Origin of the sequence: Streptomyces shinuiensis (assembly GCF_043660855.1) — a bacterium.
Taxonomy (GTDB): Bacteria; Actinomycetota; Actinomycetes; order Streptomycetales; family Streptomycetaceae; genus Streptomyces.
The window spans coordinates 113,657-156,210 of the sequence record NZ_JBIHML010000002.1 but is presented as its reverse complement, the minus strand read 5'-3'; the positions used below and the strand labels follow the sequence as shown (position 1 = coordinate 156,210).

44 protein-coding genes (1 of these 44 cut by a window edge) are annotated in these 42,554 nt (G+C 70.9%); 16 read left to right on the top strand and 28 right to left on the bottom strand.

The window, feature by feature from the left end:
• Positions 1-2,385 precede the first annotated feature (2,385 nt).
• Positions 2,386-2,565, top strand: a complete 180-nt coding sequence (locus ACGRHY_RS27420) for a hypothetical protein (protein WP_394638336.1) — start codon at positions 2,386-2,388, stop codon at positions 2,563-2,565.
• A gap of 1,502 nt (positions 2,566-4,067) precedes the next feature.
• Here the strand turns inward: ACGRHY_RS27420 and ACGRHY_RS27415 are convergent.
• The 17 genes from ACGRHY_RS27415 to ACGRHY_RS27335 all read right to left on the bottom strand — a co-directional run bounded on the left by ACGRHY_RS27415 (position 4,068) and on the right by ACGRHY_RS27335 (position 19,042).
• The gene (locus tag ACGRHY_RS27415; protein ID WP_394638335.1) at positions 4,068-4,664 is read right to left on the bottom strand and encodes an exonuclease domain-containing protein; all 597 of its coding nucleotides are present in this window, start codon (positions 4,662-4,664) and stop codon (positions 4,068-4,070) included.
• Positions 4,627-5,844, bottom strand: coding sequence for a radical SAM protein (locus ACGRHY_RS27410; RefSeq protein ID WP_394638334.1), 1,218 nt, complete (start codon positions 5,842-5,844; stop codon positions 4,627-4,629). The genes ACGRHY_RS27415 and ACGRHY_RS27410 overlap by 38 nt, the downstream gene beginning before the upstream one ends.
• 346 nt (positions 5,845-6,190) lie before the next feature.
• Positions 6,191-7,495, bottom strand: coding sequence for a thymidylate synthase (locus tag ACGRHY_RS27405; RefSeq protein ID WP_394638333.1), 1,305 nt, complete (start codon positions 7,493-7,495; stop codon positions 6,191-6,193).
• Positions 7,496-7,649: 154 nt separating this feature from the next.
• A complete protein-coding gene (locus ACGRHY_RS27400; protein ID WP_394638332.1) occupies positions 7,650-8,561 on the bottom strand; it encodes an endonuclease/exonuclease/phosphatase family protein in 912 nt (303 codons plus the stop codon).
• A gap of 75 nt (positions 8,562-8,636) precedes the next feature.
• On the bottom strand, positions 8,637-9,497 hold the full coding sequence (locus ACGRHY_RS27395; protein WP_394638331.1) for an SAM-dependent methyltransferase: 861 nt from the start codon (positions 9,495-9,497) through the stop codon (positions 8,637-8,639).
• Positions 9,494-10,546 (bottom strand): Scr1 family TA system antitoxin-like transcriptional regulator, encoded by a 1,053-nt coding sequence (locus tag ACGRHY_RS27390; RefSeq protein ID WP_394638330.1) that lies wholly within the window; start codon positions 10,544-10,546, stop codon positions 9,494-9,496. Before ACGRHY_RS27390 ends, ACGRHY_RS27395 begins: the two co-directional genes overlap by 4 nt.
• Positions 10,543-11,334, bottom strand: coding sequence for an STAS domain-containing protein (locus tag ACGRHY_RS27385; RefSeq protein ID WP_394638329.1), 792 nt, complete (start codon positions 11,332-11,334; stop codon positions 10,543-10,545). Before ACGRHY_RS27385 ends, ACGRHY_RS27390 begins: the two co-directional genes overlap by 4 nt.
• A gap of 71 nt (positions 11,335-11,405) precedes the next feature.
• Complete coding sequence (locus ACGRHY_RS27380; RefSeq protein WP_394638328.1) at positions 11,406-11,822, bottom strand: hypothetical protein; 417 nt, start codon at positions 11,820-11,822, stop codon at positions 11,406-11,408.
• On the bottom strand, positions 11,819-13,081 hold the full coding sequence (locus ACGRHY_RS27375) for a cytochrome P450 family protein (protein WP_394638327.1): 1,263 nt from the start codon (positions 13,079-13,081) through the stop codon (positions 11,819-11,821). Before ACGRHY_RS27375 ends, ACGRHY_RS27380 begins: the two co-directional genes overlap by 4 nt.
• A complete protein-coding gene (locus ACGRHY_RS27370) occupies positions 13,078-14,385 on the bottom strand; it encodes a cytochrome P450 family protein (protein ID WP_394638326.1) in 1,308 nt (435 codons plus the stop codon). The genes ACGRHY_RS27375 and ACGRHY_RS27370 overlap by 4 nt, the downstream gene beginning before the upstream one ends.
• A complete protein-coding gene (locus ACGRHY_RS27365; RefSeq protein WP_394638340.1) occupies positions 14,382-14,984 on the bottom strand; it encodes a GTP-binding protein in 603 nt (200 codons plus the stop codon). The genes ACGRHY_RS27370 and ACGRHY_RS27365 overlap by 4 nt, the downstream gene beginning before the upstream one ends.
• Complete coding sequence (locus ACGRHY_RS27360; protein WP_394638325.1) at positions 14,962-15,342, bottom strand: DUF742 domain-containing protein; 381 nt, start codon at positions 15,340-15,342, stop codon at positions 14,962-14,964. The genes ACGRHY_RS27365 and ACGRHY_RS27360 overlap by 23 nt, the downstream gene beginning before the upstream one ends.
• Positions 15,339-15,761, bottom strand: coding sequence for a roadblock/LC7 domain-containing protein (locus ACGRHY_RS27355; protein WP_394638324.1), 423 nt, complete (start codon positions 15,759-15,761; stop codon positions 15,339-15,341). The genes ACGRHY_RS27360 and ACGRHY_RS27355 overlap by 4 nt, the downstream gene beginning before the upstream one ends.
• The gene (locus ACGRHY_RS27350; protein ID WP_394638323.1) at positions 15,758-17,050 is read right to left on the bottom strand and encodes an ATP-binding protein; all 1,293 of its coding nucleotides are present in this window, start codon (positions 17,048-17,050) and stop codon (positions 15,758-15,760) included. The genes ACGRHY_RS27355 and ACGRHY_RS27350 overlap by 4 nt, the downstream gene beginning before the upstream one ends.
• Positions 17,051-17,186: 136 nt before the next feature.
• Positions 17,187-18,014, bottom strand: a complete 828-nt coding sequence (locus ACGRHY_RS27345; protein ID WP_394638322.1) for an SAM-dependent methyltransferase — start codon at positions 18,012-18,014, stop codon at positions 17,187-17,189.
• The gene (locus ACGRHY_RS27340) at positions 18,011-18,364 is read right to left on the bottom strand and encodes a DUF5999 family protein (RefSeq protein ID WP_394638321.1); all 354 of its coding nucleotides are present in this window, start codon (positions 18,362-18,364) and stop codon (positions 18,011-18,013) included. Before ACGRHY_RS27340 ends, ACGRHY_RS27345 begins: the two co-directional genes overlap by 4 nt.
• Before the next feature lie 99 nt (positions 18,365-18,463).
• Positions 18,464-19,042, bottom strand: coding sequence for a hypothetical protein (locus ACGRHY_RS27335; protein ID WP_394638320.1), 579 nt, complete (start codon positions 19,040-19,042; stop codon positions 18,464-18,466).
• 140 nt (positions 19,043-19,182) lie between these two features.
• Here ACGRHY_RS27335 and ACGRHY_RS27330 point away from each other — a divergent pair, with 140 nt between their 5' ends.
• The 4 genes from ACGRHY_RS27330 (at position 19,183) to ACGRHY_RS27315 (ending at position 23,931) form a co-directional block, all read left to right on the top strand.
• Entirely contained in the window at positions 19,183-20,571 is a 1,389-nt protein-coding gene (locus tag ACGRHY_RS27330; protein ID WP_394638319.1) for an NsdA family TPR-like regulatory protein, read from the top strand.
• 69 nt (positions 20,572-20,640) lie between these two features.
• Positions 20,641-21,123: an SAM-dependent methyltransferase gene (locus ACGRHY_RS27325; RefSeq protein ID WP_394638318.1), complete on the top strand. Its 483-nt coding sequence runs from the start codon at positions 20,641-20,643 to the stop codon at positions 21,121-21,123.
• A 913-nt stretch (positions 21,124-22,036) separates the two neighbouring features.
• A complete protein-coding gene (locus ACGRHY_RS27320; protein ID WP_491630978.1) occupies positions 22,037-23,422 on the top strand; it encodes an NsdA family TPR-like regulatory protein in 1,386 nt (461 codons plus the stop codon).
• On the top strand, positions 23,419-23,931 hold the full coding sequence (locus tag ACGRHY_RS27315; protein WP_394638316.1) for a GNAT family N-acetyltransferase: 513 nt from the start codon (positions 23,419-23,421) through the stop codon (positions 23,929-23,931). Before ACGRHY_RS27320 ends, ACGRHY_RS27315 begins: the two co-directional genes overlap by 4 nt.
• Before the next feature lie 316 nt (positions 23,932-24,247).
• Here ACGRHY_RS27315 and ACGRHY_RS27310 read toward each other — a convergent pair whose 3' ends face one another.
• A complete protein-coding gene (locus ACGRHY_RS27310) occupies positions 24,248-24,562 on the bottom strand; it encodes a hypothetical protein (protein ID WP_394638315.1) in 315 nt (104 codons plus the stop codon).
• A gap of 203 nt (positions 24,563-24,765) precedes the next feature.
• Between ACGRHY_RS27310 and ACGRHY_RS27305 the strand changes: the two genes are divergently transcribed.
• A complete protein-coding gene (locus tag ACGRHY_RS27305; RefSeq protein WP_394638314.1) occupies positions 24,766-24,888 on the top strand; it encodes a hypothetical protein in 123 nt (40 codons plus the stop codon).
• A 379-nt stretch (positions 24,889-25,267) separates the two neighbouring features.
• Here the strand turns inward: ACGRHY_RS27305 and ACGRHY_RS27300 are convergent, their stop codons facing one another.
• The 8 genes from ACGRHY_RS27300 to ACGRHY_RS27265 form a co-directional block, all read right to left on the bottom strand.
• Positions 25,268-25,708: a DUF5949 family protein gene (locus ACGRHY_RS27300; protein ID WP_394638313.1), complete on the bottom strand. Its 441-nt coding sequence runs from the start codon at positions 25,706-25,708 to the stop codon at positions 25,268-25,270.
• Entirely contained in the window at positions 25,705-26,241 is a 537-nt protein-coding gene (locus ACGRHY_RS27295; RefSeq protein ID WP_394638312.1) for a hypothetical protein, read from the bottom strand. Before ACGRHY_RS27295 ends, ACGRHY_RS27300 begins: the two co-directional genes overlap by 4 nt.
• 36 nt (positions 26,242-26,277) lie before the next feature.
• On the bottom strand, positions 26,278-26,916 hold the full coding sequence (locus tag ACGRHY_RS27290; protein WP_394638311.1) for a hypothetical protein: 639 nt from the start codon (positions 26,914-26,916) through the stop codon (positions 26,278-26,280).
• 16 nt (positions 26,917-26,932) lie between these two features.
• A complete protein-coding gene (locus ACGRHY_RS27285; protein ID WP_394638310.1) occupies positions 26,933-27,670 on the bottom strand; it encodes a hypothetical protein in 738 nt (245 codons plus the stop codon).
• A 337-nt stretch (positions 27,671-28,007) separates the two neighbouring features.
• Positions 28,008-29,165, bottom strand: coding sequence for a methyltransferase domain-containing protein (locus tag ACGRHY_RS27280; protein WP_394638309.1), 1,158 nt, complete (start codon positions 29,163-29,165; stop codon positions 28,008-28,010).
• Between the two features lie 281 nt (positions 29,166-29,446).
• Positions 29,447-30,244 (bottom strand): inositol monophosphatase family protein, encoded by a 798-nt coding sequence (locus ACGRHY_RS27275; protein ID WP_394638308.1) that lies wholly within the window; start codon positions 30,242-30,244, stop codon positions 29,447-29,449.
• A complete protein-coding gene (locus tag ACGRHY_RS27270) occupies positions 30,241-31,092 on the bottom strand; it encodes a DUF5919 domain-containing protein (protein WP_394638307.1) in 852 nt (283 codons plus the stop codon). Before ACGRHY_RS27270 ends, ACGRHY_RS27275 begins: the two co-directional genes overlap by 4 nt.
• Before the next feature lie 29 nt (positions 31,093-31,121).
• Positions 31,122-31,610, bottom strand: coding sequence for a winged helix-turn-helix domain-containing protein (locus tag ACGRHY_RS27265; protein WP_394638306.1), 489 nt, complete (start codon positions 31,608-31,610; stop codon positions 31,122-31,124).
• A gap of 726 nt (positions 31,611-32,336) precedes the next feature.
• Here ACGRHY_RS27265 and ACGRHY_RS27260 point away from each other — a divergent pair.
• The 10 genes from ACGRHY_RS27260 to ACGRHY_RS27215 all read left to right on the top strand — a co-directional run bounded on the left by ACGRHY_RS27260 (position 32,337) and on the right by ACGRHY_RS27215 (position 41,014).
• Positions 32,337-32,459: a hypothetical protein gene (locus ACGRHY_RS27260; protein ID WP_394638305.1), complete on the top strand. Its 123-nt coding sequence runs from the start codon at positions 32,337-32,339 to the stop codon at positions 32,457-32,459.
• Positions 32,456-32,938 carry an ATP-binding protein gene (locus ACGRHY_RS27255; RefSeq protein WP_394638304.1) on the top strand — a complete coding sequence of 161 codons (483 nt, stop codon included), beginning with the start codon at positions 32,456-32,458 and terminating at the stop codon, positions 32,936-32,938. The genes ACGRHY_RS27260 and ACGRHY_RS27255 overlap by 4 nt, the downstream gene beginning before the upstream one ends.
• A gap of 132 nt (positions 32,939-33,070) precedes the next feature.
• Positions 33,071-33,328: a WhiB family transcriptional regulator gene (locus ACGRHY_RS27250; RefSeq protein ID WP_394638303.1), complete on the top strand. Its 258-nt coding sequence runs from the start codon at positions 33,071-33,073 to the stop codon at positions 33,326-33,328.
• A gap of 391 nt (positions 33,329-33,719) precedes the next feature.
• The gene (locus tag ACGRHY_RS27245) at positions 33,720-34,229 is read left to right on the top strand and encodes a hypothetical protein (RefSeq protein WP_394638302.1); all 510 of its coding nucleotides are present in this window, start codon (positions 33,720-33,722) and stop codon (positions 34,227-34,229) included.
• Between the two features lie 266 nt (positions 34,230-34,495).
• Positions 34,496-34,750, top strand: coding sequence for a hypothetical protein (locus ACGRHY_RS27240; protein ID WP_394638301.1), 255 nt, complete (start codon positions 34,496-34,498; stop codon positions 34,748-34,750).
• 85 nt (positions 34,751-34,835) lie between these two features.
• On the top strand, positions 34,836-37,172 hold the full coding sequence (locus ACGRHY_RS27235; protein WP_394638300.1) for a hypothetical protein: 2,337 nt from the start codon (positions 34,836-34,838) through the stop codon (positions 37,170-37,172).
• 287 nt (positions 37,173-37,459) lie between these two features.
• Positions 37,460-37,795, top strand: a complete 336-nt coding sequence (locus ACGRHY_RS27230) for a hypothetical protein (protein ID WP_394638299.1) — start codon at positions 37,460-37,462, stop codon at positions 37,793-37,795.
• The gene (locus tag ACGRHY_RS27225) at positions 37,792-39,105 is read left to right on the top strand and encodes a hypothetical protein (RefSeq protein WP_394638298.1); all 1,314 of its coding nucleotides are present in this window, start codon (positions 37,792-37,794) and stop codon (positions 39,103-39,105) included. Before ACGRHY_RS27230 ends, ACGRHY_RS27225 begins: the two co-directional genes overlap by 4 nt.
• 142 nt (positions 39,106-39,247) lie before the next feature.
• Complete coding sequence (locus ACGRHY_RS27220) at positions 39,248-40,060, top strand: hypothetical protein (RefSeq protein WP_394638297.1); 813 nt, start codon at positions 39,248-39,250, stop codon at positions 40,058-40,060.
• Between the two features lie 657 nt (positions 40,061-40,717).
• A complete protein-coding gene (locus ACGRHY_RS27215; RefSeq protein ID WP_394638296.1) occupies positions 40,718-41,014 on the top strand; it encodes a hypothetical protein in 297 nt (98 codons plus the stop codon).
• Positions 41,015-41,067: 53 nt separating this feature from the next.
• Here ACGRHY_RS27215 and ACGRHY_RS27210 read toward each other — a convergent pair whose 3' ends face one another.
• A complete protein-coding gene (locus ACGRHY_RS27210) occupies positions 41,068-41,280 on the bottom strand; it encodes a hypothetical protein (RefSeq protein WP_394638295.1) in 213 nt (70 codons plus the stop codon).
• Between the two features lie 36 nt (positions 41,281-41,316).
• Positions 41,317-42,554, bottom strand: partial view of a hypothetical protein gene (locus tag ACGRHY_RS27205; protein WP_394638294.1) — the 3' portion only. Its footprint extends 877 nt past the window's final position; the window shows 1,238 of its 2,115 coding nt (coding positions 878-2,115); its start codon lies beyond the right edge, outside the window — the gene reads right to left on this strand; its stop codon occupies positions 41,317-41,319.

Sequence of the window (42,554 nt, the reverse complement as noted above, 5' to 3'; positions counted from 1 at the left end):
TCCGCCTACTCGGTGGCCGCCGCCGCCCGCCCCGTCTCCGACGTGCGGGAGATGGCCGCCCGCACGCAGGGGCCGCACCGGCCGCACCGTCGCATGGCCGAGGTCACCGGCCGTGCGGGACATGGTCGCGTGCCTGTGGAGATGGCGCGCGCCACGGCGGTCAGTCACGGCCGCAGCGACCTGGTCCGGTACTGTAGCGACGACGTCGCGCCGCTGTGCAGGGGGCCGGTTCCGCACCGAAAAGCCCGCCGCCAAGATCTCTCGGCCGCCTCCGGGGCGTGCACCTCTGCTGGGCCTGGAAGGCCTATGACGCCGGACAAGCAGGGCCTGGCCCAGCGCTAACTACTCCAGTCCTCGGCCCTGGCCTGCCGAGTCTCGGCATCACCGGGCACGGAGGGTTGTGATGCGCACCATGGCCATGCAGGGCCTCAAGCTTCCAGGCCCAGCACTGCCTGTGCCCTGGCCGCGACGGGCTCTGAAACCGCGCCAGTGGGCAAGGTGGGCGGCCAGACCGAAGCGCTCTCCGTGTCGTCTACGCCCATACCGCTGGAAAGCCCGGCAGGCCCGCCCCGCCTCGCCGCAGACACGACCGCGCTTCGCGCCGCTGGGCCGGCCGGCGCGGACGCGGGGAACGAAGTGCCCTTCTGGGCGCTGGCCTGGGGACGCCGCGAGCCTCGGTGCACTCGCGCACCGCGATAAGGTCTTCGAGACTCTCGGCGACACCACGGGCCGCCCTCGGCAGTAGCCCGCAGCCGCGCATCCCGCCGGCCGGCAACGTTACGCCCGCATCGTCGCCCTGGACACTGGTCGCGAACCAGATGCAGCTCAAGCAGGGACGGTTTCGAGCAGGCGTGCAGCCACTCTGGAATCAGGCGATGGAACCACATGGACGGGGCGTGCAGTCCGCCGCACACCGCAGGCGATTTTTTTTCAAAGAAAAAAAAAAAAAAACAAAAAAATAACGGGTTTTTATCGGCAAACAGCCTCAGCCGGTTTCCGTGCCGCGTCGCCTCCGCTGTGCCGCCCGACCATCGACGACCGCGCAGCCGGGTTCCTGGCATCTCCTGACCGCCGGCGCCGGGGCCTATGTGGCCAATGCTGCATGTCCCGTGCTCGGCGCAGAGTCTAACGCGGTACAATCCGAGGTCGTGATGAGGACCTCGGGCCTTTCCAGCTGAGGCGACTGCGTAAGCGGATCAGCCGTCAGGCAGGCCCATCACCGGTCATAGAGGTCTGCGTCCAGCGGAGCGGCCTGTTCGAGGGGTTGGCCGCGATGCCTGCGCAGACTTCTCCCCAGTTGTGAGACTGGGCTTGCGCCGGGAAGCTGGGTGACACGCGGCGGCGGCTGCCTTGCTGAAACCGTTTTAATCGGTGGACTGCCACGCAGAAGTCAGCCTAAGGCCGCGTGAGGACGTCACTGGCGGATACAGTCCGATCTCCTGGCCTTGCGCCCTACTGCTGCCTATCCTGCTGGCCTGGGAGGCGCGGGGGGAAGCGAGAGCCGCAGCGACCGCCCTGTACTCGGCGTCAAGCCCTTCTGCAGGCGTGCGGGTCAGCGTCCCGATGGTCAATCTGCGGCGGCCTCATCGAGCGCGGGCGTTCCACGCGGTCCGGAACTCCTCGCGTATCTACCGCCGGGAGGGCTTCGTGGACCGAGGGCGGCATCGTATGAGTGTGGGTCGTGCTCGAACGCTGGGCACTCATGGCGGACGGCCCCCTTGGGGCTAGAGGGTAGGGCGTGTGCTGGAAGGGCGTCGTGTGGCAGGCGCGCACGCAAGTACAGGTCGCAGCGGAATACGGACACATGCCTACCGTACGTGGTTTTGCCTTTTTCAGCGGAAGCACGCCGTGTAATTGCTGCCTGCTGCGGGGGCGGGATTCGAATCCGACGAGCGCGCGCCAGCATCCATGTCTCCCGTGGATCTTGGGTCGGGATCCATGGCGGAGTGTACGAGCCGCACCCCGGCGGTGCGCGCGCCGTCCTCCGTCTGTCTGGGCGCGCCGTACGATCGCAACCGTGAGCGAAAGCGGGCATCGATTTCCCTACGGATCCTACTCCAGGACCGCCCGCCGGTTCCACCACGGCGAACGCGGAGTGGATGGACGCTGGACCGCCCCCCGTTTGTGGAGGACTACCCGAAGGCCGTCGCCGAGACCGAGGCACGGCTGCGGGCACAGTCGCGACCATCGCCGCGGTGCCACGCCCCGTTGTCTGGGAACTGTCCTTCGCGGCCCGGCCCGGGTCGCGGCCCGCAACGAGCTGAAGCAGCAGGCGAAGTAGGCGCTGGGCGCAGCCACCCGGCTGAGCAGGCAGCCGGAGCCCGGAGCGTTGGCGAACCTTCCGAAGCGTTGCAGTTCGGGCAGGCCGGGCGGCTACGTGGCCCGATGAGCACCACGGACTACGAGACCCTGGCCCGCGATCTGATCAGCCGCACCGAGGCGGCGGTGCACGACATCGCCACCCTGGGCCGTGGACACGGCGTCAACCTTCAGATCGAGGACATCGTGCAGAAAGTCGAGAGACGGCCTCCCGCCAGGCTACTCGCGCCACCACAGGAGGCGTGACCAGGGCGATGTGATCGCCGACATTGGCGGCGACCATCCTGTCGGTGCCATGTACGCGAACTGAACTTTTGCGGCCCGGGCCCCGTGAAGCGGTGGGCCGGGCACAGCCGGACGCGACGCTACACGGCCGCCGCGAGCTCTCGTAGGTGCTGGGGAGAGCTCGTTCCGGGAATCGGCCGCGGTGTGGTGGCCGAGGCCGCAGCCACCCCAGCGCTTGTCGGAGACCGGTTGGTGGCCCAGGGTCCGGCGTCAGCGGCCGGTAGGGCACGTAAGGGATGCCCTGCATCGCGCAGTAGACAGGGCGGGTCGTCCGGCTCGGCAGGTTGACGCGCCACGTTCTGCACGGCCCGCGATGCGCGCCACCGTGGAAGGCGGCATCGGATCTGGGCCACGGGTTGACCTGTGGACAGGCCGGATGTGCCTCGTTTATCTTTCCTCTGCTCTGGAGGGTCCGTGAGTTCGCCCGATTGGTTTTCCAGGGGGATCGGCGGGTCCGCTGAGCGGTGGAGGTAGCACAGCCTCCAGCCGCTCGAACGCCAGGCGCCGAGGCTCATCTCGCGGCCGCCCCGAGGTACTCGGGGCGCCAAGGGCTTCACACGTTCGGGGCGGGGGCGCACCATGCCGATCTTGTGGAGATTCAGCACGTGCTCGGGGTAGGGGCAGGGCGCGGGCGATGATTATTCGAGCGGTGTGAGGCCGTTAAGGCCGTCAGCTTTTGTGTCGAGGTGGCTGCTGCCGGGACTGTGGACGGCTTCGCGCAGGACCGCGAGGCGCTGTCCGCGTCCGCGGGGCGCCCCCAGTGCCGGGACCGGCCAGGCGCATGGTTGCCCAGGCCGAGCCGGAGACGACGCGGGGCCGGCGAGGCGATGGCGCGCCCGGCACAGCGGCGGAACCCCGGTCACGCGGGCGGCCCCGGGCGGTACCACCAAGGTTCGGGGCCGCGCGGACGGCGCGCGGTCGGCGGGCACTCCGTCCGTCGTTGGTGACGGTGGCACGTGCGGCAGGGCGTGAGGCCGCGAGGTAGCGCGTGGATCTCGGTGTCTCCACCAGGGTCCGGTAGGTGGGTTCGTAGCCAGATGGCCGGTCAGCCGGCTCGGCCGGGTCCAGCACGGTGGCCAGCAGGAGGTCCGTACTTCGGGAGCGGGTGGCGGACCAAGGCGCCCAGCCGGTCCAGGGACTTCCGGGCCGGCGGTTCCTCACGGAACGTGAGCGCCGCAGGGTAGTAGGCCAGGCTGCGCCGGGGGCCGCCTGGTCGGCGAGGACCAACCTCGCAGTCGAGGCGCGCGTCAGTTCCGCGCGGCACCGGCTGGTGACGATCCACTCGGTGGACAGCTCGGTGTGGCGCTGCATCTTCGGCAGGCCGAGCGCGGCGGCCTTCTTGCCCAGGCCGCCGACGCGGGCGACCGGGACGCCGTGGGCGCGCAGTTCCATCTCGATGCGGCGCATCAGCAGGGTCTTGCCGGTGGAGTGCGTACCGACGATGCCGATACGCACAGGGCGTTTCACCACAGGGTGGGCTCCTGTTCTCGTTGGGGCTCTCCGGGCAGGCCCGGGGGGACCGCCACGGCGGCCATGGCGTCCCAGGTCGGGTAGTGGCGGGCCAGCGCCAGCAGCAGCAGCGCGGTGGCGTAGGCGTCGAACGTGGCGCGGTGCCGCTGAGCGGGCGCGCCGGCCAGGTCCAGGCGCTCGTGCTCGATCAGGGCGTCGAGCGAGTGGCTGGGCAGGGCCGGGTAGGTGGCGCGGGCCAGGCGGAGGGTGTCCAGCACTCCGGCCGGCGCCCAGCCGGGCAGGTGCCGGGTGAGGACGCCGTGATCGACGTGCGCGTTGTGCGCGCAGATCCACGCACCGCCCAGCAGGTCCGTGCCGGTGGGCGACGGCTGCCAGGGCGGGCATCGGCCGAAGGGATTGGGTCGGTCAGGCCGTGGACGCGAGCGGCGAGGGCTCCCGGGCGGGCGGGCAGACGACCAGTGCCCGGCCGTGCCGGTGTCCAGCCGCCCGTCCACGACGGGCAAGACGGCGGCCTCCACCAGATCGGGCGGGGTGGCGCCGTTGCCCTCCACATCAACGACCAGCAGGCGGGGCCAGGTGCTCGTGTCCATCGGTCCTCTTCTCTGCGTCGGTCCAGCCGATCTCGGCGCGGCCGTGGCGGCGGTAGCGGTGCGGCTTGGCGCGGTCGTGGACCTGGTAGCCGTGCCCGTGCTGCAGGAAGTACCGCGGCGGCTCGTCCAGGCCCTCCACGATGATGGCCCGGTCGGTGACCTCCACGGCGCCGATCGCGCCGAGTTCCCGCGCTTGGGCGGTGACGGCCGCGAGGTCGGGCTTGTGCCACGCGCCGGCGCACAGCGCGATCTGCGCCGGCGGGCAGATGTCGCACAGCTCGCGGATGCCGTAGTGGCCGTTGTAGTCGGCCTCGCCGTGGGCGTAGGCCACCGCGCAGGAGGTCTTGCGGAACAGCGGCCCCCACGGGGCATCGGAGTCGGCCGGGCGGTGGAAGCGGTCCAGGATCCGCTGCTCGGACTCCTGCGGCATGATCTTGCGGCGGGCGGTGTCCTCGTACGGCACCGGCAGGCCGTGCGCCGCGTAGTAGTCGGCGATCTCCTGGCGGAAGAACAGGCCGGTGAACACCGTGGCGTGCGCGTGCTGGGACAGCTCGAACGCCACGTCCAGGTGCGTGGAAGTGTCGTTCAGGCCGGGGACGATCGGCCGCCAGTACAGCACCGTGCGGTACCGCTCGGCGTGCTCGTACAGGGTCCGCAGGCTGGCCGCGGCGATCCGGGAGTCCACCGGCTCGATCCGCTCGTCGGTGATGCCGGAGTGGGTGACCAGCACCGTCAGCCGCAGGTTTTGGAAGGAGTTGAGGACCGCGCAGTCTTCGGGCTCGACGCGCCACCGGGTGATGATCAGGACGTGGTTGGTCAGGCCTTGCGCGTCCAGCAGCCGCAGCACGTTGAAGGTGTGCGGCTTGACCACCGGCAGCAGGGGGTCGGTGGCCCGGTTGAAGACCTGCAACGGGGTGCGGTGCGGCCGGAAGTACCGGTGCCCGACCAGCGCGGCTACCGCGTCCTCGTCGCTCATCAGGGCCCGCGGGGCCTTCATCTCGAAGTTGTCGAACAGGTGCCGCACGCAGTAGCCGCAGTCCAGCGGGCAGCCGACGACGTGATTCAGGGAGAGCCCGGACTTGCGGTACTCGACCGGGTCGGCCAGCCCCGGCTTGAGGCCAGCGACCTGCTCGGAGGTCAGGAGCGGCAGGGGTCGCCGGGCGCGGGTAGGAGTTGCCATCGTGGGAGTCCTCCAGGAGGTGAGGAAGCGGGACGGGGCGGTTCAGGGGCGCGGCTGGGGAGCGCCGACGCGTCGTGGGCCCGGCAGGGCGCCCGGCGGCGGGTCAAGGAGCCGGTACTGGTCGGCGCCGTACCACGTGCCGAAGCCGGCAGGTGGCCGCCGGATCGTCGGAGGAGTGGACCAGGTTCTCCACCAGGCGCCCGGCGGCGCGGGCCGCGGGGAGGCTGTCGGTGCCCAGGGCGCCGCGGATGGAGTCCCGGCGCGGCCGGGAGGGTCGAAGTGGCCGAGCAGGGACCGCTCCAGCGCCGGGGTGTCGGTCCGGCCGGGCCGTGAGCGAGGGCGACGGTCACCGTTCCGGCGTACATGCTCCGCAGGACGGCGGAGTGTCCACGTCGTACCAGTCGGGGTCACCAGCAGTCCCATTAGTGGACGAACACCTGCCAGTCGGCCACGACGACGTCCTGCCGTCCCGAGACCGGCACCACCGCGTCGATCCGCCCAGCACCTCGTCACCAGGCCGCGGCGGACGCAGTCGGGCTTGCACAGGACCACACTCCAACGAGACCAGTCGATCCCGGCGAGCACGCCGCCGCTCGTCCGCGGGCGCCGCTTCACCGGGCCGCTCCCGCCGCGTCCGGCATGCGCGTGGGCCACCGGCGGGCCACCAGCCACCGCAGCCCCGGATCGAGGGTCTGGAGCACGTCGGCGTCCACCGGTCGGCCGTGCAGTACCGGATCGCCGCTGCACCTCGAACACCAGCAAGCACCTGCTGCCAGTACACATCCAGCCCAGGGCGGCCACCTCGGCGGGCCCGTACTGCGCCTGGTTGGTGCGCAGCGCCTCCTCGTGCTCCAGCACGCGAGCCAGGGTGTCGAAGGTGTGTCAGCCGGCATGGCCCGGAACGCGGATGCTGCACGCCGGCCGCCCAGGGCCAGCGGCTTCCGCGAGCAGGTCTGTGGGCGCGGTCGACAGTCGCGGTCGCCGATGTGCGCGGACCCCGAATGTGGTGGGTGTAGGCGCCCATCCGCAGCCCGAGCCGCACCGCCGCGAACTCCTGGATCATCGTGAAGGAGAACACGTCCGACAGCAGCCCGCGGTAGCAGTCGTTCGCCCGCATGTAGCACACCATGTGCAGGCGGCCCTCGCGGGCGAGCAGGTGCAGCGCCACCACACACGACACATCCGGGTTGCCCTTCACCGCCAGCTCCTCGGCGCCGAAGATCGGCAGCACGCCCCGCTTGCTGTCGGTCTCCTTGCCCAGCAGCCTGAGCACCTGGTCGAACGGCGCCATCGCCGCACCGGGCGGAGTGCGGAACATCCGCGTCCCGTACGCGGAGCCGACCAGCGTCCGGCCGTCTGGGGAGTACGCGGCGATCTGCGGCGCGTAGTAGGCCATCATCCCCAGGTCGTCCCGGCCAGCGAGATACCACAGCGCCTCGGCGAAGCAGAACGCCGGATTGGTCCGGCGGGCAGCCAGGTACGGCAGCCGCTCGCGCGGATTGGCGATCTGGAAGCTCAGCCCCAGGCACTCCCGGGCGGCGTTCTTGCGGGGTGCATTGCGGTACTCGTAGGTCCGGCTGATGTGGCCGAGAACGGCCAGGTAGGCCGCTTCCAAATGGGGGAACTGGTGCGGAGCTAACGTGTCCGGCACAGATGTCTCCTTGTCGGTCGGCAGAGCGGGAAGCCCGCGCGGGTGTGGTGCCGCCGCGGCGTCAGGGCCACGACAGGGAAAAGGGTCGGTGCCTGTCCCCGGCCGCAGGGTGTGGGAGAACCTGGAGAACAGGTGTCGCGGCCGGGGACAGGGGTCATGCGGCGGTGCTCGCCTGCCGGTTGCTCATGAGCCGGGACAGCTCCGTACGGTCGAGTTCCAGCATCACCGGCAGGTGGTCGGAGATGTCCTCCAGCTCGGGGTCCTCGATGCGGTCGCCGACCCAGTAGCCGCAGATGGCCGGTGCGAGTGGGCCGGTCACGTAGGCGCGGTCAACCCGGCGCAGGCCGCCCTGGTCGGGCCGGCGGTATCCGGCCGTCGGCGCCAGCGGATCCTTCTCCAGACGGAGGTGCTCGGCGGCCCAGGCAGCGGGGTCGATGTACCCGGCCGCGCGCAGGGTGCGGTCGGCCCGGTCATCGGTTGGGCGCTCTCCGCCTGCGAGCGGGTAGGTGCGGTGGGCGTAGAACGCCCGGTCGGTGACCTCATCCCAGTCCACGACGGTGCCGGCGGGTGCGTCGTTGAAGTCCCCCATGGCCACGGTGAGCCATCCGGGCTGCGCGAATCGGTTCAGGAACTCGGCCTCGATCAGCCGGGTGGTGGGCGAGTTGAAGGAGGCGTGGATGCAGAACAGGCTCAGGGCGCGGTCGCTGAGGGATCCGTCCGGGCCGCGTAGGCGGACCGCGACGTTGGCCGGGGCATGCCCGAGTACTGCCGGGTGATCGAAGGCATCGGTCACCACGAACGCCGCGTCGCCGTCCTCGCGCACGAAGATCGCGTTGGCGTGGGACGAGCCGGGCCGGGGCTCGGCCACGTAGCCCGTGCCCCAGGGTTCCTGCAGGAGTTCTTCGTCGCCGGGGCGGAGTTCCTGCACGCACACCACGTCCGGTTCGGCGGGCAGTCTGCTGATCCAGCGCCTCGCCTCCTTTACGGCGCGGCCGTGCTCGATGTTCCACGACAGGATCCGGACGGGGTCGCTTCCGTGGCTCAGGCCGGTAGCGGGGCGGGACACAGGGGGCCTCCTTGCAGGTCCAAGGGCGGGTGCGGGTCGGGGTTTGGCAGGGTGTCGGCCGTGGCTTCCCTGTGCTCAAGGGGCGGCTGGCTGAGAACGCTCCGTGCTGGCTCCGCGCGGCTCGTCCGGTGCTCTGGTCCTCTCCCGGACCACGGCGGCGTGGGCGTGCGCGTGCCCTGTGGCGGGGAGGTGGCGGAGGTGCTCGGCGGCCCGCCACTGGGGGATCGGGACGATGCCCGGCGGGGTGGGCGCCCAGGGGTCCAGGAGTGCCCGGATGTGGTGGCGGGAGCGGGGCCGGTAGGTGATGCCGGCCTCGGCGTAGCAGCTGGTCAGGTCCCGCATCACCTGGGGAGCCGCGTCGGCGGTGGCGTGGGTGAGGGAGATGGCGCTCCCGGCGGGGAGCCACGCGCGCAACGTCTCCAGGACGGTCAGCGCCTCGTCGTCGGTGACCCAGGGCAGGACGTCGTGCAGCAGCACGCCGATCGGCTCGCTGCGGTTGAGGGCCTGGACGGCCGGGGCGCTCAGGAGCGCGTTCATCTCCCGGATGTCCGCGCGGAGGGCCGCGGTGCCGGGTTCCTCTGCCAGGACCATGTTGGCGTGGCCGTACACCACCGGGTCGCTGTCCACGTAGACCACCCGGGCCGTGCCGTGGACGGCCCGGGCGACCTCGTGCGGGGTCCGGTGGCCGTAGAGGCCGGCCGGCAGTCCGCATCCCAGGTCCAGGTACTGCCGGATGCCCAGGTCGGATGCCAGGGTGGCGACGGCGCGGGGCCCGTGGTCGGCGTTGATCCTGATCATGTCCGGCAGCTCGGGAGCGATCTGGGCCAGGCGCTGAGCCAGGGCCCGGTCCGCCGCGTAGTTGTCGCTGCCGCCCAGCAGGTGGTCGAAGACCCGTGCCACGGAGGGCCGGGCGAAGTCGTTGGGCTGCCTGTTCATGGCCGTCGGCCTCGTTCCTCGTCGGCTGTATCCGCGGCGGAGGCCCGGACACCGGGTGAGGGCCCGCCGGTCGGTCCGGTTCGCGCGTCCTGGGCGGCCATGGCGTCGGCCGCCGCTTTGATCTGGTCGTAGGAGTCGCCTGCGGTGAGGCCCTCGCGCAGCTCCCGCAGCACCTGGCTCATGGTTCGGGCGTGCCGCGAGCGTGTGCTGTACCACGGGGTCAGGGAGTGCGCGGCGATCAGGCGGTGGCCGTGCACGACCAGCTCGGACACGTGGGTGTGGGAGGGCAGCTGCCCGGTGTCGAACGGAACGACCCGGATGGTCGCGGCCCCGGCCTGCATGATCGTCAAGAGGTGCCGGAGCTGATCCGCCATCACCCGCGGTCCGCCGACCGGGATGCGAAGCGCCCGCTCATCGAGGAGAAGTGCCATCTCCTGCCCGCTTCCGGGCCCCAGCGTGCCGGTCTCCACCGGCACCGGGGACGGCTCGATGCCGGTGAAGGACACCATCCACTCCGAGGCTCGGACGGCCGTGTCATAGGCGTCGGTCCGGTAGGGCTCGGGGATCGTCTGGAGGGTGTAGGTCATCACGGCCGTGGCTGCCCGGTGGCAGAGCGCATACCGCTCACTCGCGCCTGGGGCGATGTCCGCGAAGACGTCCCACGATGCGTTGCGGAATTCCTTATCGGCCGCCTTCTCCTCTCTCTCCCGCTCGCGCGGGTTCGCCGGCGGCAGGTGCTGCCGGAAGTACGCGGAGAGTCTCCAGCCCGCCGCCCCGTAGGCGCGCAGCAGGTGCTCGATCGCGTCGCCGCGCAGCGGCGTTCTACCGTTCTCCAGGCGGCTGATGGTGGACCCGGTCGCGCGTAGCGCGTGGGCGGCCTCATACAGCGTCATCCGGGCGCTGCCGCGGAGGGCCTTGAGGTAGAGGCCGACGACGAGTTCCGCGGGCGAGCGATGGCCTGGCCCGGGCGGGGAGCCGCACGACCTGGCAGAGGAAGGGACCGCTGGCGTCCGCGGTGAGGAAGCCGGGGCGGCGGACGGGTAGGTCACGCGGCCCTCCCGGTGGCGGGCGCCGAGGAGGTGAGGGCAGCGCGCAGCGCGTCCGCGTCGGTGCGGTCCGCCGCCCCCTGGCCGTGGCGGGGGACGGCCCAGGTGGGCGGGCGCCGATGGGGACTACCGCAGTCGGTGGTGTTCTCGGTGAGGGCCACGATCGCGGGCAGGCCGCGCAGGGCGTCGGCCGCGCCGGGGGCGAGGAGGACCTGCACGAGGTCGTGGTCGTGGCAGACCAGCACCGGGCCGACGCGGCCGCGGACGGCGTTGACCGCTGCTGCTCCTTCCCGCATCCGCAGGTGGACGGAGGTGTAGGGGCCGGTCGCGGTGAACTCGCTCTCGCTGAGTAGGACGACCTCGGCCGGTGGTGGAGGGGCGTCGGCCGGAGTGGAGGCCGCGGCGGTCAGAGCCTCATCCGGGGTCTCGTGGATGGGGAAGACCTTGGTCAGGCTAGTGAGGCGCAGGACCTTGCGGACGTGGTCGCTGGGGACGATGCGCACGCTCCGGTCCGGCTGCGGCCGCACCTTCTTCACCGTGCCGACAAGCGCTCCCAGACCGGTGGCGTCGATGAAATCGACGCCCCGCATGTCGAGGATCAGGTCACCGGATTCCTGTTCGACCAGTGTCCACAGCCTTTTGCGGAGGGGAGGGCCCTCGTGGACCTCCAGGGAGCCGGTGACGGTGACGAGGGTGTGCGGGCCGTCGGTGCGCCAGGTGATGCTGGCGTAGTGGCTCAGCTCGGCGCGGTTGACGGTGTCCGGGGGCGTGGCGGGCTCGGCGGTCGGCATGGGAGGTCTTTCTGCTGCTGCGGTCGGGGATGGCGTTGGAGGGCGCGGGCTTGGTTGCGAAGAGGCGCTGTTCAGGGCGCTGGGAGTAGGTCCGGCACACGGTCCGTTGTGGCGAGGGCCGCTACGAACGCTCTGTTGCGCCGGCACCAGGTGGTCAGGTTGTCGCCCGGGGGCAGGCCGCCGGTGATGTGGCGGGGGGCGGGAACGAGCACGCCGCGCACCCGGCCGGGAACGATCAGTTCGAGCACTCGGTCCCACGCGTGGCGGCTTGCCATCGGCGTGTGCCAAGGGGCGGGTTCGCGTACCTCGTGGACGACCGTCCAGCCCTGTTGGTGGGCGTGGTCTCGCAGGGGCCACATCCCCGGCCACTCGCCGCCTTTGGTGCAGGCGTAGAGCACTACTCGGACCGGCCCCTTCGCCTGGACCTGGTGGTGGAAACGGTGGCCGTCCAGGATGCCGCTGCCATCACCCGTTGGCGCCGCGCTCATCGTGCCGCCTGGCGGGTGAGGTGGACGGGCAGGGTCTGGTGGCCGTTGGAGATGAACGACGGCAGCGGGCGCAACTCGTCGGGGGGCACGGCCAGGGTGAGGTCGGGGAAGCGGTCGAACAGGGCCGGCAGGGCGATGCGGGCTTCCAGGCGGGCCAGTTCGGCGCCCAGGCAGTAGTGGGGTCCGTGGCCGAAGGACAGGTGGTCGCGGCGGGTGGAGCGGGTGATGTCGAAGGTGTCGGCGCTCTCGCCGTGCAGACTCCGGTCGCGGCCGACGGCGGCGTAGCTGATGGCGAGGGGCTCGCCGGTACGGAAGTGGGTGCCGGTGGTCTCGTCGGTGATGTCCTCGGTGGGGAAGCGCATGATGATGTTGGCGATGGGCGGCTGGTGGCGCAGCATCTCCTCGACCGCGTCCTCCCATCGGGCCGAGCCGGCTCGGAGGGCGGCGAGCTGACCGGGGTGGGTGAGGAGATCGACGGTGCCGTGGGTGAGGAGGTTGACGGTGGTCTCGTGGCCGGCGCCGATGAGCAGCATGAGGCTGTCCAGCAGCTCCTGGTCTGAGAGCCGGGTGCCGGTCTCCTCGTCCCGGGCGCGGATCAGGTCGGTGGTGACGTCGTCGCCGGGCCGGGCCCGCTTGATCTCGACCAGTTCGGCCAGGAGCCGGTAGACCGCGCTGACGTTCTCCACCGCCTGCTGGGGGGTGAGGTTGGTGGCGAACAGGTTCCCGATGGTGTCGCGGAGCCCGTCGTGGAGGTCGGCGGGGACGCCGAGGGCGGTGTTGACCACGGTCAGCGGCAGGATCCACGCGAAGTGGCCGCGCAGGTCCACCGGCCCGCCGGTGTCGAGTACGGCGAGGCCGTCCAGCAGGTCGGCGGTGATCTCCTCGATGACCGGGGCCAGCGCGCGGATGCGGCGGGCGCTGAAGGACGGGGCGATCAGGCGCCGCAGCCGGGTGTGCTCCTCACCGTGGGCGGTCAGGGCGTTGCGGGCATCCACCCAGGTCCGCAGCGGCCAGTCCTCGGGCAGCGTGGGGTAGGCGGGCCAGTGCCGGTGGGCGTCCTTGGAGACCTGGGGGTGGGTGAGCAGCCGTTTGATCAGGCCGGGGTCGGTGACCAGCCGCGCGGTGATGCCTCCCGGCAGCTCTACCAGCGGCGCCGGGCCGGCGGCGCGCAGGGCGGCGGTCTCGGCGTGGATGTCGGCCGCGTCGGGGTCGAGGCGGTAAGGGCAGCCGGGCGTGGGCGTGGTGGGTTGGATGCTCATGAGGTGCCTCCCGGGGCGGGTGCGGTGGAGGGGGCGACGGGCGGGAAGGTCACGGGCAGGGCCGCCCAGCCGGAGTGGAAGGTGCCGGGGCGGCGGGTGAGCTGGTCGGCGGGCACGGCCAGGTCCAGGCCGGGCAGGCGGTCCAGCAGGTGCTCGACGGCGGTTTCGGCGATGACGCGGGCCAGGTTCGGAGCCGGGCAGCCGCGCACCCCGGTGCTGAACGCCAGGTGGGCGCGGTTCCCGGACCACTGGCGGGGGCCGATGCCCAGCGCGGGGTCGGTGTTGGCCGCGGCGAAGGAGACGAGGATGGGGACGCCCGGCTCCAGGCGGACACCGCGGTAGGTCTCCGGCTCCCGCGCGTACAGCGGGCAGTAGGTGGCCACCGGCGAGTCCGTCCACAGCACGTGGTCCATCGCGTCGGGCACCGGCCGTACACCGCTGAAGACGTCTCCGCTGAACTCTTCGTCGCTGATCATCAGCAGTGTGGCGTTGGCGATGAGATTGGTCGTGGGAGTGGTGCCGGCGCCGATGACGAGGATGATCTGCTGGGCCATCTCCGCGTCCGTCAGGGCGGCGGGGTGGGCCAGCAGCCAGGAGGTCACGTCCGCTCCGGGCCGACGGCGCTTGAGGTCGGCCAACTCCAGGCAAGCGGCCCCCAGCTCGGCGTTGATGGCGGCGGCGTCGGCGGCGGTGTCGAACAGCGCGGCGATGGCCCGCACGATCCTCATGCCCAGCTCGGGCGGGCAGCCGAACAGGGAGATGAGGGTCTGCATGGGCAGCGGGTCGGCGTAGTCGGTCATCAGATCGCCATGACCCTGGGCGGCGATGCGGTCGATCAGGGTGTCGGCGATGCGGGCGACGGTGGCGGCCAGGGCGTGGGTGTCCACCCGGGCCAGGCTGCCGGTGATGGCGCCGCGCAGCCGGGCATGCTCCACCCCGTCCTTCCACAACGCGTTGTCGCGGGGCTGCATCATCATCAGCGCCGGGCTGTCGGGAGGGATCTGTCCGTCGCGCAGCGCCCGCCAGTGCTGGGCGGGGTCCTTGGCGAACTTGCCCGGGGTGTTGCGCAGCAGGTGGAGGGCGGCGTCGTAGGTGACGGCCAGGTAGCCGTGGACGCCGGGGGCGATCTCCACCGGGGCGATCGGCCCGGTCTCTCGCAGTCGTGCGTAGGTGGCGCGGGGGTCGGCGCTGAAGGCCGGGCCGTGGATCGGCAGCGGCCACACCGCGGCGGACACGGCCCGGTCACTGCGGTGGGGGCAGCCGGCGGGCGGCCCGGAGACGTCGAAGGTGTGCGGGGTGGTCATCGGGCGGGCTCCGGGGTGGGCTTGAGCAGGTGGGACACCAGGCCGATCAGGGCGGTGAGGGAGCTGGTGCGGTCGCGGGCATCGCACAGCAGCAGCGGGGTGTGCTCCTCCAGGTCCATCGCGCCGCGCAGTTGGTCTTCTCCGTAGTGAGGGGCGTCGGGGAACTGGTTGACGGCCACCACGTACGGCAGACCGAGCTGCTCCAGCCGGTCCATGACGGGGAAGCCATCGGCCAGGCGGCGGGTGTCCACCAGCACCAGCGCGCCCAGCGCGCCGTAGGCCAGGTCGGTCAGCAGGGGCCAGAACCGCTCCTGGCCGGGCGCCCCGAACAGATACAGCACGAGCCTGTCGCTCAGCGCGGTACGGCCGAAGTCCATCGCCACGGTGGTGCGTTCCTTGTCCGGCAGGCCCGCCAGATCGTCGGTGCCGACGGAGGCGGCGGTCATCGTCTCCTCGGTCCGCAGCGGCTCGATGTCCGACACCGCCCCGACCAGGGTGGTCTTGCCGACCCCGAAACCGCCGGCGACCAGGATCTTCACGGTCGTCTCGTCACCGCGCAGATGAGTGGCGGCCGGTTCAGAGCTGTGCGCGGAGTCCAGCAAGGACGGCCTCCAACAGGTCTCGGTCGGGGCCATCGGCGAGGGGCCCCGAGGGGGTGAGGATGGTGGACTGGGTGGTGATGTGGCCGTGCTCCATCAGCTCCGACAGCAGCACCCGCAGAACACTGATCGGCAGGCCCAGGTGGTGGCCGATCTCGGCCACCGACAGCGCCCCGGACCCCAGCAGGTCCAGCACCCGGCACTGTTCGGGGCCCAGCTCGGCGCGCGACAGGCCCCGCGCGCCGCGCACCACCAGCGTGATGTGGTCGAAATGGTTACGGCTAGGAGCGAACCGGCCGCCGGTGACCACATACGGCCGCACCAGCCCCGTATTCCGGTCCCGCCGGGGCGGGGTCATGACCGCGGGTCCGCTGCGCTCCGGGCGCCCACGCCCATCACGCGGCCGATCCGGTCAACCGTCTTCTGCGCGGTGTAGGACAGGGCCCCGACGTCGGCCTCCCGGCTGGCGGCCACCACCAGATAGGTGTCCTCTCCAGCGGCCATGCCCACCAGGTAGCCGTCCCCGTACTGAATCAGGGTCAACTCCAGAGGACTGTCGGAGCAGTCGGCGAACGCCGCCCCCTCCCGGCTCAGGGACAGCAGCCCCGACGCGGCGGCGGCCATCGTGTCGGCCAGGTCCCGCTCCACGCCCTCGGAGGTGGTCACCACCAGGCCATCCCGGGAGAGCAGCACGGCGCGCAGGACACCCGGCAGCGCCTTGACCAGCTCCTCGTCCAGAATGAGACCGAGGTCCGCGGACTTGTCGTGTGCGTTCATTGCGTGGTGTTCCCTTCATCGGTAAGCGAGGCGGGCGAGTCCGAGGAGCTGTCCTGGGCGGCGCGGCGGCCCCGGGCAAATGCCCCGAGCGTCTCGCCCGCCCCGGTGGGGGGCTGCATGACCGGACGCTGCGGCCGTACCGGTCCGGCGGCATGCCGGGCCCGGCGCCGACGCTGCGGCAGACCGTCGGGACGCTCCGGGACCGGCACGGGAGCCTGAGGGATTTCGGCCGGCGGAGTGCCGGGAGCGGCCGGCGGCGGGGACGGCCGGGCCTGCCGGGCGGCGGAGGTCACCAGCCGGTCGTTGGGCAGGTAGACCACGGCCCGCACCCCGCCGTAGGCGGACTCCTGGTCCGCGCTGATCCGGAACCCGTACCGGGCCGCGAGCACACCGGCCACCGGGATCCCGAAGCGGGGAGGGTTGGGCATCTGCGTCAGCAGCACCGGCGCCTGGCCCGACAGCCGCGCCGCCACCCGCGTCCTCTCCTCGGGTGTGAGGCCGATCCCGGCGTCCTCGATGACGATCGTGACCCCGTTGTGGCCGGTGGTGAACGCCACCTGGACATGGGTGCTGGGGCTGGAGTGGCGGGCGGCGTTGTCCAGCAGCTCGGCCAGCGCGAGGATCACCGCCTCGACCGCCTGACTGCTCACCAGAACCGGCGGCTCGCCAGTGATCCTGACGCGCTGGTAGTCCCGGATGCGGGAGACCGCGCCGCGCACCACGTCCAGCAGCGGGGAGTCCTCGCGCTGCCGACCGGGCCAGGACCCGGCCAGGACCGAGATGACCTGCACGCGGCGGCCGAGCTGACTGGCGGTGTGGTCGATCCGGCTGACGTCCTCCAGCACCTTCGGGTCGTCGTGCCGCTCCAGCATCGCCCAGACCGCCGCCTGGACCTCCTGGACCAGAGCGGCCATCGACCGCGAGGTGGTCGCCACCGCCGCCCGCGCCGCGTCCTCCGCCCGCCGGGCGGCCTGCTCGGGCACCTCGCCGAACGTCGCGAGCACCGCGTCCACCGCGGCGACGAACCGGGTGCCCTCCAGCTCCGGATGCAGCAGCCCGGGCACCTCACGGCTCTGGCTGTCCCACAGTCCCGCCACCATGGCCGGCACCCGCTCGCGGGCCAGGTGCCACACCTCGCCCTCGGCCAGCCCCAGCATGCGGCTGAGTCGCTTCACATCGGCGGCGTGCTGCCGCTCCAGGCGGCGCCGGGCCAGAGTCAGCCGTATCAGCGCCACCACCGCGGCGGCGAGAAGGACGGCCAGCACCACGGCCGTCACCAGGAGATTCATCAAGGTCCTCACGAAGCTGGGGTCGGATGGGAGGCCGCCGGGGAGCGAGCGGTGTCCGTGCCGTGGGCCACGGGGGAAGCCGCACGGTCCGGGGGCGCATCGCGCCCCGGCGGCCGGTCTCGGGAAGAGCCGCTGTTCAGGGCACGGCGGCGATGGCGGCCCACGCGGCAGGCGCGGACAGCCCCAGGTGGCCGATCAGGTGGTCGGGCAGCCACGCCCCGGTCGGGGCGATGCCGGGCTCCAGCAGTTCCAGCCCGCCCAGGAGATCGGCGACCTCCTGCCGGGTGCGGTGCCACAGGGGTAGGCCTTCGGCAGCGCACAGCATGGCCTCGTGCCGGGCGTCCTGGGGCCGCAGATCCGCGGCTGGGTGCGTGACGGATACACAGCTCCCAGGCGGCAGCCAGCCCCGCAGCGCGCCGAGCAGCGCGGCGACCGCATCGTCGCCGAGCAAGTGCAGCACCGCGTGCACCAATACCCCCACCGGCCGGCCCGGGACGAGGACCTCGGCAGCTTCGGGCGAGGACAGCACCGTCTCCGTCTGCCGGATGTCGGCCAGCAGGTGCGCGGTCACCGCAGGCCGTTGCGCGGTCATCAGGGCTCGGGCGTGGGCGATGACATGAGGGTCGTGATCGACGTATAGAACCCGCACGCCGGGATGCCGGGCGGCGGCCGTCTCATGCAGGCTCTCCCCGTACGGCAGGCCGCACCCCAGGTCGAGGAACTGATCGATGCCCCGGTCGGCCATGAGCCGGACGGCTCGATGACCGAAGGATCGGTTGATCTGCGCGGCCGTCTCCAGCCCCGGCGCGACCGCCAACAGCTCCGCGGCGAGGCGCCGGTCGCACTCGTAGTGGTCCTTCCCGCCCAGCAGGCGGTTGGACAGGCGGGCCGAACTGGGCCTGCGGGATGGTCCCACCGGCCCGTAGGCCGGAGGCGTGGCAGCAGGGAAGGCGACTGTGTTCATGCCGCGCTCCGGCCGGAAACCTCGGGCACCGGACGGCCGGCGTCCTGGAGCCGGTGCGGGAGGACGACCTGGCCGTCGGCGAGCAGCAGGCCGGTGTCTTCGAACAACACGGCGCCGTCACTCCGCAGCGCCCAGCCCTGCTCGGGGTGATGCACCACGAGGCGGGCGTCCTCCTCACCGGTGTCCGCAGGCGGGCAGGGAGGCTGGTGCTGGCACACAGGTCGGTCCTTTCGAAACGGTGCGGGAAGTTCTCGGGGGCGAGCGGGGCACGGCCACCGCACGGCAGAACAGGGAGGGGCTCGGTGCGTTATCCGCCGAAGTAGAAGGTGAGGAGCGGCCACAGCCCCCATACGCCGAAGCTCAGGAGGACCCCCCAGACCAGAAGGGCTCCGAGGTTCTGTGTCGCCGAGCGCCAGGTGCTCCCAAGGCACCCGGCCCGGTCGCTGCTCTCACCGGGCATGGAAGACCTCCATGCGGACGCACTGGCGAGGGCAGGCGCATGACGGGCGACCGCTGACCGCCGCGGCGGGAAGGAAGCGGACCGCACGGGCCCGCCAGGCGATCTCGGCTCCGTCCCGGTAGACCGTCAGCCAACAGGAACGCCCCCGGTCCAAGCGGGCGAAGTCCTCCAGGGAGGCGGGGCCGTGCACCCAGTGGTCGAGCACGTATCCGCGCTGGAGACGACCGAGGGTCGGCGTCACCGTCTGCACCGAACTCCGCATCCAGCGGATGGCCTCGCAAGGGGACGGTGCCGCGTAGGCGTCCCACCGCTGTTCAACCTGTTGCCCTGCGCCGGTGCCGTCCTTGACGGTGACGAGCGCCTCGCACCACACCCCTGCACGGGCGAGTGTGGCGCACCTGCTGCCTTTTGTGGTCTGCAGCGTGACTGATGGTGTGCTGGGGAGGACGAGGTGAGTAGCACCGTCTGCTCCGCCGCAGCCGATGTCTTGCTGGGCAGGGTCTTTGGTGGGTGAGAAGCGGTAGAGGTCTGCGACGGTTGGCGCGGAGTGGGCCGTTGTCGGGGTCACCGGTTTCCTCCTTTCTGTGGTCGGATGCGGCGGGGAGTGGATACGTTGAGCGAACCGCGAATCACGTGGTGTGGGTATGCCGTCGAAGGCGGCAGTGCCGTTAAACCCGTTAAAGATCGTTTTGCGGATAGGGGTGCACCGTGGCGCGCACGCGGAACACCAAGCTCGCGGCCGTGATCGCACAGACCGGCTGGTCGCAGACCCAGATCGCCGCACGGTTCGTCCGGGTCGCCGCCGAGGCCGGCGTCGAGGAGTGGACGGGGGCGACCCGCTCGCACATCGCTCAGTGGATTCGTGGAGTGAAGCCGAGCGGCCAGGCGCCCGCTATCTTGTGCGAGACGCTGTCCCGGGGACTGAAGCGCCCGGTCACGCCGGCCGACATCGGTCTTTCCGATCCGGACCCGGCTGCCGCCACGGCGCCCGACTGGGCCGTCGATACGCTGGTCGCGCTGAACGCTTTGGGGAGACAGGACTTGGACATGGAGCGCCGACAGGTCCTGGGGACCGCCGCATACTCGGTCGCCGGTCTCGCCCTGCCCACCCAGGTGTGGTGGCAGCAGGCACCCCAGCGCGCTGGCGCACGCGGAGGCGCGTCCGGACGCAAGGTCGGTGACAGCGAGGTCGAGGCCATCGAGGAGATGGGCGGCTTCTTCTCCCGCCGCGACCAGCGCCACGGCGGCGGCCACGGCCGTACCGCCGTCGTCGCCTACCTGGCCTCCGACGTCGCCGACTGCCTCAACGGCTCCTGTGCCAGCGAGCAGACGCGGCGCCGCTTGTTCTCCGCCGCCGGCGAACTGGCCTACCTCAGCGGCTGGATGGCCTTCGACGACTCCCAGCACGCCATCGCCCAGCGCTACTTCGCCCTCGCGGTGAAACTGGCCGCCGAGGCCGGCAACCCGGCACTGGCCGCGCACATCCTGCGGGCCATGGCCCACCAGGCCGTCGACCTCGGCCATCCGCAACAGGCCCTGAGCCTGGCCGCGGCCTCCGTGGACGGCGAGCGCTACCGCCTGGCCACCCCACGGGAGAAGGCCCTGCTCGGCGTCGTCCATGCCCGAGCCCTGGCCGCCGCCGGACAGAAGCGGGAAGCGGCCGCCGCACTGCTGCGCGCCGAGGACGATCTGGCCGACGCCCACGACGGCATCGAGGACCCGGGCCGGGTCTTCTTCTTCGGCGAGGCCAGCCTCGCGCACGAAACCGCCTGCACCCTGCGCGACCTCGGCGACCTCACCGGAGCCCAGAAGCAGTTCCACCGCAGCGTGCGCACCCGCAAGGCGGCGGCCTTCAGCCGGACCCACGCCGTCACCCTGGGCTACCTCGGCGCCATCGAAGCCCGCCAGGGCAACGTGGAAGCCGCCTGCGCCACCTGGTCGCGGGCCCTGGACGCGATGAGCGGAGTCCAGTCCGGGCGAGCGCGCGAGACGGTTCTGACCATGCGCCGGGTCGTCTCGCCTTTCCGCAACCGCGGCATCGGCGCGGTCGCCGAACTCGACGCCCGCACCGCCGCCCTGCTGCGCACGGGTAGTTGAGGCGGCACCACCCGACCACGACCGGGGCACGCGGGCTCCGGTCCTCTCCACGACAGGAAGGCCAACCGCATGACGGAGACATTCGAGCTCCGGAGCATCGCGACCGTCGTGGGCGGGCGTAAGGAGCCCACCGACGACTTCTGGGGCGGAACCCAGTCCGTCATCCGGCTCCACCCCGAGTACCCCGTCGAGACCCTCCAGGGCATCGAGGAGTTCAGCCATCTCACGGTGGTCTTCCACTTCCACCTGGTCCGCCGGGCCGAGGAGCACATCGGCGTCCGCAGCCCCCGGAACAACCCCGACTGGCCGGAGACCGGCACCTTTGTACACCGCAACATGCGCCGCCCGAACCGACTCGGCCTCGCCTTCCCCCGCCTGCTCAAGGTCGACGGGCGCGACCTGCACGTCACCGACCTGGACGCCGTCGACGGCACCCCGGTCATCGACCTCGCGCCCTGGTTCAACGAGTTCGGACCCCGAGGGGAGGTACGGCAACCGAGCTGGCCCACCGAGATGCTCCAGGACTACTGGAAGACCCCGGAGCAAGGCTGAACGAGAGTGCCGCCTTCGTGTCCGAACCCGGAGGCTGAGTGCGTTGATGCACGTACACGTGCCCTGGCATCGCCGCCGGGCAGCCGCCTTTGAAGAGGGTGCGAGGGTGAAGGACTGCGGTGCCTCGGCCATGCCGGGGCCCCCTGCCGGACAGTGACGTACCCACACCGGGAGCGCAGGGCGCTGAGCAGTGGTCATGTCATGTATATCCAGCTTGTAAGGGCCGGGCAGATCGTTCCATGAGCCGCGTAGGTGACGCACGCTTGCGCTTGCCGCCACTGCCGACATGTACAGCCCCTTGGCCTGTACCGCAGTCAGGGTTTTCGTCCGCTGCTCAGCGGCGCTTTGGAAAGGCCCGTGCGCAGATCTGACGTAGTCGAAGAGAACCGCTTCGGCGAACATGCCTTCGAAGCGGGCAAGCGGTGGAACTCCGTGCACACCTTTCTCAACTGCGAGCGGATTGGAAAACGCACACAGACCGCTTCGCAGGGAGGGAAGCTTGCACCCCGTCGAGGTTGACGCCTTCGCCTGCCCTGAGACCGACAGCTCCCCCAGGCCGCGGCTATCCGCTCGCAGGAAGCGCGCCGGGGAGCCACTCTGAGGTGCGTGTGGCGAGGTCCACATGGCTGCGTTCTCCTCCCTCGGCGTGCGATCCCGGGCACCGGTCGCCATCCCCTTTGACGGCCGGCAATTGCCTGCGGAGGCAAGTCCGGGGGATGACTGCTTTCACCAGAACAACAGCGATGACCATCTCCGAGACAGGGGTGATCCCCGTGATCTTTGAGAACATTGAGCCGCGAGTGCGAAAATCTGCGAATTCGCACCAGGGGCAGATCGGCTGCCCTATCGTCCAAGCGTGAGGACTTCGAGCAGCACCGCACCGAGCGATCCTTGCGCTTCGGGGGATCAGCACATGAATCACACACTGGCGGAAGCCCTTCGCCATGCTCAGTGGTCACCGCGCGAGTTCATGCGCGCGCTCAACCCAAGGCTGACAGCGGTCGGTGAACAAGCCCTCCACCTCACCACGCCCCAAGGTTGGCTCCGAGGAGGCCGCCCCCGATCCCAGACAGTGCGCCGCTTGGCCGCCGCTGTGCTCGCCGAAGCCACTGGCACCCCCTACACCGAGGCAGATTTATGGGGAGACCAGCAAGCAGGCTCCGCAGAAGACAAGGTCTCCACTAGCGGTCTGCTCGGACGGCGCCCGCTGAACGACATCTTGGACACAGCCACTGCGTGGACCACCGCCGACCCACGTGAGCAAGCCGCCTTCCGTACCGCTAGCGAGGCGGAGTTGTTCAGCGCGGTGTGGGATGCCGCTCATCAGCCTCCCCCACCAGCGCGCCCAGGCCCCGGGAAAGAGCAAGTCCTTCCACCACTGATGGATGTCCTGGAAGGTCACCTGCGTGACCTCCGCCGCCTGGACGACACCGCTGGAGGCGGTGCTCTCTCCCAGCGCTACGTGCGGACCGAGTTGATCGGCGCCCTTGATCTGCTGCGCAACAGCCGCTACACCCCCGACATCGGTGTTCGCCTGCTGTCCTTGGCTGGCGGTATGGCTCAACTCGCCGGCTGGATGGCCTTCGACGCCGATCTCACCGCCGCCGCTCAGCGCTACCAGCTCCTGGCCATCCGCCTTGCTCGCGCAGCCGACGACACCAACTCCGTCGCGAACGTCCTGGGTATGCTCGCCTACCAGCACGCGGCCTCTGGCAAGCCCGCAGCGGCACTCCGCTATGCGGAAGCAGCCGTCGAGCACACGGCTCGCAGCCTGCCGATCGTCCGTGCCCGCGCCCTGGGCCGCCTGGCCACAGCCCATGCCGCCGCCGGCGACATCAATGCCTTCCGATCCGCAACGGACCGCTGCCGTGAACTCCTCGAACACCGTAGGGGCGACGACTGCCCCCCGGCCCTGTACTACTTCACTGCCGAACAGGTCGCCGCAGAGTCCGGCCACGCCCTTGTGGAACTCGCCACAGCCAACCCTGGTAAAGCACGACGTCTTCTTGCCGAAGCTACCGAGAAGCTCTCCCCGCTCGCCGACCATGGACCAGCCAACGGCTTCAAGCGCTCCGCGCTGCTCCACGGCATCCACCTCGCCCGCGCCTACCTGCTCACTCGTGACATTGAGGCCACTGCCAGCACCCTGCTCCGTCTCGCCGACAACGTGCCCGATGTCCAGTCGATCCGCTGCCGCACTCTGCTCGATCAGCTACAGCGCCATATCCGCTCCCGCGTCCATTCTCCCGCCGCCGCGGATGCGCTTTCAGCAGTGGACAGGGCACTATCGGCTCCATGACGCATCTCGGCCCTGCGCCATCTCGCTCACGGTCCACTCATCTCTTGACGGCAGTCCCTTACAGCCATCCCGAAGCACGGCGCCTCACCCGAGCACTCCACACAGAACAGACCGCTATCTACGGATTCGCCGATGACCCCGACGACACCCCTCGGGAGGCCTTCACGCCGCCGCGTGGACTGTTCGTCATAGCTCACCGCGCCCATGTGCCAGAGGCCGTCGGCTGTGGCGGGTGGCGCCTTCTGGATCCAGAGACGGCGGAAATCAAAAGGATGTACGTAGCGGTCTCAGCCCGCGGCGGGGGGTTGGGGCTGCACATCCTGGAGCACTTGGAAGAGCAAGCTGCGGCATGCGGTGTGAAGCGTCTCGTACTGGAGACGGGTGTTCGGAACGAGGCTGCTCTCGCTCTGTACCGGCGTTGCGGGTACGGCCCCAGCCCGTCCTATGTCCCGGGACGGGACATGGCGATCAATCGCGCCATGAGCAAGAAGCTGCCCTGCTCTGCATGAAGAAGACTTCGGGAGGCGTCCTTATCTGGCGCAATGCGGGGGATGTCCTTGCCTGGTCTGTTGCTCACTGTCGTGCCCGCTGGCGTCCCGCAGAGCTAGAGACAGACGGATCATCTCGGCGACCTGCCGGACCCAGGCTTTGCTCATGCCGTGCTTGTCGCCGAACACGGCCGCTTCGGCGGCGGCCTCCTGGGAACCGTCCAGGGGGCGGGCGAGGATGCTGCGGACGGTGAACCGAATACACCGATCTGCTGATGCGATGACGGCTGGCTGCCAGGCGGCGGGAGACAGGGATGCGGGAGCACGGCGGCGTCCGTCAGGGGAGGTTCAGTGATGCTGTGGCGGTGCCGTCCGGCATGACAGTCAGCCCGTACCGGGCAACGCTCGGCCGACCAGCCGCCTCCCATGACCGGTGCGCGACTTCCACCTCGTCCCACAGCCGGCGCGGCCCGTGCTGAGACACCCGGAAGGTGTCGGTCTGGTGGCCGTCGTAGTCGACGGTCGCCCAGGAGGTGGCGTCGTCGTCGGCCAGCCACAGCATCGCGCGGCGCTGCCGCAGCGTGTGGATCTCCTCGAGCCGGGGTTCGCCGCGCCGGTGCTTGGGAGTGATGGCCTGCCGCTCCCACAGCACGCCCCAGGAGTCGCGGTCGTACGGCGTCTCGTCCGCGAACGCCAGATGCTCCGGGCCCGCCCCGATCCGCCAGCGGACAACGGGCGGAGTGGTGAAGCGCCGCGGGACCAGGCGGTGGTGACGGCTTCGGTGCGGCCGGCTCCAGCCAGCCAGTCCAGGGGGAGGTAGCCGTCGACGATCAGCGCGAGGCCGGACACCTCGGCGTGCCCGTCGGCAGCGCCGTCCTGGCCGGCGCACACGAGTGGTCCGACGATCAGGGCGTCATCTGCCACGGCGAGTGGTGCCTGTCGGCGAAGCTCACCATCGGCTACGAGTACGAACTCTGACGGCCGGACACGGCGCCCCGCAGGTGCGGGGCCAAGGCGCTCGAAGCTCTACCGAGAGCCATCCCCGCCAGTGCGGGGACCACGTTCCTGCCGAGGCAGAAGAACGGAACATCCCCGCGAGTGCGGGGAGCACTCCGCTTGCGCAGAGAGACCGCTCATCGCCGTAGGCGACAGGCGGGTCACCCCCGCTTGCGCGGGGACAAGGAGCCGATCAGGGGAACGACCTGAGCCCTCATCGGTCCACCCCCGCAGGTGCGGGGAACACGATCGTTCAGGTGCTTGGTGAACGGATTATGTGGGTCCACCCCCGCAGCGACGGGGACACGGACAGCATGCCACAGCCAGCACTCTGTCCGCAGTCACTCGGCCGGGTGGCCGCTCAGTGGACTGGAACCAGTCCGAGGGTGAACTGCCCGCTGTTCATGCTCTGGTCGGAGTGGTCCTCGACACCGACTGCTGGGCGCATCGGCAGGTAGGTGAGCATCAGCACGAGCTCGCCTCGGCGCTGCGCGACCTGCCGCAGTTCGGTGCTGCCCGGGTGCTGGACGTGCTCGCCGTTGGGGAACCGCAGATCGATCCACCCGTCGGTGAAGGTGACGTGGGTGTCGGCGGCCAGCTTCTCTGTCATCGTGCGCGGACGGGGGTTGAGGCCCAGTTCGCGTGCCACGGCCTGCATGGCGTCGGCGGTCGGGGCGCCGAGCGATCCGTTGCCGGGGGTGCCCAGGTACAGGAAGGCGATGTCGTCGCCGTTGCGTGGGTCGGTGCCGATCCAGCCGGACATGATGAGCTGGCCGAAGCGGCCGCCGAGCGGGGCGTTCACAGGGCCTGCTCCTTGCGGGTGGTGCTGGTCTGGCGGAGCTTCTCCGCCCAGCGGCGGTCGGCGTTCAGGTCGCGCTGCCGGTCGGCGATCTCCTCGTCCAGGACGTCCAGGCGGCGGGTGCGGCTCTCCGCCGCTGCTCGTTCCCGGAGGTCGGGGAGGATGTCGTCGCCGGCGTTCGGCAGCACGTTGTCGACGTGGTCCATGCAGACGCTCGTGGACAGGCGCCGGCCGATGCGCTCGTTGTGGCACCCGGCGGTCACGCACAGCCGGGTGAACCGCAGGTCCTCCTCGATGAGGTAGCGCAGCACGCCGTGGACGACGACGACCGGGGCGTCGTCCCACACCTCCTCCAGGGCGACCGAGCACTGCGGGAGGTCGGGGAGCAGACCGAGGGACATGTCGATGCGGTCCTCGTCCACGGTGGCGGCGACGCGAGCGGCTCCGGCAAGGCTGATGGGGGTGCCGGCTCCATCAGGTGTGGTGAGGGTGGCGGTGCCGCCGGCGGCGGCGGTGATCAGGTCGGCGAGGTTCATGAGGGCTGTCCTTCGCTGGAGTGGCGGGCGGGGTGTTCAGCTGCGCGGCTCGGCCTTCCACGTGCCGTCCAGGAAGGCGTCGATGGTCTCTACCTTCCACTGCGGGGTGCGGCCGACGTAGCGGTCCGCCTGCGGCGCCTGGCCCCGGGTTTTGGCCGTGTAGGCGCTCCAGGTGGACACCGAGATGTCCCGGCCTCGGGCCCGCATGTACGCCAGCACCTCGTCCCGCGTCAGATAGCGGTCGTTCTTCGCGGCCTCGAGGGAGGGGACCGGTGTGCGGGGGGACGCGCCGAGGACGTGCCAGCCCAGCGGGATCTTCCGCGCCTCCCGCTCCAGCCACTCCACGGCGGTCATCTTCGAGGTGGCCGGGAACGTCGACCAGCCGCGCCACGGCCGGCGCTCGGGCTGGCTGGCCTGCTCTTCGGTGTACCAGTGGTGCCAGTCGGGGTTGCGGTCGCGGATCGGGTCGTCGGACTCCACCCAGATGTCCAGCGGCTGGCTGCCCGGGCACTGGGCGATGGCCTCGGCCAGTGCCCGCGCGCGGGGGGTGAGCTGGTCCAGGTCGACGTCCTCGCGGTAGCCGGAGACGGTGTACGGCTCGGCTCCCTCTCCGGTGGAGTCCGGGCGCCAGTCGGTGGCGTCGGTGCGCAGGTTCAGGCTGACGATGGTGGGCATGGCCGGGGGTTTCCTTTCAGCGGCCGAGCTGAGCGGCGGTGCGGCGGGCGGTGGCGAGCTGGTCGTGGGCGAGGGCGGTATCGACGGTGGGGTCGGCGGCGGCGCGCTCGAAGGCGTTGGCGGCGGCCAGGGCGGCGTTGCGGCCCCGGCGGGCGCCGCTGGTGCGGTCGCGGTGGCCGCCGATGCGGTCGGCGGGGTGGCAGTCCTTGGCCGGGGTGAGGCGGGCGTGCAGGTCGCGGGCCTCGGCGGCGAGCGCGGTGTAGTCGGCGGAGCCGGCGGCGGGCTTCTCCCACAGCTGGGTGCGCAGGCGCTCAGCGAGGTCCAGGACGGTGTCGACGGGGAGGCCCTTGGTGCCCTGGTAGTGGGCGGCCAGGCGGCCGTCGTCACGGGTGGCGATCATCGCGGAGCCGATGTCCCGAGGCTTGTCGGCGATGACGATGGAGGCGCCGGAAAGGACTTCAAGAGTGTGGAGGCGGTCGCCCTCGTCGGTGATGGCGTCGATCTGGCCGGCGAGCAGCGGGGCGAGGCCGCGGACGGTGGTGAGGGTGACGCCGTTGCGATCGCGGGTGCGGACCTTGGGGGTGATGACGGTCGGGGTGCGGCCGCTGGGGTAGGTGACGGTGTAGGTGGCGGTCAGGTCGATGTGCGGCACGGCGGTCTCCTTGCGGGTGCGGCGGGCGCCGATGGCGATGCGGTGGGCGAGGGAGGCGGCGTCGATGACCCACCGGCCGGCGGTCTTCACGGCGGTGACCACGCCGCGGCGGCACCAGATGCAGATGGTGGCGGCTGCGGCGGTGTTTATCGCGGGTTCCTCCCTCTCGACACCCCGAAGCTACAGCCTCACGCTGTACAGTGTCAAGCTGTACGGAGTTGTCAGGGGAAACCACAAGGAACACCTGGGCGGCTGAAGCAGCCGCGACCGACCGGCGAGACCCCGCCTGTTCCCCGGGCGAGGCCTCGTGCTACTCACCGGCCCGTTCGGCCGGCGGTCACCCCAGCGCGGCGGTGACTGAACACACCGATCCGCTGATGCGATGACGGCTGGCTGCCAGGCTGCGGGAGACAGGGATGCGGGAGTGCGGCGGCGTCCGTCAGGGGAAGTTCAGCGATGCTGTGGCGGTGCCGTCCGGCATGACGGTCAGCCCGTACCGGGCAACGCTCGGCCGACCGGCCGCTTCCCATGACCGGTGCGCGGCTTCCACCGCATCCCACAGCCGGCGCGGCCCGTGCTGAGACACCCGGAAGGTGTCGGTCTGGTGGCCGTCGTAGTCGACGGTCGCCCAGGAGGTGGCGTCGTCGTCGGCCAGCCACAGCCGGGTGTGCGCCGCGTCGGTCTCGGTATCCCAGGAGTGCCACACATCCGGTACGGCCAGGCCGATCGCGAACAGGGCGTCAAGGTCGTTGCCGGCCACCGCCCAGGGCGAGATCGTGGTGTGGGAGACCTGCGGGACCTGCCCGGCGCGGAGCACGTCCCGACCCAGCTCGATGCCGGAGCGCTGGCCACGCATCACCATGTAGGAACCGAACGGCGCGAACGGGCCCGAGGCGCTGCCGTCCGGGTGCCGGGTCAGGGTGAGCGTGCCGTATCCCACCCATGCGGTGTTCCACGGGATGACGAGCCGGCCCCCAGGCCGGGTCTGCTCCAGCCAGGCGGGCGGTACCGCCCGCACCGCGCAGGTGGAGATGATCCGGTCGTACGGACCGCCTGCCGCCCAGCCCTGCGCGCCGTCCGCGCATCGCACGGTGGGGGCGTGTCCGGCCGCGGCAAGGTTCGTGCGGGCCTGGGCGGTCAGTTCCGAGTCGATCTCGACGGAGACCACACGCTCGCTGCCCAGTCGGGCCGACAACAGCGCGGCGTGGAACCCGGTACCGGCGCCGATCTCCAGCACCCGCATCCCATCGCCGAGTTCGGCCTGCTCCAGCATCCGGATCATCGTGCTCGGCGCGGAAGCCGACGAGGACGGCACCTGGTATCCGTCCTCCTCCTCGGTGAACTGGACGACCAGCGGCGCATCCGAGTACGCGGCCGCCCACCATCGCTCGGGATCGCTGCCGCGGTCGCACGGGGCGTATCCGCCGTTGCCGTCCCGCAGCCACAGCACCTGCGGCAGGAACAGGTGTCTGGGGGCAGCGTGCAGCGCCTGTTGCCACTCTGCGGGCACCGGGTGCCCCAGCGCTTTGGTGATCTCGGCCGCCAGCCCGTCGTTCCTGCTGTTCGCCGGGGGCGACAGCGCGGTGTGCGATGTCACTCCTCGTCCGATTCCGGCTGGGGCGGTGCAGGAGTCGGCTCCGCCGGAGGGATCGGACGGCCGGGCTGGTGGCCGTCGTCCCCGACCGGAGAGCGGTGCTTACCCATGAGGCGCCTCCCGATGGTCAGTCCGATCCTCCAGACCGTAACGTGACGGATAGCTCAAAGAGAGAAGCTTTCCGTGACTATGGCTGGAATCCGTCGTGAAGGCCGCGCGCCTTGAGCGGCCGGATCTCAGACGGCATGAGAGGTCCTTGCGGCGCCGGGGTTCTGGTCACGCGGCTAGGCGCTGGTGTTCGCGCTGTCCTGGAGAAGCCGCAGGACTTCGTCCCGCAGGCCGGGCGCGGCTGTGATGGTGGCCGTCGATGTCATCTCGTGCGGTCGGCCAGCAGTGTCCATGGTGTGGGCGCCGGCTTCGCGGGCGATGGCGATGCCAGCGGCCGTGTCCCAGGGGTGGTTGCTCAGGGCGATGCTCGCGTCGAGCCGGCCTGAGGCTACCCATGCCAGGTCGATGGCAGCGGAGCCGAGCATGCGTACGCGCAGGGCGCGCTCAGCGAGCAGCTGGGTGATCTTCAAGCGCTGCCGGTTGTGCTCCGCGGCCCTCTCACCGACGGCGTAGTCGCCGACTGCCACGATGGCCTCGTGCAGCCGGGTTGTGCGGCTGGGCTGGATGCGCTGTCCAAAGCGGTAGGCGCCTTGGCCTTCGGCGGCTTCATAGCGGTCTTGGAGGAAGGGTAGATCGATCACGCCGAGGACGGCGGTGTCGTTGCGGAAAAGTCCGAGGGAGATGCCGCACAGCGGGATGCCGCTGACGAGGTTGGCGGTTCCGTCGATCGGGTCAAGGGACCAGGTGAGGTTGCCGAGGCGCTGGCCGCCCTGTTCTTCTCCCAGGAACCCGATCTCGGGAGTCTCGGTGTGCAGGAAGGTCCGCACTCGCTCCTCCACCGCCAGGTCGAGTTCCGAGACCATGTCCCGGTCGCCTTTGGCGGTCACCGTGCCGACCGCCTTCTGCGAGACGATCGCGGCGGCATGGTCGACGGCCTGGTTGGCGATGTCCAGCAGTGCGCGCAGGTCGGTCACTGGTCAAGCCGCCTTTCCCAGAGCGTTGAGAAGATCTGGTCGAAGGTGGCGTACAGGCCGCCTGACACTCGGCGCTTGCGGATGAGGAAGGTAGGGGAGTCGACACCGCGGACGTCCGGCAGGTAGGGCTGCGCTACGCAGAGCTGGCCGTCGATGAGGAGCACGTTGAAGCGGATCGGCTCGTCGTACACGCCGATCTCGAGCCTGCCCTGCGCCGCGGGGGAGAGCCGGTCGTAGACCCGTTCCTGCAGGATGGTCAGGTTCATGGCCGTGAGCGCGGAGAGTCGGCCCGCGGGGTAGCCCTCCTCTTTCTCGCGTTCTGCGATGTAGCGGCCGTCCGGCTTGAGGAAGAGACAGCGCAGGCTCGTCCCGTCCTCGATGATCTCTCTGAGCCGGGCTTCGGAGTAGGTCTGACACAGAAGGTTCAGGCTGAGGCCGCAGGCCCGGATCTCGCGTGCGTCGTCCAGCAGCTCGGATGGTGACAGCTTCGCCTGAAACTCGGAGCGGCTGGCGAAGACGCCTGCAAGGTCGGCGAACTGGTCGCCCACGATCTGGGTGAGCGCATCGTGCGGCTCGCCATCGGTCAGACTCCTCGGCGTCTGCCGGACGATCAGTTCCGCTGCTACGAGTACGTCGCCGGGCGGTACGGAGTCGGTCTCCCAGGCCCTGACCGTGTCAGGTCTGACCGGCCAGCCCAGCATGGTCGACAGCAGGTGCGCGAAGTCCTCGTAGGACAGGCCCTTGGCCGCCCGTGCCTGGGCCAGTTGTCCACGCGCGATGCTCTGCAGGTCGGGCCGGTAGGTCTGGCGGCCGTGGAGCGGGACGACGGCTGCGCTTTCGGATGACAAGGACGAGTCCCCCTGGTTCGGAAGGCCAGCTACGCGCCGGCGGCCTGGTCGCCGTGCGTGTCGGTGGCAGCGGGCTGGATGTGGTGCGGGTACGGCTGGCCCGTGCGCCCGTACAGATCGATGAGATGGGCCTGCAAGGACGCCACGTGCTTCTTCATCTCGTTGAGTTCGGCCCGCAGCGCGGCAATTCCGTCGGCGTTGGTGGTCTCCAGATCGCCGACTCGCCGCTCCAGGTTGGCGAAGCCCTCGGCGAGGCGCTCAAGGGTCGCCTGCTCACCGCGGGCTGTGTCGGGCTTGGCGTGGACGAAGACGCCCTTGCCTGACTGGCCGTACAGCAGGCCCTCACTGCGGAGCTCGTTGACCGCGCGGCGCACCACCGTGACCGAGACGCCGTACTCCTCCTGCAACTTGCTCGTCGACGGAATGGGCTCCCCGACCTTCAGCTCGCCGTCCGCGATCTTCCTGTGCAGGTCGTCCCGGACTCTGCGGTACTCGGGCTGGCCGAGAGTCTCGCCCACTGTGCGCCTTTCTAGTGCGTGGTCCTTGTGCACATGGATGTGCAAGCTGCACCTAGTGCAGCACACGCGACACGGGCCTACCAACCGAACGGGCTGTTCCGCCATCAGATTCCTCCTTGACAACCTTGTGCACATGGTTGAACCTTGTGCACAAGGTAGTTCATGGCTCGGCTCGCCGCCGAACCAGCGTCACCGAGGAGACGGCCCCAGGCCGATTCCGCATCGGGAGCGGGCAAGGCCCCGCCCTACGCCCTGGCCAACCGCCGGGGCGGCTATCCGCCCGGAGGGCCCCGGTCACGGCCGGGGCCTGAAGGAAGCGGCCGCACCTTGAGAACTCCACAGCGTGATCCACCGCATCACGACGGCCGCGAACACCGGCCGAGGCGGGTGGAGACCAGCCGGCCGAGAAAAGGCATCCGCCTACGACGTATCGCGCAACCGGCTTGAAAGAACGGTGCGGCATACCTTCTGCTGCCACGACCGCCTGGGACTGGCCTCCTCGGGCGTGAGCGGCCCGCGCCGACTGAGGTCAACGCGCGCTGGAAACGCGCACCGGTTCACCAGTAACCGCGGTCGCCGACGCCTGCCCTGACGGTGGGCGCCGACGGCCGCGGCCACTCGTGACACCCCAGACCGCCAGACCCTGCTCAGCCCCAACGGCGACGGCCCCGGGAGGCACCCCGGGGCCGCTGTCGGTCGACCCCATCGCGAGAGAGGACCCCGACCGTGACTTCCAGCATGGCATCCATCCAGCTGAACACCGCACAGGACGACGACACACCGCACGACCCGATCATTGAGGAAGCGCTGCGCCGCGTGCTCGCCGGCAAGAGCGGAGGTGCGCGGTGACCGGCCCGACGGCGTACGGAACCGGACCCATGGTCACCGAGCAGCCGAAGCCGCAGCATGACGGCCTCGACCTGGAGATGCAGATACGCGCGGGCACGCTCTTGGCGCATATGGCCGTCGGGCCCGAGGTCCTCAGCGGTCTCCGCGCTGCCACCGTCCAGGTCCTGCAGGACGCCGGTATCGCCGCAGAGACCGCGCACACCGCGCAGTTGGTTCTCTCCGAACTTGTCGGCAACGCTGTGCGGGCCTGCGGCGACGGCGCTCCGCTCATCGTCGAGGTCCGCGCCGACGCCGGTCGTGTCAGCGTCAGCGTGACCGACCCCGACCCCGACCACCTGCCCCAGCCGGGCGCGGTCCGGCTGGACAGCGCGGACGCGGAGTCCGGTCGGGGCCTGTCCATCGTTGGTCTGCTGTGCGAGCACATCGGCATCGACGTCATCGCCGTCGGCAAGCGGGTCCGCTGCCTGATCGCCTCCTAGCCGTTCCCCGAGGCCGGGGCGGGAGAGGCAGGTCAACCGCAGCCAGCGGCCGCGATCACCGGCTTCCGCCCCACCCGGGCCATCAGCACTACCCCACTGTCAATCCCTCCCTGTGAACGAAAGGGCACCCTCATGGACTTCCGCCACCGAGCCTCGTGCCGGGAAGAGGACCCGGAGCTGTTCTTCCCCATCGGCAACACCGGCCCCGCGCTGCTGCAGATCGAGGAGGCCAAGGCCGTCTGCCGCCGCTGCCCCGTAATGGAGACCTGCCTGCAGTGGGCCTTCGAGCACGGCCAGGACCACGGCGTGTGGGGCGGGCTCAGCGAGGAAGAGCGCCGCATCATGCGGCGCCGCGCCGCCCGCTGGCGGGCCCGGAACGCCTCGGCCTGACCAGCGTACCGCCGTAGCCGGAGGCGAAGCCCTCTGGCGCCCCGCGCTCTTTGCGGGCATGGCCCTGACCCGAACCCCTCCAGCAGAGGAGCTCGAACGGTGTCCCACCCCACCGACGCATTCTGCATCCCCCCACAGCCGGAGCAGGTTGCACCAGCACCCCCTTGCCCGCTGATCGCCCAGTCGGGGGCAATCGCTGCTGCCGTCTCCCCCGAGGCGATTGCCCTCGCCGCTGAGGCTGCGTCCGCGCACGTCTCCGCCCTCTGCGGAGGTGACCGCTGATGCCGTGCCTCGCCGGCCGGGTTGCCGAGGCCGGCGTGGTTCACGGCGGCGTGGTGCCCGATGGCGCCCCGGGCCAGGAGCGGAACCTTCCCGGGGCAGGGGGTACGGCATGACAGCCGACGTTCCGTTGCCAGACCCCATTTTCCCCAGCCTGGAGGAGTTTGTGAGGCTGGCCGGAAACAGCCTCACCGCTACCTCTCCGGCCGCCCGCCGTACTGAAGCCGTCGCGGCCGCCCGCGCCTTGCTGGCCGAAGCCATCGGGCTGCCGTTGAAGGACCTGACGCCCGACGAGCTGGTCACGGTGGTCTTGCACTTGCGGGCCGGGCTGGCGCGTCTGCTGGCCGCGGTGGCCCCGGCTGCGGTGGCGCATCACCAGCCTCCTGAGGAGGAGGACGACACTCTGATCGCCAGCCTGTTCCACCTGCTCGGCGACACCGCCGGTTTGGCGGCCGAGGTCGACGTGCACGTCGGCCGCCCGCTGCCGGCCTCGCGCCTCAGCGCTCTCATCCACACGATCCGCACACCAGACCTGCAGGTGATCGGCGACCAGGTGGAGGCGACCGGTATCTGCGGCAGCTCCACTGTCCACATCACCGCTGCGGCGACCAACGATCGATAACGCCGCACCACCTCCATGGGCCCGCGGCCCAACAGATGCGCTGGCTGCGCCCAACAGCCCTGCGACCAGAGACGAAAGAGACAGCACGCAATGCCGCTGGACTTCCGCTTCGCCGATCCCTCCCAGCACGGCGGCACCGGACGCAGCCACTCCATGGAGTGTGGTCACAAGGACGCCCGTACCGCTGACCGGATGGGCTGGAAGAACCACAACAAGACCGAGGCGTCCCTGCTTGGTTCGTACCGGTCTGGCCGCAGGAGACGCACATGAGCACACCGCGCCGACCCCGCCTGGTGGCCGCCGGGCGGATCACCGGGAGGCACATGGTCCTATACCGCTTCGACGCGGGCACCGGCGCTGCCCTCCCTGCCGGCAAGGTCGGCACCGCGCTCGCGCCGGAGCGCGAGCACCGCGAGGCATCCCGCGGCCGGTCCCCGACCACCGCAGTGCTCCCCCGGCTTCCGGAGCGCAACGAGACGAAAGCAGGTGGTGCCCCGGCCACTGCACTGGAGTTGTCCTGATCAACCGGCCGGTCCCCGGCCACCGCAACGCGGGCCAGCCCTTCCACGGGCTGGCCCGCGTGTTTCATGTGAGAGGAGGCGCGGCGTGGCACGTCGCACCAAGACCAAGGCGAGGCAGCGGCCTTCCTCGCCCCGTCGGAAGGCGGCGCCCGCCATTGCATCGGCCGCGGAGCCGGCCGGGCCGACCGCAGCGACGACCTCGTTCCCGGAGGCCGACGAGCAGGTCGCCAACGACCGCGATCGGGCCGCCGACCTGGTGGGCGCCGCCCGCAACGAGGCCGCCGCGATGCGGGCGGATGCCCGCCGGGACGCCGAGAGGCACATGTGCCAGGCCCGTTCGCAGGCCGACCAGGTACTGGCCGACGCCGAGCAGCAGGCCGCGGACCTGATCAAGCGGGCTGAGCACAAGGCCCGTGAGGCAACGGACACAGCTACCGCGGCTGCGCGGCAGGAGGCTGCCCGGATCCGGGATGCCGCGCAGCACGAAGCAGACGTTCTTGTGGACCGCGCCCAGGCGCAGGCCGAGGCCCTCCGCGCAGAGGCTCAGGAGCGGGCCCGCCGCCTGGTGCAGGAGGCCGAGGACCGTGCCGAACAGGTGACCGCCGAGGCCGGGCGGGTACGTGAGGACGCCGACCGGACCGCTCAGCGGCTGCGGCGTGATGCCGAGACCGACGCCGACCGCATCCGCGCGCAGGCCCAGGAGACCCTTGAGGACACCAGACGGGAACTGGCCACGGCCAGGGACGAGATGACGCGTCTGCGGCAGCGCACCGAGGGGGATCTTCGCCGCCAGGCCGATCAGGCTGATGCGCAAGCCCGTGAGGTCATCGCCCGGGCCGAGGAGCGTGAGCGGGAGGCGGCCGCAGCCGTGGACGCCGCGGAGACCAAGCTCGCCGAGGCCGACGAGCGCTGGCGCAGAGCACTGTCGCGGACTGAACGGCGCCTGGAGCGCCGCCGGCTCCGGCAGGAGGCGCGCGACCAGCGCCGCAACGCGGCCCTCCGGCGCCGGGAGGCAGCCCGGCAGCGCCGGCACGAGCGCCGGTCAGCCCGCCCCACCTGGGGCAGCAGGCTGTCCAGGGCCGGGGCCTGGTTCCGACGCCTGGTGCGCAACCAGGCCCGGCGGGTTCTGGTCGGCGGGCCGATCCTGGCCCCGATGGCGGTGGCATGGTGGTCCCAGATGACCTACGCGCGCGAGGCCTTCGACTGGTGGACGATCTTCGCGCTCGGGTTCGCGGCCGCATGGGAGCTGACTACCGCGTTCACCGGCTGGATGTACCACCAGGCGCGGCAGGTGGGCGACTCCGGCCTGATCTACCGCGTCATGACCTGGGTGTTCGCCTCCGGTGCGGCGGGCATGAACTATGCCCACCACTGCGGGCCGGGTGGCGCGCCGACGCAGCCGGCGATCGCGTTCGCCACGATGAGCATCGTCGGCATGGTGCTGTGGGAGCTGTACGCCCTGCTGGTGCACCGCCAGTATCTGCGCGAGCAGGGGATGCTGCCCAGGCCGCGTCCCCGGGTGGGCCTGATCCGCTGGGTCCGCTACCCCCTCCAGTCCTGGACCGCCTGGTCGCTGATGATCACCGACAGCTCGCTGACCACCTTGGACCGGGCCTGGACCGCCGCCGCCCGGGAACTGCAGGTCCGGTCCGGGGACCGGACCGTGCAGCGGGCGGACCGGGCCGCACAGCGGTCCGGACTGGCGCTGCACCGCGTCGTCATCCCCCGCGTGCGGACCGGTGACCACGGTCCGGCGGCCATCCCCGCGGTCCACTCCATCTCCCCGATGGACCGGACCGGAACGGACACCGCCCGGTCCGCATCCGACCCGGACCGGAACGCTGCGGACCGGACCGACACCGGGTCGGCCCTGTCCCGCACCGGGCCGGACCGGACCGCTCCCGAGCCGGACCGCTCCCGGACCGGCGGAGCGGACCGCGCCGCCAGCCACGGTCCGGTGGACCAGACCGACGCCGCCCTGGACCGACCGCACGAGCCGGGCCAGGCACAGGACCGGGGGACCGCCCACCCGGCCCGGTCCAGCCAGCTCGGTCCGGACCGGGCCATCGGCGGAAGCGGACCGGGCCGGACCGAGGCCGCTCCCGGCTCCCGCCCGGTGGGCCGCACGGACCGGACCGCTGGGGCGGACCGCGGTCCGGCAGAGCGGACCGGCAGAGCGGACCGCCGGTCCGCTCTCCACGCCGGTCCGGACCGCGAGACCAACGGACCGGACCAGGTCCTGGTGGCCCTCACCAAGGTGGAGCGACGGGCGGTGGAACAGCTCCAGGCCGAGGGCAACAAGACACCGGGCAAGCGCGCCATCGCCCAGAAGGTCCGCGATCTGAAGGGCACCATCGCCTCCGACCGGGCCGGGGAGATCGCCAAGGCCCTGAAGGAGGACCGAGCGCCCGCCGGTGTCTGACCGCACGCGGCCACCGCGCCGCACGCCGCTCTGGCCGCCGCGCGGCGGCCAGAGCGGCCCCACCTCGCTCTCACCGCACCCCCTTTCCTTACAAAACAGCAGGTAAGAGACTTGTAGGTGGAGTAGGTGGCGCTGTAGACGGCCTCCACGGCCACCCACGTCACCCCCGGGGGAGAGGGGCTGACGGGCCCGCTCTGAGCCTCTGCCGCAGCCCGGTCACCCCGCCCTCCCGACACTGGCCCGCGCCGCCACACCCCACCTCGTCCCCCCTTTGTCATGGAGTCCCCATGTCTTCACACCTCCGTGCCGCCCGCCTTTCTCGACGCCTGCTGGAGGACCGCCGGACCGGCACCGCCGCGGGCTCTGTGTCCCACAGCGGACCGGCGGACGGTCCGCGGACCGGCAGTGAGACCACCGGCCCGGACCGGCAGACCGGTCCCGTCGACGACATCCGCGCCGTGCTCGGACCGCAGCTTCCCGACGGCTTCTCCTGGCACCTGCGGCCCTGCCCGGCGCCGGTCCGCGACGACCCGACCCAGCCCGGACCGGACGAGCTCCGGGCCCGAGATCTCATGCTCACCGCAATCGCCCGCTTCGGGTGGGAGAGGTACACCGCCACATGACCACCGACCAGAGGCAGACATCGGCCACAAGCGCCGACGGGACTCTGGCCACCCCCGCCGACATCTCGACCTCAGGCAGCGAGCAGACCACACCGGCCCCGGCCGGCGTGAGTCATGACGCCGTAGCTGATGGCAGGCACAACCCCAGCGAGCACGCTGCCGGAGAACCCATCACCGCACCTGCGACCCACCCAGCCGCAGCCACACAGGGCCGGAGTGCACCGTCCCAGACTGCCGAATCCCGTTGGTGGGACGACCTCTACTGGAGCCAGGACGCCGACCTGGACACCAACACCGGCAACCGTCCCGCCCAAAATCCTGCGGCCGGCCAGACTCAACACCCCGCAGCCGAGCCGGATCCCGGCCCGGCCCCGGCGCCCGTAGAAGACGGAGACGGCGAAGACGCCGTCTCCTCGGACGCCGACCACGCCAGCCTCGGTGAGGTGCAGAACGCCGACCCGACGTGGCAGCGCCCGTGGCAGCTCGTCCACAAAGAAGCCCCGCAGGCGCCGGTCGCTCCCGCCGGCACCATCGAGGCGGCCATTCGGTCGGCCGCGCTGGAGCAGTCCGGCTGGCACGTCAACCGCATCTGGTGGGTCCTGCGGTGGGGCACACCCGCGCTGCTGGGCTGGGGCTTCGGGCTCATCGCCCTGATCGGCGACCAGCTCGCCGGCTTCCACGGCAGAGCTGAGGCCTGGCTATGGATCATCGCCATCCCCGCGATCCCGTGCGGCCTCCTGGCCTGGAGAGCCCGCGCGTTCTGGCCCCCGCTCGGCTGGGTCTGCCGGATCCCTCTCGCAACCTTGATCGTCACCGCTGTTGTCCACACACCGGTCGAGCGCCGGGCCGATACAGAAAGACCTCACATGGACGGACACGTCGTCGTGCTCGCCGCCGACCTCGGCGGCGGCCTGAACCTGGGCACCATCACGGCTGCCGGCCTCGCGGCCATCATGACCGCTTTCTGCGTCCTCTACCTCAAGAGCGGCGGCAACAACAAGTACGTCCGCTGGGTCAACACCGAGATCCTCATCGTGCTCGGCTTCGCCTCCTCCTCCTTCTACGAATCCGCAGGATGGGTGGGACCTTCAAATCTCATCCTCCAACTGTCCAGCGCTCCGGCCGCCTCCTGGGGCTACGGAGCGCTGGCGGTGATCATCACGCTGTTCCTCTTCATGCGGAACCACTCCGACCTGCGCGCTGTGATCGGAGGCTTCACCGCCTCCACCCTGTTCGCGGCCGCCGGCGGCTCCTGGGCCTGGCCGGAGACGCTGCTGACCATACTCGCCCAGGCGATCGGGCTGGTGTAGCGCGGTGGAAGAAGTAGCAGCGGACAAGGCCGCGGCGAGCTCTACGGCGCCGACCGCAGAGCACCATGTCCCCTCACGCCCGGCTCGGCGGATCCGCCGAGCCGGGCGTGCCGCCCGCCGTGCCGGGACGGCTCTGCTGGAGATGCTGTGGGACAAGGACCTGGCCACGCAGCAGAAGACGGCCGCCGGAAAGGACCAGCCCAGGGAAACATCCCAGCCGAAGGGGTGGGGGGAGATCCTGCGGGAGCGGCCCTGGGCGCGCGCGGCGGCCCGCCTGGAGCGCGGCATGCTGCCCGCGATCGGAGAGGTCATCCAGCTCGCTCTGCCCCGGGGCGGAACCGCCAAGGAGAAGGCCGAGCACCTGGCCATGGCCGTCCTCGTGGCAGCCGCTGCAGGGTCGGCCATCGTGACCACACAGGAGTTGGGCATGCCGCTCCTGGTCGGCTTCCTCCTGTGGCGTGCCTGGGTGCGAGGTGCCCCCCAGAGGCCTTCCCCAGAGGCCGAAGAGGCGGTGGAAGAAGCCTCCGCCGACAACGGCTCACCCCCTGGTGATCACGATGGTGCGGGGGAGCAGCACCGGAACGAGCCGGTGCTGGACGGCGAGACCTGGCTGCGCAGGCACATCGAGTACAGCGTCGCCAGAAACCACGCCCTGGGCTTCAAGGGCATGCACCTGGTCGAAATCCTCACCACAGCCCAGGCGGACCACGACTGGCTCATCGGGTGGGATGTGGCCCAGCTGCGGAAGGAGTGCCAACGGCTCGGCATCCCCGTCAACAACGGCATCAACCTGCGGGGAAAGAACACCATCGGCATCCGTTACGACGAGCTCTCCGAGCACCTCGGCCGCAGCCCCCGACTGCCTCCTGAGCTGGTGCCCGACCGCACCCCGTCCAGGCTCTCCGAAATCACCGCCCCCACCCTGCGGAAGACCCTCACCGAGCCCGACCGCTGACCCCCTTCCTCCCCGGCTGGGGGCCGCCCCTGGAGGAGCCGCTCCGAGAGGAGGAACCGCACCTCCTCGGGGGCGGGCCCGCCCACGAGGAAAGGCCCGGGCCGAGGGCTGGGAACCAGCTCTCCTCCCCCGGGCCCCACCTAGCCTCTCTTTTCACCTACCTAACCCACCTACAAGGCTCTGACCTGCAATATCTACAACGCACCTACGCTCACCTACAACGGCGTGTAGGTGCCTTCGCGCAGGCCGAACCCCCGATTCGGGAGACGCCAAGCATTCCCTCTGGGCATCCTCTGAGGTAAAAGTCCCACCACCGCGAGGGTGCCGATGTACCGCTACACCTGCTCGAACCCCACCTGCCGACACCACCACAAGAGCGCAAGCCGGCAAGCTGCGCTGGATCATCAGATATGGCACCACCGCACGGCCCATCGGGAGGACGTACCGTCCACGGAATGGGTGTACTTCCGGCGCGAGCCGCAACGCCCCCGCCTTCACTATGTTTTGCTGCCCTTCGTCATTGGCTTCGTTATCCTGGTCGTCGACTGGTTCGAACGGCTTTTCCGGTAGACGAGGCTGTTGTGTCCGCAGCGAGCAAAGCTGCTCAGAAAACGGCCGCATCTCGGACCAAGGTGGCTCGCACACAGCCACACACCGATGGACGCCTCGCCAAGCGACTGGCGCCTCATGGCCACCGGAGCCATCGCGGTCATCGGCGCCATCACCGTCAACGGCCTGACCGACCTGGTCTTCGCACCGCTGCGCCGCCTGCTCGCCAAGGCCAACTCCACGGCCCGGAGCGCGCCCGCCCGCTCTGCCCCGCAGGTTCCGGCCACCTTGGCTGAGGGGCTGGCTCAAGTGGTCCACGCGGCCGAGGACGGCGCCGCATGCCGCGCCGCCAGCGCCGCGTTCCGCATCGACCAGGACGGCTGGCTTCGCTACCAGGCCGAGTAGGGTCAGTACAGCCGCAAGCACAGCTTCACTCTGCTCACCGGTGACGGTCACGGTCACCGGATCCCGGTGTAGGAAGGGCCGGGCAGCTGCGCATAGTGCTGCTCCTCGGCGGGAGGCACCGCGGCCTGATGCGCCTCGTCCTGGGCTTGGCGTTCCTGCTGCTGCAGCCGCAGATCCGCCGCGATCTTCCTCGTGCGGCGTTCTTCATCCTGCTGCTCGCGCAGCCGCGCTAGCCGCCGGAGCTCCTCGAGCCGTACCTCGTCCATTCGGTGGGTCCTCTCGTGCAGGGATGGGTGGGTCGGTCAGCTCACGCCCACGCCGACGGACTGCTGGGCCTGCTGGGCGTTGTGCTGCGCCTCGTCCACGCTGGTGGCCTTGGCCGACGTGCTCTCGTGGGGCGCCGGATGGGCGGCGGCGCGGGCTTCGGTCCCGGCCATCAGCTTCTGGCTCGCCTCCAGCAGCCGGTCCTCCTGGCCCTCGAACAGCTTGGCGAGATCCTGGTCGCTCGTGGTCGCCGCCTGAGGGGTGGGCCGGGCAGTGAGGTTGCCCGGGTGGCGCCGTTCGGCCGTGCGGTCCCGGCGCGGCAGTGCGGGCGCCGTCGCCGCCGGGGCCGGCTCCGCGGGTGCCGATGGTTCGGGTGCGGCCGGAGCTTGCTGCTGCTCCGGCTCGGCGGGCGCCGGTGCGGGGTCGGCGGTTTCGGGCGCCGGGGTGGCTTCCGCCTGCACGGCCGGTGCCGGTGCCTCGGGCGCCGGGGATGCGGAGATGGCCGCGGCGCCCTTCTGCGTTTCGAGCAGGTTCGGCGAGCGCTGCTCGAGCAACTCCAGTTGGCCGGGGAGGTCGTTGCGGGACACGGTGAGGGTCTCGCGTGGCTTGAGGCCGTTGGGCGGACCAACCACATTGAGGGTCTGGAGCACGGCGAGGGCCCGCTCGGCCTGCGCGTGGGTGAGGTTCAGCTCGACGGTCTCGCTCAGCACGAGCGGCGAGGCGACCGTGCCCTGCTCGACCACGTGCGCGGCCACCGCACGGACCTGGTCGGCGCTGAGCTCGGCTTCCAGAGCCTGGGCGGTGAGCTCGGGCGGTCCGGCGATCTCCTGGGCGAGACGGTCGGCGACCTTGTTGAGGTACTGGGCGTTGCGGTCGAAGGGGTTGTTCTCCACCCGGCGGCGCAGCGCCGTGATCAGCGCGATCCGGGTCTCGACCGGCTGGTTGGTCTGCAGGCCGGCCACGAGGTCGCTGGGCGGAAAGACCGCCCGGGTGCCGAACCCCTGCTCGCCGTCGGCGGCTGCACCGATCGCGTTCTGGGCGAGGAGATAGCGGATCTGCAGCTCCGGACGGTCCTGCGGCCGCAGGTTCTTCGAGCTCAACTCGGCGCGAACGGTGCGCGACTCCTCGTAGAGCGCGTCCAGGTACCGCTCGGGCGGCTCCGCCTCGTAGTGGCCGAAGTCCCGCTGCTCCTCCGCGCCGAGGGAGCCGCGCATCCGCTCCAGGCGCTGCTCTGCGTAGTGAAGGACCATGGCGGCGATGTTGCGGCGCCCAGAAG

Coding starts and splice junctions, on each gene's coding strand:
- ACGRHY_RS27295 (WP_394638312.1), bottom strand. CDS start 26,241: ATGAACCTCGCCGACCTGATCACCGCCGCCGCCGGCGGCACCGCCACC.
- ACGRHY_RS27415 (WP_394638335.1), bottom strand. CDS start 4,664: ATGGACACGAGCACCTGGCCCCGCCTGCTGGTCGTTGATGTGGAGGGC.
- ACGRHY_RS27250 (WP_394638303.1), top strand. CDS start 33,071: ATGGACTTCCGCCACCGAGCCTCGTGCCGGGAAGAGGACCCGGAGCTG.
- ACGRHY_RS27385 (WP_394638329.1), bottom strand. CDS start 11,334: ATGCCGACCGCCGAGCCCGCCACGCCCCCGGACACCGTCAACCGCGCC.
- ACGRHY_RS27225 (WP_394638298.1), top strand. CDS start 37,792: ATGACCACCGACCAGAGGCAGACATCGGCCACAAGCGCCGACGGGACT.
- ACGRHY_RS27290 (WP_394638311.1), bottom strand. CDS start 26,916: ATGCCCACCATCGTCAGCCTGAACCTGCGCACCGACGCCACCGACTGG.
- ACGRHY_RS27375 (WP_394638327.1), bottom strand. CDS start 13,081: ATGAGCATCCAACCCACCACGCCCACGCCCGGCTGCCCTTACCGCCTC.
- ACGRHY_RS27210 (WP_394638295.1), bottom strand. CDS start 41,280: ATGGACGAGGTACGGCTCGAGGAGCTCCGGCGGCTAGCGCGGCTGCGC.
- ACGRHY_RS27325 (WP_394638318.1), top strand. CDS start 20,641: ATGACGGAGACATTCGAGCTCCGGAGCATCGCGACCGTCGTGGGCGGG.
- ACGRHY_RS27230 (WP_394638299.1), top strand. CDS start 37,460: ATGTCTTCACACCTCCGTGCCGCCCGCCTTTCTCGACGCCTGCTGGAG.
- ACGRHY_RS27245 (WP_394638302.1), top strand. CDS start 33,720: ATGACAGCCGACGTTCCGTTGCCAGACCCCATTTTCCCCAGCCTGGAG.
- ACGRHY_RS27420 (WP_394638336.1), top strand. CDS start 2,386: ATGAGCACCACGGACTACGAGACCCTGGCCCGCGATCTGATCAGCCGC.
- ACGRHY_RS27350 (WP_394638323.1), bottom strand. CDS start 17,050: ATGAATCTCCTGGTGACGGCCGTGGTGCTGGCCGTCCTTCTCGCCGCC.
- ACGRHY_RS27340 (WP_394638321.1), bottom strand. CDS start 18,364: ATGGGGGCTGTGGCCGCTCCTCACCTTCTACTTCGGCGGATAACGCAC.
- ACGRHY_RS27360 (WP_394638325.1), bottom strand. CDS start 15,342: ATGACCCCGCCCCGGCGGGACCGGAATACGGGGCTGGTGCGGCCGTAT.
- ACGRHY_RS27320 (WP_491630978.1), top strand. CDS start 22,037: ATGAATCACACACTGGCGGAAGCCCTTCGCCATGCTCAGTGGTCACCG.
- ACGRHY_RS27380 (WP_394638328.1), bottom strand. CDS start 11,822: ATGAGCGCGGCGCCAACGGGTGATGGCAGCGGCATCCTGGACGGCCAC.
- ACGRHY_RS27215 (WP_394638296.1), top strand. CDS start 40,718: ATGGACGCCTCGCCAAGCGACTGGCGCCTCATGGCCACCGGAGCCATC.
- ACGRHY_RS27355 (WP_394638324.1), bottom strand. CDS start 15,761: ATGAACGCACACGACAAGTCCGCGGACCTCGGTCTCATTCTGGACGAG.
- ACGRHY_RS27410 (WP_394638334.1), bottom strand. CDS start 5,844: ATGGCAACTCCTACCCGCGCCCGGCGACCCCTGCCGCTCCTGACCTCC.
- ACGRHY_RS27370 (WP_394638326.1), bottom strand. CDS start 14,385: ATGACCACCCCGCACACCTTCGACGTCTCCGGGCCGCCCGCCGGCTGC.
- ACGRHY_RS27220 (WP_394638297.1), top strand. CDS start 39,248: ATGCTGTGGGACAAGGACCTGGCCACGCAGCAGAAGACGGCCGCCGGA.
- ACGRHY_RS27240 (WP_394638301.1), top strand. CDS start 34,496: ATGAGCACACCGCGCCGACCCCGCCTGGTGGCCGCCGGGCGGATCACC.
- ACGRHY_RS27395 (WP_394638331.1), bottom strand. CDS start 9,497: ATGAACAGGCAGCCCAACGACTTCGCCCGGCCCTCCGTGGCACGGGTC.
- ACGRHY_RS27345 (WP_394638322.1), bottom strand. CDS start 18,014: ATGAACACAGTCGCCTTCCCTGCTGCCACGCCTCCGGCCTACGGGCCG.
- ACGRHY_RS27315 (WP_394638316.1), top strand. CDS start 23,419: ATGACGCATCTCGGCCCTGCGCCATCTCGCTCACGGTCCACTCATCTC.